This is a genomic window from Streptomyces azureus (genome assembly GCF_001270025.1).
GTDB lineage: Bacteria > Actinomycetota > Actinomycetes > Streptomycetales > Streptomycetaceae > Streptomyces > Streptomyces azureus.
The window spans coordinates 1-40,676 of sequence record NZ_DF968250.1 but is presented as its reverse complement, the minus strand read 5'-3'; the positions used below and the strand labels follow the sequence as shown (position 1 = coordinate 40,676).

Annotated in this window: 32 protein-coding genes; 21 read left to right on the top strand and 11 right to left on the bottom strand. The window is 72.3% G+C overall.

The window, feature by feature from the left end; all coding sequences use genetic code 11:
* A partial coding sequence (locus tag AOQ53_RS13670; RefSeq protein WP_107084017.1) for a DEAD/DEAH box helicase occupies positions 1-2,338 on the bottom strand: 2,338 nt, incomplete at its 3' end.
* A gap of 257 nt (positions 2,339-2,595) precedes the next feature.
* Between AOQ53_RS13670 and AOQ53_RS13665 the strand changes: the two genes are divergently transcribed.
* Complete coding sequence (locus AOQ53_RS13665) at positions 2,596-3,351, top strand: ferritin-like fold-containing protein (RefSeq protein WP_099054593.1); 756 nt, start codon at positions 2,596-2,598, stop codon at positions 3,349-3,351.
* A gap of 134 nt (positions 3,352-3,485) precedes the next feature.
* On the opposite strand, the gene AOQ53_RS13660 is transcribed toward AOQ53_RS13665, so the two are convergent.
* From AOQ53_RS13660 to AOQ53_RS13645, 4 genes are all read right to left on the bottom strand, one after another.
* Positions 3,486-3,755 carry a hypothetical protein gene (locus tag AOQ53_RS13660; RefSeq protein WP_059417310.1) on the bottom strand — a complete coding sequence of 90 codons (270 nt, stop codon included), beginning with the start codon at positions 3,753-3,755 and terminating at the stop codon, positions 3,486-3,488.
* Positions 3,756-3,956: 201 nt separating this feature from the next.
* Positions 3,957-4,184, bottom strand: a complete 228-nt coding sequence (locus AOQ53_RS13655) for a DUF3107 domain-containing protein (RefSeq protein ID WP_010047710.1) — start codon at positions 4,182-4,184, stop codon at positions 3,957-3,959.
* A 135-nt stretch (positions 4,185-4,319) separates the two neighbouring features.
* The gene (locus AOQ53_RS13650; RefSeq protein WP_020269805.1) at positions 4,320-4,967 is read right to left on the bottom strand and encodes a TetR/AcrR family transcriptional regulator; all 648 of its coding nucleotides are present in this window, start codon (positions 4,965-4,967) and stop codon (positions 4,320-4,322) included.
* A gap of 207 nt (positions 4,968-5,174) precedes the next feature.
* Positions 5,175-5,399 (bottom strand): hypothetical protein, encoded by a 225-nt coding sequence (locus tag AOQ53_RS13645; protein WP_059417309.1) that lies wholly within the window; start codon positions 5,397-5,399, stop codon positions 5,175-5,177.
* A gap of 301 nt (positions 5,400-5,700) precedes the next feature.
* Here AOQ53_RS13645 and AOQ53_RS13640 point away from each other — a divergent pair, with 301 nt between their 5' ends.
* The 7 genes from AOQ53_RS13640 to moeZ all read left to right on the top strand — a co-directional run bounded on the left by AOQ53_RS13640 (position 5,701) and on the right by moeZ (position 14,660).
* Positions 5,701-6,735: an alpha/beta fold hydrolase gene (locus AOQ53_RS13640; RefSeq protein WP_059417308.1), complete on the top strand. Its 1,035-nt coding sequence runs from the start codon at positions 5,701-5,703 to the stop codon at positions 6,733-6,735.
* Positions 6,736-6,743: 8 nt separating this feature from the next.
* The gene (locus AOQ53_RS13635) at positions 6,744-8,333 is read left to right on the top strand and encodes a DUF3152 domain-containing protein (RefSeq protein ID WP_059417307.1); all 1,590 of its coding nucleotides are present in this window, start codon (positions 6,744-6,746) and stop codon (positions 8,331-8,333) included.
* 292 nt (positions 8,334-8,625) lie between these two features.
* Positions 8,626-10,353: a DUF3492 domain-containing protein gene (locus tag AOQ53_RS13630; protein WP_059417306.1), complete on the top strand. Its 1,728-nt coding sequence runs from the start codon at positions 8,626-8,628 to the stop codon at positions 10,351-10,353.
* A complete protein-coding gene (locus AOQ53_RS13625) occupies positions 10,350-11,600 on the top strand; it encodes a hypothetical protein (protein WP_059417305.1) in 1,251 nt (416 codons plus the stop codon). Before AOQ53_RS13630 ends, AOQ53_RS13625 begins: the two co-directional genes overlap by 4 nt.
* A 121-nt stretch (positions 11,601-11,721) precedes the next feature.
* Positions 11,722-12,681 (top strand): NAD-dependent epimerase/dehydratase family protein, encoded by a 960-nt coding sequence (locus tag AOQ53_RS13620; RefSeq protein ID WP_059417304.1) that lies wholly within the window; start codon positions 11,722-11,724, stop codon positions 12,679-12,681.
* The gene (locus AOQ53_RS13615) at positions 12,669-13,418 is read left to right on the top strand and encodes a spherulation-specific family 4 protein (protein WP_059417303.1); all 750 of its coding nucleotides are present in this window, start codon (positions 12,669-12,671) and stop codon (positions 13,416-13,418) included. Before AOQ53_RS13620 ends, AOQ53_RS13615 begins: the two co-directional genes overlap by 13 nt.
* Before the next feature lie 63 nt (positions 13,419-13,481).
* The gene (moeZ, locus tag AOQ53_RS13610) at positions 13,482-14,660 is read left to right on the top strand and encodes an adenylyltransferase/sulfurtransferase MoeZ (RefSeq protein ID WP_059417302.1); all 1,179 of its coding nucleotides are present in this window, start codon (positions 13,482-13,484) and stop codon (positions 14,658-14,660) included.
* Positions 14,661-14,752: 92 nt separating this feature from the next.
* On the opposite strand, the gene AOQ53_RS13605 is transcribed toward moeZ, so the two are convergent.
* The 3 genes from AOQ53_RS13605 to AOQ53_RS13595 form a co-directional block, all read right to left on the bottom strand.
* A complete protein-coding gene (locus AOQ53_RS13605) occupies positions 14,753-16,222 on the bottom strand; it encodes an alpha/beta hydrolase (protein WP_059417301.1) in 1,470 nt (489 codons plus the stop codon).
* Positions 16,223-16,357: 135 nt separating this feature from the next.
* Positions 16,358-17,905, bottom strand: coding sequence for an alpha/beta hydrolase (locus AOQ53_RS13600; protein ID WP_059417300.1), 1,548 nt, complete (start codon positions 17,903-17,905; stop codon positions 16,358-16,360).
* A 102-nt stretch (positions 17,906-18,007) separates the two neighbouring features.
* Complete coding sequence (locus tag AOQ53_RS13595; protein ID WP_059417299.1) at positions 18,008-20,836, bottom strand: lysylphosphatidylglycerol synthase domain-containing protein; 2,829 nt, start codon at positions 20,834-20,836, stop codon at positions 18,008-18,010.
* Between the two features lie 186 nt (positions 20,837-21,022).
* On the opposite strand from AOQ53_RS13595, the gene AOQ53_RS13590 reads away from it, so the two are divergent.
* The 6 genes from AOQ53_RS13590 (at position 21,023) to AOQ53_RS13565 (ending at position 31,835) form a co-directional block, all read left to right on the top strand.
* Positions 21,023-21,445, top strand: a complete 423-nt coding sequence (locus AOQ53_RS13590; protein ID WP_059417298.1) for an MGMT family protein — start codon at positions 21,023-21,025, stop codon at positions 21,443-21,445.
* A gap of 266 nt (positions 21,446-21,711) precedes the next feature.
* On the top strand, positions 21,712-25,068 hold the full coding sequence (locus tag AOQ53_RS13585; RefSeq protein ID WP_078945295.1) for an ATP-dependent helicase: 3,357 nt from the start codon (positions 21,712-21,714) through the stop codon (positions 25,066-25,068).
* A 91-nt stretch (positions 25,069-25,159) separates the two neighbouring features.
* Positions 25,160-28,675, top strand: a complete 3,516-nt coding sequence (locus AOQ53_RS13580; protein ID WP_059417297.1) for an ATP-dependent DNA helicase — start codon at positions 25,160-25,162, stop codon at positions 28,673-28,675.
* Positions 28,676-28,685: 10 nt separating this feature from the next.
* Complete coding sequence (locus AOQ53_RS13575; protein ID WP_059417296.1) at positions 28,686-30,089, top strand: dipeptidase; 1,404 nt, start codon at positions 28,686-28,688, stop codon at positions 30,087-30,089.
* A gap of 156 nt (positions 30,090-30,245) precedes the next feature.
* Positions 30,246-31,190: an NAD(+) diphosphatase gene (nudC, locus tag AOQ53_RS13570; RefSeq protein ID WP_059417295.1), complete on the top strand. Its 945-nt coding sequence runs from the start codon at positions 30,246-30,248 to the stop codon at positions 31,188-31,190.
* Between the two features lie 15 nt (positions 31,191-31,205).
* The gene (locus tag AOQ53_RS13565; RefSeq protein WP_059417294.1) at positions 31,206-31,835 is read left to right on the top strand and encodes a class I SAM-dependent methyltransferase; all 630 of its coding nucleotides are present in this window, start codon (positions 31,206-31,208) and stop codon (positions 31,833-31,835) included.
* Positions 31,836-31,909: 74 nt separating this feature from the next.
* Here AOQ53_RS13565 and AOQ53_RS13560 read toward each other — a convergent pair whose 3' ends face one another.
* Positions 31,910-32,149 (bottom strand): mycoredoxin, encoded by a 240-nt coding sequence (locus AOQ53_RS13560; protein ID WP_059417293.1) that lies wholly within the window; start codon positions 32,147-32,149, stop codon positions 31,910-31,912.
* Between the two features lie 184 nt (positions 32,150-32,333).
* Here AOQ53_RS13560 and AOQ53_RS13555 point away from each other — a divergent pair, with 184 nt between their 5' ends.
* The 5 genes from AOQ53_RS13555 (at position 32,334) to AOQ53_RS40900 (ending at position 36,239) form a co-directional block, all read left to right on the top strand.
* Positions 32,334-34,529, top strand: coding sequence for an ATP-dependent DNA helicase UvrD2 (locus tag AOQ53_RS13555; protein ID WP_174523280.1), 2,196 nt, complete (start codon positions 32,334-32,336; stop codon positions 34,527-34,529).
* A 164-nt stretch (positions 34,530-34,693) separates the two neighbouring features.
* Positions 34,694-35,020, top strand: coding sequence for a hypothetical protein (locus AOQ53_RS40905; protein ID WP_078945294.1), 327 nt, complete (start codon positions 34,694-34,696; stop codon positions 35,018-35,020).
* 172 nt (positions 35,021-35,192) lie between these two features.
* The gene (locus AOQ53_RS13550; RefSeq protein ID WP_059417291.1) at positions 35,193-35,561 is read left to right on the top strand and encodes a WhiB family transcriptional regulator; all 369 of its coding nucleotides are present in this window, start codon (positions 35,193-35,195) and stop codon (positions 35,559-35,561) included.
* Entirely contained in the window at positions 35,558-35,881 is a 324-nt protein-coding gene (locus AOQ53_RS13545; protein WP_059417290.1) for a hypothetical protein, read from the top strand. Before AOQ53_RS13550 ends, AOQ53_RS13545 begins: the two co-directional genes overlap by 4 nt.
* A gap of 139 nt (positions 35,882-36,020) precedes the next feature.
* A complete protein-coding gene (locus tag AOQ53_RS40900) occupies positions 36,021-36,239 on the top strand; it encodes a hypothetical protein (RefSeq protein WP_078945293.1) in 219 nt (72 codons plus the stop codon).
* A 37-nt stretch (positions 36,240-36,276) separates the two neighbouring features.
* Here AOQ53_RS40900 and AOQ53_RS13540 read toward each other — a convergent pair whose 3' ends face one another.
* Positions 36,277-37,647 (bottom strand): ABC1 kinase family protein, encoded by a 1,371-nt coding sequence (locus tag AOQ53_RS13540; RefSeq protein ID WP_059417289.1) that lies wholly within the window; start codon positions 37,645-37,647, stop codon positions 36,277-36,279.
* Positions 37,640-38,854 carry a TOMM precursor leader peptide-binding protein gene (locus tag AOQ53_RS13535; RefSeq protein WP_059417313.1) on the bottom strand — a complete coding sequence of 405 codons (1,215 nt, stop codon included), beginning with the start codon at positions 38,852-38,854 and terminating at the stop codon, positions 37,640-37,642. The genes AOQ53_RS13540 and AOQ53_RS13535 overlap by 8 nt, the downstream gene beginning before the upstream one ends.
* 335 nt (positions 38,855-39,189) lie before the next feature.
* Here AOQ53_RS13535 and AOQ53_RS13530 point away from each other — a divergent pair, with 335 nt between their 5' ends.
* Together AOQ53_RS13530 and AOQ53_RS13525 are read left to right on the top strand one after the other, a co-directional pair.
* Entirely contained in the window at positions 39,190-39,798 is a 609-nt protein-coding gene (locus tag AOQ53_RS13530) for a M48 metallopeptidase family protein (RefSeq protein ID WP_059417288.1), read from the top strand.
* 216 nt (positions 39,799-40,014) lie between these two features.
* Positions 40,015-40,676 (top strand): TerD family protein (locus tag AOQ53_RS13525; protein ID WP_148640318.1); only part of this gene is annotated, 662 nt, incomplete at its 3' end.

Here is a 40,676-nt window from a genome sequence, read left to right as displayed (position 1 = left end):
CCTTGCGGGTGCGGCGGCGCGGCTTGGCTTCCGTGCCTTCGGCCGTGTCGGCGGCGGCTTCGGCCGCTGCGGTGGTCTTCCGCGTGCGGCGGGGCTTGGGCTCGGTGACCTGCGCCTCGCCGGCGGCGTCCTCCGTCGCTGCCGTCGCCTTGCGCGTACGCCTGGGCTTCGCCGCGGCGGTCTCGGCCGTGTCGACGGCCTCCTCCGCTGCGGCGGTCGCCTTGCGCGTGCGGCGCGGCTTGGTCTCGGCGGCCTCGGCCGGAGCGGCAGGGGCCGCGGACTCGGCAGCCGTCTTGCGGGTGCGCCGCGGCTTCGTCTCCGTCGGCTCCGGTGCGGACTCGGTGGTCCCCTCGGCCGTGTCGAGCGCCGACTCGGCCGCTGAGGCAGCCGTGGTCTTGCGGGTGCGGCGGCGCGGCCTGGACGCGGGAGCCTCGGGCTGGTCGGCCACCGGGGCGGCCACGACCGACGCGGCATCCGCCTCAGCCGGGGCCTTTGCGGCAGCCGACGGCGTCACAGCGGCCTCGGCCTCCACCGCAGGCGTCTCCGACCTGCGGGTGCGGCGCCGGCGCGACTTGGCCGCCTCCGTGCTCGTGCCCTCCGCCGTTGCCACGGCGTTCTCCGCCGGCTCGGACGCGGGGGACTCGACCGCCGTGACCCGCGCCGACTCGGCAGAGGCGCCACCGCGGGTGCGGCGACGGCGACGCGGGGTGCGCGGAGCCGTGACGGCCTCCGCCTCGGCGGAGCCGCCCGTGGCCGTGGTGTCGGGAGTGGCGGTGCCGGTCGGCTCCGGCGCTCCGTCCAGCGGCGTCCCGCCGCGCATACGGCGGCGGCGTCGCGGCGTACGGTCCGAACGCTCGCGGTCGGCCGACGGGGACTCGTCGCGGCCACCACGACCGCGGCCCCCGCGGCCGCGCGGCCCCCGGCCGCCCGTTTCGCCCAGGTCCTCCAGCTCCTCCGCGTCCAGCCCGGCGCGCTTGCGCTCCGAGCGCGGCAGGACGCCCTTCGTGGCCTCGGGGATGCCGAGGTCGGCGTAGAGGTGCGGGGAGGTGGAGTACGTCTCCGGCGGGTCGTTGAAGCCCAGGTCCAGCGCCTTGTTGATGAGCTGCCAGCGCGGGATGTCGTCCCAGTCGACGAGCGTGATCGCGATGCCCTTGGCGCCCGCGCGGCCGGTACGGCCGATGCGGTGCAGGTACGTCTTCTCGTCTTCCGGCGACTGGTAGTTGATGACGTGCGTCACGCCCTCGACGTCGATGCCGCGGGCGGCGACGTCGGTGCAGACGAGGACGTCCACCTTGCCGTTGCGGAAGGCCCGCAGGGCCTGCTCGCGGGCGCCCTGGCCGAGGTCGCCGTGGACCGCGCCGGAGGCGAAGCCGCGCTGCTGGAGCTGGTCGGCGAGGTCCGCCGCGGTGCGCTTCGTACGGCAGAAGACCATGACCAGTCCCCGGCCGTCGGCCTGCAGTATGCGCGCGACCATCTCCGGCTTGTCCATGTTGTGCGCGCGGTAGATGTACTGCTTGGTGTTCGCGACCGTCTTGCCCGCGTCGTCCGGCGCCGTGGCGCTGATGTGCGTGGGCTGCGACATGTAGCGGCGGGCCAGTCCGATGACCGCGCCCGGCATGGTGGCCGAGAACAGCATCGTCTGGCGCCGGACCGGCAGCATGTTGATGATCTTCTCGACGTCGGGCAGGAAGCCCAGGTCGAGCATCTCGTCGGCCTCGTCGAGGACCAGGCACCTGACGTGCTTCAGGTTCAGCTTCTTCTGCCCGGCGAGGTCGAGCAGCCGGCCCGGGGTGCCGACGACCACGTCGACGCCCTTCTTCAGGGCCTCGACCTGGGGCTCGTAGGCCCGGCCGCCGTAGATGGCGAGGACGCGGACGTTGCGCACCTTGCCCGCGGTCAGCAGGTCGTTGGTGACCTGCGTGCACAGCTCGCGTGTGGGGACGACGACGAGCGCCTGCGGGGCGTCGGTGAGGTCTTCGGGCTCGGCGCGTCCGGCCTCGACGTCGGCGGGGACGGTGACGCGCTCGAGGAGCGGGAGGCCGAAGCCCAGCGTCTTGCCGGTGCCGGTCTTGGCCTGGCCGATGACGTCCGAGCCCGAAAGGGCCACGGGGAGCGTCATCTCCTGGATGGGGAAGGCGGTGATGATGCCGACGGCCTCCAGGGCCTCGGCGGTCTCGGGAAGAATTCCGAGCTCTCGGAACGTCGTAGTCAGGGTGCTGCCTCTTCTGTGTGGGCGGCGCGAGGCGAGCGCGGGGGTCTTGTCGGACCGTGCCGGGGACGTCGGCTGCCTACGGGCGGGCCGTAGAGCACGGGACCGCGCCGACGCTCTAGCGCTCATGCCGCTGAGGGTGTCCCTCCGGCATCCGTACGCAAGTGCCGTACGAACGGGAGGGTCTGTCGGGTCGGAGCCGATCGGGCCACCGACCGGGCATCCTCATACGTGCGGCCTGTCGAGGTACGTCGACGTACCAGCAGGCGCATTACCACCATACCCCGGAATCCCGCACATGCGATGGCCGATTTGGTCACGTAGTCGTCGTCACACTGATTGACCAGGGCCTTACGCCTCCCGGCGGGCGGGCTATTGTGCGCTTCATGACGAGCTCTGACAAGCCTGAGAACGCCTCGGACACCACCGCCACCCCGGCCGGACACACCGGAGTCGCCGCCCGGGACTGGGCTACGGCCTCCGCCGACCCGCAGTACCGTGCCGCGGTCGTGGACCTGCTCGGCGCGCTCGCCTACGGGGAGCTGGCGGCGTTCGAGCGGCTCGCGGAGGACGCCAAGCTGGCTCCGACGCTCGGGGACAAGGCGGAGCTGGCGAAGATGGCGTCGGCCGAGTTCCACCACTTCGAGAGGCTGCGCGACCGGCTCGCCGAGATCGGGGAGGAGCCGACGCGGGCGATGGAGCCGTTCGTCGCGGCCTACGACGGGTTCCACAAGCAGACGGCCCCCTCGGACTGGCTGGAGGGCCTTGTCAAGGCCTACGTCGGCGACTCCATCGCCAGCGACTTCTACCGGGAGGTCGCGGCCCGCCTGGACTCCGACTCCCGCGGTCTGGTGCTGGCCGTGCTCGACGACACCGGGCACGGCGGCTTCGCCGTGGAGAAGGTGCGTGCCGCGATCGACGCGGACCCGCGTGTGGGCGGGCGGCTCGCGCTGTGGGCGCGGCGGCTGATGGGCGAGGCCCTGTCGCAGTCCCAGCGGGTGGTCGCCGAGCGGGACGCGCTGTCGACCATGCTGGTGGGCGGTGTCGCGGACGGCTTCGACCTCGCCGAGGTCGGCAAGATGTTCTCCCGGATCACCGAGGCGCACACCAAGCGGATGGCTGCGCTGGGACTGGCCGCCTAGCGCTCTTGCGCAGCGGAGGGCGGGCGCCGAGGGGGTCCGGCTGCGTAGCGCTCCGCACAAGGTCTCCGGCTGTGTCACGGCTGCGGGCCGTTGCCGGCGGGGCGCGCAGGTCCCCGCGCCCCGGTCTGCTGCGGCTACGCCGTCGCTGATCGTCGGCGCAGGCGCCCCGCGGGGCGCAGCAGCAGCGACAGCGAGGCCACCGAGACGATCACCGCGCCGAGCAGCACCAGCAGCCAGTGCCCGGCGTCCAGCGCGCTGTGCATGACGAAGGACCCGAAGAGGGCGCCGGCGACGCCGGTCGACAGGACCAGGGGACGGGCCGGGAGGCGGTGTGCCAGGCGATGCGTGGCCGCCCATGCCAGAGCCAGGCCGAGGATCGCGGAGCTCAGCGCTTCCAGGAGCATGTCGAGGTCCCTCCCACATGGCCTGCCCGAATCGGTCGTAGCCCGTCTTACCCCTGACCTGCGGATTCCAATCCCCATCTGTGGATGAACCGTGCTCCATTCGTGGCGGAACCCGTGTGCGGCACCGGCTGCCGCACGCGAGAGGGAACGCGAACGGGGCGGGTCGGCCGACAGCCGCCCCGCCCCGTTCCAGGCATGCGCCTACAGAGCGCCGAAGCCCACCTTGCGCGGGGCCGGCTCGCCGATCTCGATGTACGCGAGACGGTCGGCCGGGACCAGGACCTTGCGGCCGTGCTCGTCCACGAGGGTCAGCAGCGGCGACTTCCCGGCCAGCGCCTCGGACACCGCCCGCTCGACCTCCTCGGCACTCTGACCGCTCTCCAGAACGATCTCGCGGGGCGCGTGCTGCACGCCGATCTTGACCTCCACGGCTATGTCCCTCCGACGGTCAGTGATGTGCGCGACCTTCCGCGCCGTACGCAGCACACATTAGCCCGGTGAGGGGACCGGCATGCTCCGCCCGAGAACGCCACGAGCGAACAGCGGGTGGGAACAAAGCGGCCGTCAGTGGTGCTGCTGGTCGGTTCCGTGCAGCGGGAAGCCCGCGATACCGCGCCATGCCAGCGAGGCGAGCAGCTGTACGGCCTGGTCGCGCGGCACGCTGCGGTCGCTGTGCAGCCAGGACCGGGCCACCACCTGGGCGAGGCCGCCCAGCCCCGAGGCGAGCAGCATCGACTCCGCGCGCGACAGGCCCGTGTCCTCGGCGATGACGTCGCAGATCGCCTCCGCGCACTCGTTGGTGACCTTGTCGACGCGCTCGCGCACGGCGGGCTCGTTGGTCAGGTCCGACTCGAAGACCAGGCGGAACGCGCCGCCGTCGTCCTCGACGTACGCGAAGTAGGCGTCCATCGTCGCCCGGACGCGCTGCTTGTTGTCGGTCGTCGACGCCAGCGCGTTCCGTACGGCCTGGATGAGCGACTCGCAGTGCTGGTCCAGCAGCGCGAGGTAGAGGTCGAGCTTGCCCGGGAAGTGCTGGTAGAGCACCGGCTTGCTGACGCCCGCGCGCTCGGCGATGTCGTCCATCGCGGCCGCGTGGTAGCCCTGGGCCACGAAGACCTCCTGGGCGGCGCCCAGAAGCTGGTTCCGTCGGGCACGGCGCGGCAGGCGTGTGCCCCGCGGGCGAACCGCCTCTGTCTGCTCGATGGCTGTCACGCCGCCTCCCATGTTCGTCCATGTGCGGATCTGGCCGCGTCGCCATCGTACTTTTCGGTAACCGTGGTGTGCGCGGTGAGAGCGCAGAATTTCACGGACCGGACGGTTACGAAAGCGGTTGAGAAGGTTTCAAACAGGGTCAGAGCGGGCAAAATGCGGCTCCTTTCCTGCTCGGTGATGCTCCCTGTCGCCACCCGGCGGCGTGCGTCACCGGTAGTCGTCCTCGTCGAGAGAGACGATCCGGGCCTGCTCCATCAGGTCGGCCTCATTGGCGCGGTCGGGGTCGAGGCGGGTCAGCGGGTCGTCGCGGTTCGGTGCGACGTCCGTGTGCTGCTCGGCCGCGTCGACCTCGGGGGCCTCGACGTCGTACTCCGCCGTCTCCGGCGCCTCCTCGGCCTCGAACGTCTCCGGGTCTGTGGGGTCTACGGCCATGCTGGGCTCCCTTCCTACGAACGTCCCTGGGGATGCAGGGGCCACACGCGGGTGCCCTCTCTACGAGCCTAGGAGACACCCGATCCGGACGCTATGCGATCCGCGCCCGGGATGTGACGCAGTGCGCATCCCGTTGAGTGCTTCTCGTATGCCCTGTCTTTCCCGGGTGCCTCCCGTGCTCGGATGCCTTTCCGCTCTCCCGCGCCTTCCCCGTGTCCGCCTCATGTGCCCGCCTCGCGTGGCCGATTCTTGTGATGGCGAACACATGAGCCACTACGTGATCGTCTCGTAACATTGCCGCATGTCTTCGACCGAGCTGCCGTTCGTGCCGCCCGCCAATGTGCTGCCGAAGGTGGGGGGCGTCAGGGTCGCCGAGGGCGAGCGGCTCAGGTCGGTCGAGCTGCCCGGGGTCACGCTGACAGTGCGGTCGAGGCGTCCCGCGCGCAAGGGGCTGGCTCCCGCGCTCTACGTGCACGGACTCGGAGGTTCCTCGCAGAACTGGTCGGCGCTGATGCCCCTGCTGGACGACGTCGTCGACAGCGAGGCCCTCGACCTGCCGGGCTTCGGTGACTCCCCGCCGCCGGACGACGGCGACTACTCGGTCACGGGGCACGCGCGTGCGGTCATCCGGTACCTCGACGCCACCCGTCGCGGACCCGTGCATCTGTTCGGGAACTCGCTCGGTGGCGCCATCACCACCCGTGTCGCCGCGGTACGGCCCGATCTGGTCCGTACGCTCACGCTCGTGTCGCCTGCTCTGCCCGAAATCCGAGTGCAGCGCACCGCCGTGCCCACAGCGCTGCTGGCGGTGCCCGGGATCGCCCCGCTCTTCACCCGGCTGACCCGGGACTGGACGGCGGAGCAGCGCGTCCGTGGCGTGATGGCGTTGTGTTACGGGGATCCGGGGCGGGTGACGCCGGAAGGATTCAGCAACGCCGTGCACGAGATGGAGCGGCGGCTGCGGCTACCGTACTTCTGGGACGCGATGACGCGTTCCGCGCGTGGGATCGTCAACGCGTACACGCTGGGCGGCCAGCAGGGACTGTGGCGCCAGGCCGAACGGGTTCTCGCGCCGACCCTCCTCGTCTACGGTGGCCGTGACCAACTCGTCGGCTTCCGGATGGCCCAGAGGGCGGCCCGGGCGTACCGCGACTCGCGGCTGGTGACGTTGCCGGACGCGGGGCACGTGGCCATGATGGAGTACCCGGAGACGGTGGCCATGGCGTTTCATGAACTCCTCGCAACCGCGGGGGAGTTGGGTGAACAGCGAGCGAGGAAGGCTCGCGCGGACGAGGCCGTCGACGAGGCAGAAACCGACGAGAGCATGGGGGGCTGAGGCGCGACGTGGGACGCCACAGCCGCCGTGGGCCGGTCGTCAAGGGCGACACCGCGGACGCAACCGCAGTACGGGACGGCCGGGCCGGGTCGGGACAGCAGCCGGAGCAGGGCCAGGCGCCGGACACGAGCCGGGGAGGCCGCCCGGCCCCGCCTCGCGGCGCGTCGCCGGGCGGCTGGCCGCCGCCGGGTTCGGGCCCTCATCGGACGCCGGGGCCTCGGCCCGCGCCGGTGGACGGGACACCCGCGCACGGGATGCCGCGTCTGCCGGACGGCTGGCTGCCGGACGGCACGCCCGTGCACGGCGCTCCGCGCCTGCCCGACGGCACCCCCGCACGGGGGCTGCCCCGCTTTCCCGACGGCACGCCGGCGCGCGGCGTTCCCCGCCTGCCCGAGGGGTCTCCCGCGCAGGCCGTTACGCGGCTTCCCGACGGGACTCCCGCGCGCGGCGTGCCGCGGCTTCCCGACGGGACTCCCGCGCATGGCTTTCCGCAAGCGCGTGGAGGCCATCCCGAGCAGCCGGAAGCCGGAGGTGGCTGGGGTGAGTTGAGGGCCGGTCGCGGTGCTCCCATACCGCGGCAGCGGCGGGCTTCCGTGCCCGGGCCGCGGCAGGAGTATCTCGAGGCCTTCGACGAGGAGGACGACGTCTTCGCACCCCGTACGCCCGCCTCCGCACGCGCTGCGGACGCCTACGCCTCCGTCACGGACTGGAACGCGGGCGCCCCGGCCGGCATCCGCTCCGACGATGACGATGCCGACGACGCGGCGCCCACCGGCGCACCCGCGCCGGTCAAGGGCGCCAAGGGTCGTACGTTCACCGGCATCGCGGCCGCCGCCGTCACCACCGTGCTGGCCGTGATCGTCGCCGGTCAGGTCACCGACGACCGCGGCGGTGCCGAAGTGCAGTCGCAGTCCGCCACCGATCAGGCCCGCGACCTCCGGGACTCCTCGTCCCGCGCGGACGGGCGGGCGCCCGCACCGGACGCCGGCGCGAAGCCGCTGACGTACGACGAGAAGATGGGCAAGACCTATCCGCTCGGTGCCACGTTCAAGGGCTCGGGCAAGTTCGACGCCGTGCCCGGCATCGCCGAGGGGCCGGGTGCCGGGCAGAGGTTCACCTATCGTGTGGACGTGGAGCAGGGACTCGGGCTCGACGCCGAGCTGTTCGCCGAGGCCGTGCAGAAGACGCTCAACGACCAGCGCAGCTGGGCCCACAACGGCGCGCGCACCTTCGAGCGGATCTACTCCGGCAAGCCCGACTTCGTGATCACGCTCGCCAGCCCCGGCACGACCGCCGACTGGTGCGCCAAGTCCGGTCTGGACACCACCGTGGACAACGTCTCCTGCGACTCGGCCGCCACCGAGCGCGTGATGATCAACGCCTACCGCTGGGCGCAGGGCTCGAAGACGTACGGCGACAAGATCCACGCCTACCGGCAGATGCTGATCAACCACGAGGTCGGCCACCGTCTCGGCTACGGTCATGTCACCTGCGACAAGGACGGCGGCCTCGCCCCGGTCATGCAGCAGCAGACCAAGTTCCTCGACCACGACGGCATCCGCTGCCGGGCCAATCCCTGGCCTTATCCCGGAAGCTGACGGGCGCCACAAAGAGCCGGCCGGCCCGCGTAACTCGCTGATGTGGGCCGAAGTCGCGGCCGCGCGACGCCGGGCGGGGCGACGGGAGTCGGCCGTGGCATGATGATCCGTGTCCGGTTGATCTCCTAGCGCGACGGAACGCGATCCGCACGGGAAAGTTACGACCGTTCACCCCTTTTGGTGGCGCGACGGACAACCGTCCGTCGCGCCACCGCCTTGTCCGCATACGTTCGTCCCGCTGCGAGCCGCCGGGCAACGGCGGCTCCCCATACGGGAGATCGGGGGTGCACTCGTGCGCATCGGACTGCTTACGGAGGGTGGCTATCCGTACGTGAGCGGTGACGCCAGGCTCTGGTGCGACCGGCTGGTGCGCGGGCTCGGACAGCACGAGTTCGACGTCTACGCGCTCAGCCGCAGCCAGCACCAGGAGGACGAGGGCTGGATCCCGCTGCCGCCGAACGTCCGCAGGGTGCGCACCGCGCCGTTGTGGGCGGTCGAGGACGACGAAGTGATCCTGGGCCGCCGCGCGCGCCGGCGGTTCACCGAGTGCTTCGGCGAACTGGCAACGGTGCTGAGCGGGGCTTCCGGGGGTGCGCCGACCGCCGCCAAGGGGCCTTCCGAGGGTACGTCGACCCCTGAGGCGGACCGTTTCGCCAACGCTCTGTACGGGCTCGCCGAACTCGCCCGCGAGGAGGGCGGCCTGGTGGGGGCTCTCCGCTCCGAGACCGCCGTACGCACCCTGGAGCGCGCCTGTCGTGCGCCCGGCGCCCATCGCGCGGCGCGCGAGGCGCGCGTACCGGATCTGCTCGCCGTGGCCGCACACCTGGAACGCGTCCTGCGCCCCCTCTCCCTCGACTGGTACGAGGACGCCGGCCTCGGCGCGGTCGACCTCTGTCACGCCGCGTCCGGCGGCCCGGCCGTCCTGCCGGGCCTGCTGGCCCGCCACTTCACCGGCGTGCCCCTGCTGGTCACCGAGTACGGCGTGCGCCTGCGCACCCATTTCCTGACCGCCCCGGACGCCCCGCCCGCCGTACGGTCCCTGCTGGCGGCCTTCCACGGCAGGCTCGCGGCCGAAGCCTATGCACGGGCCGAGGTCGTCACGTCCGGCAACACGCACGCCCGCCGTTGGCAGGAGCGCTGTGGTGCCGACCGCGAGAAGCTCCGCACGGTCTACCCCGGCATGGACGCCAGGCCCTTCGCCGAGGTCGGCGAATCCCCCGAGTGCGCCGACCCGGACACGCTCGTCTGGGTCGGACGGGTCGAGCCCGGCAAGGACCTGGTCTCGCTGCTGCACGCCTTCGCGGAGATCCGCAAGCGGCAGCCCAAGACGCGTCTGCGCATCGTCGGAACCCCCGCCGGTTCCGAGGGCACGGCCTACCTCGGTCACTGCCGGACCCTGGCCGCCCAGCTCTTCCCCGACGAGGCCGAGGGGCCGCACGCCGACGGTGACAACCCGGTGTCCTTCGAGGAGATCGGCGGGCCCGAACTCCCGGCCCTCGCCGACGCGTACGCCTCGGGCGCCGTGACCGTCCTCTCCAGCGTCATCGAGGGCTTCCCGATCAGCCTCGTCGAGGCCATGCTCTGCGGACGCGTGACGGTGTCGACGGATGTCGGCGCGGTCGTGGAGGTCATCGGCGGCACCGGGCTCGTCGTACCGCCGCGCAACCCCCGGGCGCTCGCCGAGGCCTGCGTGGCGCTGCTGCGCGACCCCGAGCGCCGTGCGCGTCTGGGTGCCGCCGCCCGCGCCCGCGCCCTCGAACTGTTCACGGTCGAGCAGAACATCGAGGCATTTCACGGCATCTACCTGGAGATCGTCTCGCGGGCGCCGATCCGCCGCGTGGTCCTCGACGAAGCAGGGGCGCCGCTGCCCTTCGCGGTTCCCGCCGAGGACCACGTCCCGATCCGCTGGGCCGCCCCGTCGCCCAGCCTCGTCACCCGCGACGGCCCCGGCTGGGCGACGGGCAGACCCGTACGCGCGACCACTCCCGCTCCGGCCCCCGCCCCGGAGGGTGCACGATGACCGGCTTGGGCGAACTGGACCGCTCGGAGAGCCCGGAGAGCCCGGAGAGCCCGGGGGCGTGGGGCGCCCGCTCGGAGCAGGCGCTGAACCCCGCGGCCACGCCCGCGACCACGCCCGCGTCCGCACCGGAGGCGGCCGCAGGCGGCGAGCCCTCCGCCCCGCGTCGCGGTGCCGCCGATCCCGTGAAGGCGCTGATGCACCGTCACCGGGAGCTCTGTGAACGCGCGGTGGATCCCCTCGAGATCGCGGCGGGCCTGGAGGCGCACGGCATCACCGACCGGACCGCCGCCCGCTTCCGCCACCGGGACGTCTTCTCCCTCGCGGAGGAGATGTACGCACGGGTCTCCCGGGACGGTGACGCACCCCCGCCCTCCGCCCCCGCCGCTCCCCGGGCCCGCGCCGACTGGGCCCTGCTGACGCTCCTGCCGGGCACGCTGTGCGCCGCCGCCGTGGCCGCCGTGCACCTCACCCACGGCCAGTCGCGCCTGTTCGCGGCGGTATCCGGCGCCCTCGCCGTGGCCCTGGCCCTCCGCGCGGCCCTGCGCCGAGGCCCCCTGAGCAGACCCGACCGCTCAGCCCCCGGCAGGGCCACGACCTGGACCGCATGGCTCGTCGCCTACGCCGTCCTGGGCAACGGCCTGCTCGACAGCGCCGTCGCCGGAGGCCCCGACGGCCTGCCCACCGGCACGGCCGACGGCCCCTGGCCCCTCACCGCCGCCCCCGTCCTGGCACTCGCCCTGGCCTGCGCGCCCGCCGCCTGGACCGCCCACTTCTTCACCGTGCGCGCCCGCCGCAAACTGGCGGCCAGCCGCGGCCTGGAGGACTTCGCTGCCGCCGTACGACCGCTCCTGCTCGGCACGTTCGCCCTGTTCCTTGGCGCCCTGGCGGCGCTGCTCACCCTGTGCGCCGCGGTCCTCGACGAGCCCGCGGCCTACGCGGAGGCCCTCACCCTGGGCGCTCTCCTCTTCCTGGCCCGCCTCCTCACCACCCACGGTTTCGCCTACGCCCCGGCGGTGGTCCTCACCGCCACGGCCACGCTCCAGGCGGCCGCCCTCGCCGCGGTCTTCACCTCCCGCCTCCCCGGCTGTGGCTTCCTGGCCACCCCCGTCGAAACCCTCGTCACCACCTGGGGTGCCGGCAGCGTCCCCACCCTCGCCTGCGGCGGGGCTGCCCTGGCCCTCCTGATCCACGCGGCCCGCAAGCTCACCAGGGCCTCGGCCCACGCTCCACCGGAACGCTCCCGGTGACCGCCACTGCCACCGGCCCCGTCGCCACCCGGCAGCACCCCGTCACATCCCTCCCTTCCGCCTCAAGGAGAACCGGCATGACCATCCGCCCAGCAGCCCCGGCCGTCCCAGGAGCCGCGCGATGAGAGTCCTGCTGATCGGAGCCAACGGCTACATCGGGCGCTTCGTCGCCGACCGCCTGCTCGCCGACCCGGCCGTGCAGCTCACCGCCCTCGGCCGCGGCGACGACGCCGACGTCCGCTTCGACCTCGCGTCCGGCAGTCCCGGTGCCCTCACCCGCTTCCTCGACGCGGTCCACCCGGGCGTCGTCGTCAACTGCGCCGGCGCCACCAGGGGCGGTGCCCGCGAGCTCACCCGCCACAACACCGTCGCCGTTGCCACCGTCTGCGAGGCCCTGCGCCGCAGCGGCTGCGGTGCCCGACTGGTGCAGATCGGGTGCAGCGCCGAGTACGGCCCGAGCCAGCCCGGCTCCTCCACGGCGGAGGACGCCGTCCCCCGGCCCGGCGGCCCCTACGGCGTCAGCAAACTCGCCGCCACGGAACTGGTCCTCGGCTCCGGCCTGGACGCCGTCGTGCTGCGCGTCTTCTCACCGGCCGGACCCGGAACCCCCGCCGGCTCCCCGCTGGGCCGGCTCGCCGAGGCCATGCGCCGCGCCATGCAGTCCGGCGACGGCGAACTGAAACTCGGCGGCCTCGGCGCGCAGCGCGACTTCGTCGACGTCCGGGACGTGGCCCGCGCCGTCCACGCCGCCTCGCTCTCCGCCGCGCAGGGCGTCATCAACATCGGCTCCGGTCGCGCCGTACGCCTGCGCGACGCCGCCGCGGTCCTCGCCCGCGTGGCCGGATACGGCGGTGCCCTCCACGAACTCGACGGCCCTCCCGGCGCCCTGCGCCCGGCCATCGGCCACCCCCGACCCGACCCGGACCAAGCGCCCCCGGTCGCGTACCCGTACCCGGACGGCTGCGGCAGCTGGCAGCAGGCCGATGTGCGCACCGCCCGCGACCGGCTCGGCTGGCGCCCCCGGATCGGCCTGGAGGAGTCCCTCGCCGACATCTGGATGGAGGCGGCATGCCGCATCTGACCAGCACACGACCCCGCACCTCCGGCACGGAACTCCGCCCCGGCGTCGGCGTCCCCGGCTACGCGCACCCCCTCCTCGCCCCCACCGAGTGGGGCGAACTCACCCGCCCCGGCACCCCGCTGCACTGGGTGGTCCTCAACGTGGCCGACGGACCCGGCGCCCGCCCCGACCCGCACTGCCTGGAGGCGGCCGGCCGCCTGCGCAACGAGGGCATCCGCGTCCTCGGCCACCTCGACACCTGCTACGGCACCCGGAACTTCGGGGAGCTGATCTCCGACGCCCACCGGTTCGTCGACTGGTACCAGGTCGACGGCTTCCTCCTGGACCGCTGCCCGGCGGACCACGTCGGGCTGCCCGAGGTGCGCCGCACCGTCGCCACGCTCCGCGTGATCCGTGACGATGCCCACATCGTCCTCGGCCACGGCATCCACCCGCACCCGGGCTACGCTCAGCTCGCCGATCAGCTGGTCACCTTTTCCGGCCCGTGGAGCGACTACCGCTGGTCGCAGGTGGCCGAGTGGACCGCCGACCATCCGCCCGAGCGCTTCTGCCACTTCGTCCACGGAGTGCCCCGCCCGCACCTGGCGGAGGCACTGTGCATCGCCCGCTGGCAGGGCGCGGCGACGATCTGGTTCACCGACCGCACGGACCAGGACGGCCACACCGGCCCCTGGGAGGCCATGCCCGGCTACTGGGACGAAATCGTCTCGCTGGTCGGAACGGGTGTCTCGGAATGAAAAAGCGCGTGGCACTGTTACGGGGAGAACAACCGTAGTGATTGACCGACCAACGGAGTCCCCGTGTCGCTGCCACCCCTGGTCGAGCCGGCTTCCGAGCTCACCGTAGACGAGGTCCGCAGGTACTCCCGCCACCTGATCATCCCCGACGTCGGGATGGACGGGCAGAAGCGGCTGAAGAACGCCAAGGTGCTGTGTGTGGGCGCCGGCGGCCTGGGCTCGCCGGCGCTGATGTACCTGGCCGCCGCCGGCGTCGGCACCCTCGGCATCGTGGAGTTCGACGAGGTCGACGAGTCGAACCTGCAGCGTCAGATCATCCACAGCCAGGCCGACATCGGCCGCCCCAAGGCGGAGTCCGCCCGCGACAGCGTCAAGGGCATCAACCCGTATGTGAACGTGGTCCTTCACGAGGAGCGGCTCGAGGCCGACAACGTGATGGACATCTTCAGCCAGTACGACCTGATCGTCGACGGCACGGACAACTTCGCGACCCGCTACCTGGTCAACGACGCCTGCGTGCTGCTGAACAAGCCGTACGTGTGGGGCTCGATCTACCGCTTCGACGGTCAGGCGTCCGTCTTCTGGTCCGAGCACGGTCCCTGCTACCGCTGCCTGTACCCGGAGCCCCCGCCCCCCGGCATGGTCCCCTCCTGCGCCGAGGGCGGCGTCCTGGGCGTGCTGTGCGCGTCCATCGGCTCCATCCAGGTCAACGAGGCCATCAAGCTGCTCGCCGGCATCGGCGAGCCGCTGGTCGGCCGGCTCATGATCTACGACGCCCTGGAGATGCAGTACCGCCAGGTCAAGGTCCGCAAGGACCCGAACTGCGCGGTCTGCGGCGAGAACCCGACCGTCACCGAGCTCATCGACTACGAGGCCTTCTGCGGCGTCGTCTCCGAGGAGGCCCAGGCGGCGGCCGCCGACTCCACGATCACTCCCAAGCAGCTCAAGGAGTGGATCGACGACGGCGAGAGCATCGACATCATCGACGTCCGCGAGCCGAACGAGTACGAGATCGTCTCCATCCCGGGCGCCCGGCTGATCCCGAAGAACGAGTTCCTCATGGGCACCGCCCTGGAGAGCCTCCCGCAGGACAAGAAGATCGTCCTGCATTGCAAGACGGGTGTCCGCAGTGCGGAAGTCCTGGCGGTCCTGAAGTCCGCGGGCTTCTCGGACGCGGTCCACGTCGGCGGCGGCGTGATCGGCTGGGTCAACCAGATCGAGCCGGACAAGCCGGTGTACTGACCGGACGGGCCGGCATACCGAGCCGTGTCCGGTCTCCCCTCGCGAGCGGCGGGGGCTTCGCGCGCCACGGGTGCCCGGAGCCCCCGCCGTCGTCATGAGCAGACTTTGCCGTCCTTCGGCACCGTCCCGTCCAGCAGATACGCGTCCACCGTGGAGTCGACACAGTCGCTGCCACTGCCGTACGCGCCATGTCCCTCGCCCCGCCAGGTGAGCATCACTCCGACGCCCTTGCCCAGCTCGTCGGCCATCCTCCGGGCACCCTCGTACGGGGTGGCCGGGTCGCCGGTGTTGCCGACGACCAGGACCGGTGCCGCACCGGGGGCGCTCACCTCCGGGGTGTCGTGCTGCCCGGGCACCGGCCAGTCGTGGCACCAGCCGGCGGTGTCCCAGCCGAGGAACGTCCCGAAGACGGGGGAGATCTTCTCGAACTCCGGCAGCAGTTTCTTGGTGGTCGCCGCGGTCGGGCGCTGCCGGTCGTCCAGGCACGATATGACTCGTTGCGCGTGGGTCGTCGTGCCGTAACGCCCCGACTGGTCGCGCTCGTTGTAGCCGTCGGCGAGGGCCAGCAGTTCCGAGCCGTCTCCCCGCTCGGCCGCGTCGAGGGCGCTGGTCAGCGTCGGCCAGCTGTCCTTGCTGTACAGGGGCAGGATGATGCCGGTGGCCGCGAGCGTCTGCGTCAGCTTCCGCCCGGGCGTGGCCGTCGGCAGGGGCCGCGCGTCGATCCGCCGCAGCAGGTCCGCGATCTTCCGCGAGCCCTCCGCCGGGTCCTGGCCCGTGGACTCGAGGTAGCCGTTCAGCGCGCGCTGGAAGCCCCTGGCCTGGTTCTTGGCGTGCCCCACCGTGTCGGCGCCGGGGTCGACGACCGCGTCCAGGGTCATCCGCCCCACCTTCTTGGGGAACAGGTGCGCATACGTGCCGCCCAGTTCGGTGCCGTATGAGATGCCGAAGTAGTGCATCTTCTTGTCGCCGAGGACTTCCCGGATGCGGTCCATGTCGCGGGCCGAGTCGGCGGTCGACACGTGCGCCATCAGCTTCCCGGCGTCCTTCTGGCAGCCCTTGCCGAAGTCGGCGGCGTCCTGGAAGTACGCCTTCTCCTCGGCGGGCGTGTCCGGGGTGACGTCGACCGATTCGGCCGCCTGGATCGCTTTGTCGCCGCGGCAGCGCACCCCCTCGCTGGCACCGACGCCGCGCGGGTCCCAGCTCACCAGGTCGTACCGCTCACGCAGTCGGGAGACGGTCGGGGCATAGGACGGCATCATGGACACGCCCGAGGCGCCGGGGCCGCCGAAGTTGAACAGGAGCGAGCCGACGCGGTCGCCACCGCGGGCCTTGGCGCGGATCAGCGCCAGCCCGATCGTCTCGCCGTCCGGATCCGACCAGTCCAGCGGCACCTTCAGCGTCGCGCACTGCCAGTCGCTGCTCGGCGCGGGGCCGTCAGCGGTGGCCTTGCAGCGGCCCCAGGAGAGGCCGCCCTTGCCGTCGTCCGACGAGCCGCCGCTGCACCCCGCGGCGAGCAGTGCCGAGGCGACCGCCAGAGCGGTCCACCGTGCGAAACGCGTCATGTGCCATCCCCCCCTCGTAGGCCGTCCGCACGTGTCGCGGATGGCGGTCAGGCCATGGTAGGCAGATCCTCGCATCGGCCGTTGCAGCCTGTGGATAACCTTCTGACCTGCGCGTTTGTCGATCCTGGGCTGATCTCAGGTGCAGATGGTCCCCGCCCGCGGCACCTTTCCGTCCAGCAGGTAGCCGTTCACCGCGTCCTGCACGCACTTGTTCTTGCTGCTGTAGGCGCCGTGTCCCTGCCCCCGGTACGTCAGCTCGACACCGACGCCCTTGCCCAGCGCGTCCACCATCTTCCGCGCGCCCTCGTACGGGGTGGCCGGGTCGCCGGTGTTGCCGACGACCAGGATCGGCGCCGAGCCCGGCGCGCTCACCTCCGGATGGTCGGCGGCGCCCGCCACGGCCCAGTCGGTGCAGCCGATCATGCCCCACGCCATGGCGTCGCCGAACAGGGCGGACGCGGCCCGGAACTCGGGCAGCTTCCGCTCCACGTACGCGGCGTCGTAGCGGGGTTTGGCGTCGGCGCAGCCGATGGCCCTGTGGGCGGCGGTGGAGTTGTCGTACTCGCCGTTCTCGCTGCGCCCGTTCTTCGAGTCGGACAGCAGCATCAGGATCGTGCCGTCACCGTCGTACGCCTGCTGCAGGCCCTGGGTGAGGTACTCCCAGAGCTCCTGCGAGTACAGCGCCTGCACGATGCCGTCGGTCGCCGCGGTCTGGGTCAGTTCGCGCGGGAAGACGCCAGGGACCGGCCTGCGCTCGAGGTCCTTCAGCAGCGTGGCGATACGGTCCTTCACGTCCTGCGCGCTGTCGCCGATGGGGCATTCCTCGGTCTTCGACACGCAGTCCTCGGCGAAGTTGTCGAGCGCGAGCTGGAATCCCTTGGCCTGCGCCAGTGAGCCCTGGTCGCCGTTCTTCGTGGGGTCGACGACGGCGTCGAACACGGCCCGGCCGACCTTCTTGGGGAACAGGTGGGCGTAGACGCCGCCGAGTTCCGTCCCGTAGGAGATGCCGAAGTAGTGCAGCTTGTCGTCGCCGAGGACCTGGCGCATCAGGTCCAGGTCGCGGGCGGTGTCGGTGGTGCGCACGTGCGGCAGCATCTTCTTGGAGTTCTGCTCGCAGGCGTCGTTGAACTCCTTGGTGCTGTCCAGGAGTTCGGTGCGCTCGGCGGCGTCGTCGGGGGTCGCGTCCTGCTGGAAGTACGCGTCGAGCTGCTGGTCGTTCTGGCAGATCACCGGGGCACTGCGGCCGACCCCGCGCGGGTCGAAGCTGACCAGGTCGTAGCGGGTGCGCAGGGTCTCGTAGGCCTCTGCGGAGGGGGGCAGCGAGGTGACGCCCGAGCCGCCGGGGCCGCCGAAGTTGAAGATCAGCGAGCCGATGCGTGCGCCCTCGTCGCCGCTGCTCCTGGCCCGGATCAGCTCGAGGCCGATCGTGTCGCCCTTGGGGTCGTCCCAGTCGAGCGGGGCCTTCATGGTGGCGCACTGCCACTCGCCACCGTCCGGCAGCGGCGAGGGCGCGGCGCCTCCTCCCTGGGCATCGGACGGGGTCGGGCAGTCCTTCCAGCTCAGCTCCTGCTGCGTCAGGTCCTGGTCCTCGGCGCCGTCGTCACCGCAGCCGGCCAGCACGGCGGACAGCAGCACGGCGGTGACGGTCAGGGCGGCGGCGCGCAGCCGGAGGAGCGTTGGCATGGTTCCATCCTGCGGCGGCGAGGGGCCGTCCGCGCGGGACGCGTGCCGTAGGAGGTAAGGGGGACTGTTGGTGCTGTAGGGCCTGCTTCTGGGCTGGTCGGGTCAGAGGGCTTGCTTGCGAGTGAGGTGGTTGAAGGCCAGCCAGCCCGGCAGCACGGGCAGCCACAGTGTCAGCAGGCGGAACAGCAGGACCGCCGGTGCCGCGACCTCCTTCGGCAGACCGACGGCGATCAGACCGACCGTCAGGGTCGCCTCGACCGCGCCCACACCGCCCGGGGTCGGCGCCGCGGACCCCAGGGCGTTGCCCGCGAGGAAGACGACGGCGACGCTGGCGAGGCTGATCGACGTGGACTCGTCACCGAACGCGCGGATCGACGCGTCCAGGCACATCACGAAGCAGGCGGTCAGCAGCAGCATGCCACCGATGCCGGTGACCAGCTTCTGCGGCCGCTGGAGCACGTCCAGCATGCGCGGCACGACACCCGCGAACAGCGACCTCACGCGCGTGACGACGAACTTCCGCAGGAACGGCACCGAGGTCACCACGAGCACGAGCACCGCCACGGTCAGCAGACCGGCGATGACCGTCCGGGACGGCGACAGCGACGGAGTCTTCTCGGTGCCGGTCAGATAGCCGAAGGCCAGCAGCATCAGGATGTGACAGCCGAGCCCGAACAACTGCGACGCTCCGACGCTCGCCACCGCGAGCCCCGGCCGCACTCCCGCGCGCTGGAGGAAGCGCGTGTTCAGGGCGACACCGCCCACCGCCGCCGGGGCGACGATCTTCACGAACGACCCGGCGACCTGCGCCGCCACGGTCCGCACGAACGGCACCCGCTCGGGCACGAACCCCAGCAGAGCCATCGCCGCCGCGACGTAACTGCCCATCGAGAACAGCACGGCCGCGGCGACCCAGCCCCACTCGGCGTTCGCGATGAGCGGCCCGAACTCGATGTGCGTGAGCTGTGTCAGCAGGAAGTACGCGCCGATCGCGCCGGCCATGAAACTGATCAGCGTGCGCGGCCGCACCCGCTCCAGCCGGGCCGGCTCGACCGGTGCCTGCGGCCTGATCCGCAGCACCTCGTGCCGGATCTGGGTGAGCAGGTCTTCCTCGCGCGCCTCCTCCAGGGCCTCGTCGATGGCCCGCTTCTCGGCCCGCTGCTCCGCCCGTACGGCCTTCTTGTCGGGTTTCTCCAGGACCGGAACGGCGTCGTCCGAGGTGTCCTCCAGACGCGCCAGCTTGGCCTGGCGGGATGCCTCCAGGACCGCCTCGCGCTCGCGCTGTGCCCGCTCCCGGGCCAGTCTGCGCAGCGTCGCGCGCGTGGAGCGGCTGAGCGCGATCGGCTGGAGCATCGGCAGACAGTCCGCCACCGCGTCGGGGCCGAGGACCTCCACCGCCGAGGCGACCGCCCGCTCCGCGCCCACCCGGAGGCCGAGGGTCACCAGCAGCTGGGAGGTGTCCATGCGCAGCAGCAGGTCGCCGGCCGCGATCTCGCCTACGCGCAGGTCGGTGAGGATCACCGTGCCGGAACGATCCACCAGAATCGCGTCACCGACCAGCCTGCGGTGCGCGATGCGCCGGGACTGAAGAGCCTTCACCTGGTGCCAGGTGTCGCTCAGCAGGGCGTCGGTGATCTCCTCGTCCGGCAGGGAGTCCAGGGTGCGGCCGCCGCTGTGCTCGTAGACGAGTATCACCGCGTCGGGACCCAGCTCGGAGGTGGCGATCAGTTTGGGCGCGTTGGCGCCCGCCGCGATCGCCGCGTACGCCAGCAGCGCCTCCTGCTCCAGGGCCTGGCGCAGCGACTGGAGGCTGCTGCGGGTGGCGAAGCCGCGCAGGGTCAGGTTGCGCCAGGCGCGGTAGAAGAAGCCCTGGGCCTGCTGCTCCCGGTCCACCACCGTCACGTCCAGCGGCGGGCCGTCCTCGAGCGTGACGAAGTAGCGGCGGCCCCGGTCGCCGGTGTCCGGGCTGTCCGAGGTGTCCTCGCGGGACGCGCTGACCGGGCGGAAGCCGACGGTCCGCAGGCCCGCCATCAGCGTCTGCCCGGTGGGCCGGACGTTGGGCGAGCCGACCGCGTAGAGCGTGCCGTAGGCCACGGTCCAGCCGATCAGCACCGTCAGGATGATCGAGAACGGTGTCGTGTACCCGGTGACGAGCATCGAGAAGGCGTCGAGGAGCAGCACGACCCACAGCACCGTGCGCCATCTGGGCCTGCGTGACATGCCGACGGCCGTCATGTACGCGATGACCGGCGCCAGATAGCCGTGCACGGGGTCGGTCAGTGCGTGGATGTCGCCGGGGGAGGGCTGGGTGAGCGCCTCCTGGATCGAGCCGGGGGCGGCGCGGGCGACCCACAGGTCGGTGGCGAGGGTCACACCGTGGGCGAGGACGGCCGCGAGCACGCCGTCGGCGATTCTGAGCCCGTCCCGTTTGATCAGCCGCTCGATGGCGAAGGCGACCGGCACCAGCAGGATCGCGATGCTGGAGGCCAGCCCGGCGATCTTGATGAGCAGGTCGGGCGCCTGGCCCGTGCCCTTGTTGATGTCCTGTTCGAGGCCCGAGGTGGTGCCGTGCGCGAACGCGGCGATCCCGATCAGCAGCGCGACGGCGAGCACGCCCACCAGGAGCCGCATCAGATCGGACGGGCGGTGCACGCGCGCGGGGAGCAGCGGTTCGTCGCCCTCCACCGCGTCGATGTGCACGGTGTCCTCGTCCTCGGCTGCCGAGGGGTCCTTCTTGCCGGACTTCCCGGCTGCCGTCGGGGCCTTCTCGGCGGACTTCTCGGCGGCCGTCGGGGCCTTCTCTGCGGACTTCTCGGCGGCCGTCCCGGCCTTCTCACCGGCCGGTTCGGGGCCGTCGTCCGGAGTGCCAGGGCGCGACGAAGTGTCGGAGGTGCCCTCCGTGTCCTCGGGGTGCGCACCCTGCTGCTTCATCGTCTCTTCTTGGTCTCGTATCACCGGTCACCGCCCGCACGATGGTGGCATGCCGCACCGACACACGGGGGCATCAGGGTGCACATGCGGGGGCGGACAGTCTGCCCGACGCGCTCCTGCCGGGCGAGGGAAACGCACCGGAGCACACCCGTCCCGTTGTCGGTGGGGTGGGGCAGGATGGGGCGGATGAGCGAGGAGAGCCTTCCGGAGGACGCCGGCGCGCAGGGCGCCCACGCGGGGTACGACGACACCCGTGAGGAGCCCGGGGAAGCGCTGCCCGCGTACGCCGAGCGGGTCCTGGACGTCGCCGAACTGATCCCGCCGGGCCGTGTCATGACATACGGGGACGTCGCCGAGTGGCTGGAGGAGGGCGGTCCGCGACAGGTCGGCCGGGTCATGGCCCTCTACGGCGGGGCCGTTCCTTGGTGGCGCGTCGTCCGCGCGGACGGCGTCCTGCTCCCGGGGCACGAGCAGCGGGCGCTCGGCTACTACCGCGCGGAGGGCACGCCCCTGAAGGAGGCGAGCCGGGCCGCCGAGGGCCACCTGCCGCGCCTCGACATGAGACGGGCGCGCTGGGACGGCGGCGAACGCGCGGAGGGTCACACCTGACAGCTTCCGCCATCTGACGCCCTCCTGTGTGACCCGTGATCCGTACGGGGGAATCGGGGCACGCGGTCGGCATGACGTACGTTCGTGAGATGAGGGACATGGGTGCCACGGGCGCCAGGAGTGACCGGCGGGAAGAAGGGGAAGCCCTGCTTCCGCCTCATCCGTCGGCGTAGCGTCGGCTGCACGCGTCCCCGTCACCCCGCGGTCACCGCCCGCCACGCGCGGTGGCCCGCCAACCAGCACTTCCACCAGGACCGGCGAACCACGTGAGCTCCTCTTCCTCCACCAGCGGCCTGTCGCACCCCCGCGTGCGGTGGGGGAGCCGTGGCGCTTACCGACTGGTACGTACCCCACCTGCCCGGGTGGACCCCCCTCTTTTGGACGCCTCGCAGCGGTCCGTGGTTGACCACACCACCGGCCCGCTGCTCGTTCTCGCGGGCCCGGGCACAGGCAAGACCACCACGCTCGTCGAGTCCGTGGCCGAGCGCATCGCCCGGGGACAGGATCCCGAGCGCGTCCTGGTGCTCACCTTCAGCCGCAGGGCGGCCGTCGAGCTGCGCGACCGCACGGCCCTGCGGTGCGGCGCGGCCCGCGCTCCCCAGGCCACCACCTTCCACTCGTTCTGTTACGCCCTGGTCCGCGCCCACCAGGACAGCGACCTGTTCGTGGAGCCGCTGCGGCTGCTCTCCGGCCCCGAGCAGGACGTCTCGGTCCGGGAACTGCTCGCCGGCCAGGTGGACCTGGAGCGGCTGGGCCTCGCCCACGTGCGATGGCCGGACGAACTGCGCGCCTGCCTGACCACCCGTGGTTTCGCCGACGAGGTCCGCGCGGTCCTCGCCCGCACCCGTGAACTGGGTCTCGGCCCCGACGCCCTGGACGCCTTCGCCCGCCGCACGGGACGCCCCGACTGGCGCGCCGCCGCAGCCTTCCTCGCCGAGTACCTCGACGTGCTCGACCTCCAGGGTGTGATCGACTACGCCGAACTCGTCCACCGCGCGGTGCTCCTCGCCCGCCGGCCCGAGGTCGCCGCGTGGCTCGCCGCCCGGTACGACGCCGTCTACGTCGACGAGTACCAGGACACCGATCCCGCTCAGGTACGACTCCTGCACGCGCTGGCCGACGGCGGCCGCACCCTCGTCGCTTTCGGGGACCCCGACCAGTCGATCTACGCGTTCCGCGGGGCGGACGTGAACGGCATCCTCGACTTCCCGCACGCCTTCCCGCGCGCGGACGGCCGCCCGGCCCCCGTCGCGGTGCTGCGCACGTCCCGCCGCTCCGGCGCCGCCCTGCTGGCCGCCACCCGGCTGCTCACCCAGCGCATGCCGCTGACCCGCCTGCCCGCAGAGAAGGTGCGCGCCCACCGCGAACTCGCCCCCGTACGGAACGGCGGCCGCGTCGAGGCGTACACGTACCCGACGCCCGGGACGGAGCTGGACAACATCGCCGACATCCTCCGCAGGGCCCACCTCGAAGACGGCGTCCCCTGGAGCGAGATGGCAGTCCTGGTGCGCGCCGGCTCCCGCACCGTCCCGACGGTCCGCCGCGCCCTCACGGCAGCCGGCGTACCCGTGGACGTCGACGGCGACGACCTGCCCCTGCGCCACGAACCGGCGGTGGCACCGCTGCTGACAGCGCTGCGGGCGGTGGCCACGGCCGAGGCGGGGACTTCTGAGACGGGACCTGCCGAGCCTCGGAACTCCGAGAGGGACACCTCCTCCGAGGACGCCCCTTCCGCGCAGCCGGACACCCGCTGGCTCGACACCGAGACCGCCCTCACCCTCCTCACCTCCCCGCTCGCGAGCATGGACGCCGCCGACCTGCGCCGCCTCGGCCGGGCCCTGCGCGACGAGGAACGGGCCGCGGGAAACCCGCTGCCGCCGCCCTCAGACGTGCTGCTCGCGCAGGCACTCGCCGAGCCGGAGCGCCTCGCCGTGCACGACCCCACGTACGCGCGTGGCGCCCAGCGCCTCGGCGCGCTGCTGCGCAAGGCCCGGGAGCGGCTGGCGGGCGGCGGTACGGCCGAGGAGGCGCTGTGGGACCTGTGGGAGGGCACGCCGTGGCCCACGCGGCTGGAGCGGGCCGCCCGCCGGGGCGGCGCGGCCGGGCGCAACGCGGACCGCGATCTGGACGCCGTCTGCGCGCTGTTCGCGACCGCGGCCCGTGCCGAGGAGCGCACCGGCGGCCGGGGCGCCCTCAACTTCCTGGAGGAGACCGAGGCCGAGGACATCGCCGCCGACACCCTCACGCGCCGTGCCGTACGCCCCGACGCCGTCCGCCTGATGACCGCGCACCGCTCCAAGGGCCTGGAATGGCGCCTCGTGGTCGTCGCGGGCGTCCAGGAGGGCCTGTGGCCGGATCTGCGCCGCCGCGGCTCCCTGCTGGAGGCCGACCGCATCGGCCGCGACGGACTCGCCGAACCCCTCACCCCCGGCGCGCTGCTCGCCGAGGAGCGCCGCCTGTTCTACGTGGCCGCCACGCGCGCGCGTGAACGCCTCGTCGTGACCGCCGTCAAGGCCCCGGCGGACGACGGCGACCAGCCTTCCCGCTTCCTGACCGAACTCGGTGCCGAACCCAAGGACGTCACGGGACGCCCGCGCCGTCCGCTCAACGTGGCGGCACTCGTCGCCGAACTGCGCGCCACCACGGTCGACCCGCGCGTCTCCGACGCCCTCCGGGAGGCAGCCGCCCGCCGCCTCGCCCGGCTCGCCGCCCTCGCCGACGAGGACGGCCGCCCCTTGGTGCCGTCCGCGCACCCCTACCGCTGGTGGGGCATGTTCGAGCCGACCGAGTCCAAGGTGCCGCTGCGCGACCGCGACCAGCCCGTCGTGCTCTCCGGCAGCGCCCTCGACCAGCTCGCCAACACCTGCGCCCTGCAATGGTTCCTGGGCCGCGAGGTGAAGGCCGACGCGCCCGCGACCGCCGCCCAGGGCTTCGGCAACGTGGTGCACGTCCTCGCCGACGAGGTCGCCTCCGGGCACACCCCGGCCGACCTCTCCGTCCTCATGGAACGGCTCGACTCCGTGTGGAACGCCCTCGCCTTCGACGCGCCGTGGAAGTCGGACCAGGAGAAGGACAACGCGCGCGTGGCGCTCGAGCGGTTCCTGAAGTGGCACGTCATGGACCGCACCGGGCGTACCCCGGTGGCCAGCGAGCACGACTTCGACGTCACTCTCGAAGCCGGCGACTACCAGGTGCGCATCCGCGGCCAGATGGACCGCGTGGAGGCGGACGGCGAGAACCGTGCCTACGTGGTCGACTTCAAGACCGGCAAACAGGCGCCCACCGGCAAGGAGGTGGAGCGCCACCCGCAGCTCGCGGTCTACCAGCTGGCTGTCCGCGAGGGCGCCGTAGACGACCTCTTCGACGGTGTGCGACCCGAGCCGGGCGGCGCCGAACTCGTCCATCTGCGCCAGGGCGCCGCCCAGCGCTACGGCGGTGAGACCCTGCCCAAGGTGCAGGCCCAGGAGCCACTGGAGGGGGAGTGGGTCGGCGACCTGCTGGCCACCGCGGCCGGCAAGGTCCTCGACGAACGGTTCACACCGACCGCCGGCCAGCACTGCACGCACTGCGCGTTCCGGGCGTCGTGCAGCGCGCGGCAGGAGGGCCGCCACGTCGTCGAGTGACCTATCGCACCACCTGTGCTGACCTGCGCTTCTTCGACCCCGGAAAGCGATCCGGCCGCCGCTGTCAGTGGCCGCCGCTAGCCTCTCTGACGTGCCCGCCCGAATCGCCGATCCCGAACAGCTCAAAGAACTCCTCGGCATCCCGTTCACCCCTGAGCAGATGGCCTGCATCACCGCGCCGCCCGCCCCGCAGGTGATCGTGGCCGGAGCAGGCTCGGGCAAGACGACGGTGATGGCGGCACGCGTGGTGTGGCTGGTCGGCACCGGCCAGGTCGCACCGGAGCAGGTGCTCGGCCTCACCTTCACCAACAAGGCCGCCGCCGAACTCGCCGAGCGCGTCCGCAAGGCGCTCGTCAAGGCCGGCGTCACCGACCCGGACGCCATCGACCCGGACAATCCGCCGGGCGAGCCGGTGATCTCCACGTACCACGCCTTCGCGGGCCGCCTGCTCACCGACCACGGTCTGCGTATCGGTCTCGAGCCCACGTCCCGGCTGCTCGCCGACGCGACCCGTTTCCAGCTCGCCGCGCGCGTGCTGCGCGAGGCCCCGGGGGCCTATCCGGCCCTGACCCGTTCCTTCCCGGACCTGGTCGGCGACCTCCTCGCCCTCGACGCCGAGCTCGCCGAGCACCTCGTACGTCCGGAAGCACTGCGCGCGTACGACGCCGAGCTGTTGCTGACCCTGCGCGGCGCCAAGCTCACCAACGCCGACCTGCGCAAGGTCCCCGAGGCGGCCGCCGCCCGCCGCGAACTGGCCGACCTGGTGACCCGCTACCGGGCCGCCAAGCGCGAGCGGGACCTGCTCGACTTCGGCGACCAGATCGCCCTCTCGGCCCGGCTCGCGAGGATCCCCGAAGTGGGCCGCGACCTGCGCGACGAGTTCCGGGTGGTCCTGCTCGACGAGTACCAGGACACGTCGGTCGCCCAACGCGTCCTCCTGGCCGGCCTGTTCGGCGAAGGCACCGGCCACCCGGTCACCGCCGTCGGCGACCCCTGCCAGGCGATCTACGGCTGGCGCGGCGCCTCCGTCGCCAACCTCGACGACTTCCCCGAGCACTTCCCCCACGCCGACGGCCGACCCGCGACCCGGCAGGCGCTCAGCGAGAACCGCCGCAGCGGCGGCCGCCTCCTCGACCTCGCCAACGGCCTCGCGGAGCCCCTGCGCGCCCTGCACGCGGGCGTGGAGGCACTCCGACCGGCCCCCGGCGCCGAACGCGACGGCATGGTGCGCTGCGCCCTGCTGCCCACCCACGCCGAGGAGATCGACTGGGCCGCCGACTCCGTCGCCCACCTCGTGCGGACCGGGACGGCACCCGGCGAGATCGCCGTCCTGTGCCGCACGGCGACCGACTTCGCCGAGATCCAGGGCGCCCTGGTGGCCCGGGACATCCCGGTCGAGGTGGTCGGCCTGTCCGGGCTGCTGCACCTGCCCGAGATCGCCGACCTCGTCGCCGTCTGCGAGGTCCTCCAGGACCCCGGCGCCAACGCCTCCCTGGTGCGCCTGCTGACCGGCCCGCGCTGGCGCATCGGCCCGCGCGACCTCGCCCTGCTGGGGCGGCGCGCCCGGCTCCTGGTGTCCCACGCGCGCGTGGAGGGCGGCGACGACCCGGACCGCCGACTCGCCGAGGCCGTCGAGGGAGTGGACCCCTCCGAGGTGATCTCGCTCGCGGACGCCCTCGACACGTTCCTGGAGACGCCGCTGGACGGCCACGGGGACGACGACGGACTGCCCTTCTCACCCGACGCGCGCGTGCGCTTCGCCCGCCTTGCCACCGAGCTGCGCGAGCTGCGCCGCTCCCTGGCCGACCCGCTGATGGACGTCCTGCACCGCGTCCTCGCCGTCACCGGGCTGGAGGTCGAACTGTCGGCGTCCCCGCACGCCCTGGCCGCCCGCCGCCGCGAGACCCTCTCCAACTTCCTGGATGTCGCCGCCTCCTTCGCCACCGGCGACGGCGAGGCCACCCTGCTCGCCTTCCTCGGCTTCCTGCGCACCGCCGCCCAGTACGAGAAGGGCCTCGACAACGCCCTCCCCGGCGGCGAGAACACCGTCAAGGTGCTCACCGCCCACAAGTCCAAGGGCCTGGAGTGGGACGTCGTGGTCGTCCCCGGGCTGGTCACGGGCACCTTCCCCAGCAGCCAGGGCCGCGAGAAGTGGACCTCCCAGGGCAAGGTCCTGCCGCACCGGCTGCGCGGCGACGCCGACACCCTGCCGGACGTGGAGTCCTGGGACGCCAGGGGCCTGAAGGCCTTCCACGAGGCCATGAAGGACCACCAGCACACCGAGGAACTCCGCCTCGGCTACGTCACCTTCACCCGCCCCCGCTCCCTGCTCCTGGGCTCCGGCCACTGGTGGGGCCCCACCCAGAAGAAGCGCCGCGGACCGTCCGCTTTCCTCCAGGCCCTCCATGACCACTGCGCGGCCGGGTACGGCGAGATCGAGGCCTGGGCGGACGAACCCGCCGAGGACGAGGAGAACCCGGCCCTGCACCAGGCCACCGCCGACCAGGTGTGGCCCCTGCCCCTGGACGAGACGGCCCTGGCCCGGCGCCGCGCGGCCGCCGCGACCGTTCTGGCGCACCTGGAGGACCTCGCGTCCCACGGGGACGGGCACCCCGCGGCCGTGCACGACCCGGACGGGACCGACGACCCGCAGTGGCCGCCGCCGCCCGAAGACGAGCCTCCGTACGACGAACCGGACCCGTTCGACGACGATCCCTTCGAGGGCGACGCCGTCGCGGAAGACCCGGCGGACCGGGACGAGTGGCCGACCGGCGGGGACGAGTGGCCGGCGGACCGCCCCACCGTCCCGCACCAGGCGGCCCCACGGGAACTCCCCGCTGCGCGCCCCCACCGCACGGCCCCGGACCACCCGCCCCTCACCCCCGAGGAAGCCCGCACCATCGCCTCCTGGGACCGCGACCTCGACGCCCTCACCGGAGAGCTCCTGCGCGCCCGCGACAGCGTCACCGATGTCCCCCTGCCCGCTTCGCTCACCGCGTCCCAGCTGCTGCGCCTGGCCGCCGACCCGGACGGCCTCGCGCAGGAACTGGCCCGCCCCATGCCCCGCCCGCCGCAGCCCGCCGCACGCCGCGGCACCCGTTTCCACGCCTGGGTCGAGGCCCGCTTCGAAGCGCTGACGCTGCCGTTCCTGGAGCCCGGGGAACTGCCCGGCAGCGACGCCGAGATCGCCGACGAACAGGACCTGGAAGCACTCAAGGAGGCCTTCGAACGCACCGGGTACGCGCACCGCACGCCCTACCGGGTGGAGGCCCCCTTCCAGCTCGAGATCGCCGGCCGCGTCGTACGGGGCCGTATCGACGCCGTCTACAAGGAGGGCGACGGTCGGGAGACGACGTACGAGATCGTCGACTGGAAGACGAACCGCACCCGCACCGCCGACCCGCTCCAGCTGGCCGTCTACCGCCTCGCCTGGGCGGAGCAGCAGGGCGTGCCGCTGGAGTCGGTCACGGCCGCGTTCCTGTACGTGCGCAGCGGCGAGGTCGTACGGCCGGACGACCTGCCGGACCGGGCCGCGCTGGAGCGGCTGCTGCTCGGGGAGCCGTCCGGTGAGGAACCGCACTCCGATGACATCACTGCGGGCCGATAGGCTCGTGACCATGAGCCAGACCCCGGACAGTGTCGTCCGTACGTACATCGAGCAGCACCGCGCCGCCTTCCTCGACGACCTCGCCGAGTGGCTGCGCATCCCGTCGGTGTCGGCCCAGCCGGACCACGCGCCCGACGTACGACGCAGCGCCGACTGGCTCGCCGCCAAGCTCGAAAAGACCGGGTTCCCGACGGCCGAGGTCTGGCAGACCCCGGGCGCGCCCGCCGTCTTCGCCGAGTGGCCCTGTGACGACCCGCGGGCCCCCACGGTGCTGGTGTACGGCCACCACGACGTGCAGCCCGCCGCCCGGGAGGACGGCTGGGACAGCGAGCCCTTCGAGCCGGTCGTCCGCGAAAACCGCCTCTACGCGCGCGGGGCGGCCGACGACAAGGGTCAGGTCTTCTTCCACACCCTCGGCGTCCGCGCCCACCTCGCCGCCACTGGCCGCACCACCCCGGCGGTGCACCTGAAGCTGCTGATCGAGGGCGAGGAGGAGTCCGGCTCGCCGAATTTCCGGTCCCTGGTAGAGCAGCATGCCGAGCGGCTCGCCGTTGACGCCGTGATCGTCTCCGACACCGGCATGTGGTCCGAGGACACCCCCACGGTGTGCACCGGGATGCGCGGCCTCGCCGAGTGCGAGATACGGCTGCACGGCCCTGACCAGGACATCCACTCCGGCTCCTTCGGCGGCGCGGTGCCCAACCCGGCGACCGCCGCCGCCCGCCTCGTCGCCGCCCTGCACGACGAGCACGCGCGCGTGGCGATTCCCGGCTTCTACGACGGCGTGGTCGAACTCACCGACCGCGAGCGGGAACTCTTCGCCGAACTGCCCTTCGACGAGCGGCAGTGGCTGCGCGCGGCCAAGTCGTACGCCACTCAGGGCGAGGCCGGGTACACCACCCTGGAGCGCGTCTGGGCCCGCCCCACCGCGGAGGTCAACGGCATCGGCGGCGGCTACCAGGGCCCCGGCAGCAAGACCATCGTGCCGTCCTCCGCCATGGTGAAGCTGTCCTTCCGGCTGGTGGCGGGCCAGGACCCCGGCCACGTCGAGAAGGCCGTCCGCGCCTGGGCCGAGCAGCAGGTGCCCGCCGGGATCCGCTGCGAGATCACGTTCAGCGGGGCCACGCGCCCGTGCCTGACGCCGCTGGACCACCCGGCCCTGAAGTCGGTCGCCCGCGCGATGGGCCGGGCCTTCGGGAAGCCGGTCCGCTTCACGCGCGAGGGAGGCTCCGGACCCGCTGCGGACCTCCAGGACGTCCTCGGCGCACCCGTGCTCTTCCTCGGCATCTCCGTCCCGTCCGACGGCTGGCACGCCCCGAACGAGAAAGTCGAACTCGACCTGCTCCTCAAGGGCGTCGAGACCACCGCGTACCTGTGGGGCGACCTCGCCGAGCACTGGCGCCATGCGCCCTGAGCGTCCCGTACCGTCCGGACCGGCAGCGCGCGCGGGGCACACTGGAAGAGCCGCCCCAGCACCGCGGAACCCTGCCGGATCCGGTCGCCTCCCGCCGTACGTCCCGCTGATCAGCCCGCCGAACCCGACCGTTCCACCGGGGAGTTGGAAGCACCCGTGACCACCTGGACCGACCAGAACGCCGACCGACCCATCTCGCTCACCGCACCGAGCGGCATCGACCGGGCCGCACACCACCGGCTCGACGAGGCCTGGCTCGCGGCGGCGTGGAGCCACCCCTCCACGCGCTGTTTCGTGGTCTCCGGCGGCCAGGTCCTCATCGACGAGACGGCGGACGGGCGCACCGAACTCGTCATGACGCCCTCTTTCGAGGCGCCCCTCACCGAGGCCCACCGCTACTTCCTCGGCATCGACGAGGACGGCGTCAGCTACTTCGCCCTCCAGAAGGACTCCCTGCCCGGGCGCATGGACCAGTCCGCGCGGCCGGCGGGCCTGCGTGAGGCGGGCCTGCTCCTGTCCGCCCGGGACGTGGGCCTGATGGTGCACGCGGTCGGCCTGGAGAACTGGCAGCGCACACACCGTTTCTGCTCGCGCTGCGGCGAGCGAACCGTCATCGCCGCGGCCGGTCACATCCGCCGTTGCCAGGCCTGCGGCGCGGAGCACTACCCGCGTACGGACCCCGCCGTGATCATGGCCGTGACCGATGAGGACGACCGCATCCTGCTCGGCCGCCAGGTGCACTGGCCCGAGGGCCGCTTCTCGACGCTCGCCGGTTTCGTCGAGCCCGGCGAGTCCATCGAGCAGGCGGTGCGCCGCGAGGTCCACGAGGAGGTCGGCATCACCGTCGGCCAGGTCGAGTACGTCGCCAGCCAGCCCTGGCCCTTCCCGTCCAGCCTCATGCTGGGCTTCCTGGCCCGCGCCACCTCGACCGAGATCGACGTCGACGGCGACGAGATCCACGAGGCCCGCTGGTTCTCCCGCGACGAACTGCGCGCCGCCTTCGAGTCGGGCGAGGTGCTCCCGCCGTACGGCATCTCGATCGCGGCCCGCCTGATCGAGCTCTGGTACGGCAAGCCGCTCCCGACGAGAAGCGCCGCCTGACGGGGAGCCGCCCGCGTGTCCGACCCGTACTGGAACCACAACGTCCACCACCACCCCGAGGTGCTCGACGCTGTCCCGGACGGCTGCGGCAAGGCCCTGGACGCGGGCTGCGGCGACGGCCTGCTCACCCGCAAGCTCGCGGCGCGGGCCGCATCCGTCACGGGCGTGGACCGCTCGCCGGAGATGATCAAGCTCGCTCGCGGGCACGCGCGCGTGCCCGGCAACGTCACATACCTGGAGGCGGACTTCCTCGCCGACGGATCCCTCCCCGAGGGTGCGTACGACTTCGTCAGCGCGGTCGCCGTGGTGCACCACGCGCCGTTCGAGGAGGCGGTCACCCGCCTCGCCCGGCTCACCGCGCCCGGCGGCCGTCTGGTGATCGTCGGCATGGCCGCCAACCGGACGGTCCTGGACTGGGTCATCAGCGCGTGCGGCGTGCCGGCGAGCCAGTGGTACGCCCGTCGGCACGGCGGCAAGCGGGGCCCGGCCGGGATGCCCGTGGAAGACGTGCACATGTCCTGGGGACAGATCCGGCAGGCGGTCCACCGGCTGCTGCCCGGCTGCGACTTCCGCCGCACACTGCTGTGGCGCTACGTCGTGGTGTGGGACAAACCATCGGGCCAACCACGAGAAGACGGCCCCTGAGCCGCCTCAGGAACCGCCTTCTCGGCACAACCCCGGCGACCAGGCGCCGATCTTGCTTCAGTAGACCTGCTGCTTCAGCCGATCTTCTGCTTCACCTGAGCCAGCGACGGGTTGGTGAGGGTGGAGCCGTCCGGGAACAGAACGGTGGGCACCGTCTGGTTTCCGCCATTCGCCTTCTCCACGAACGCGGCGGACTCCGGGTCCTGCTCGATGTTGATCTCGGTGTACGCGATGCCCTCGCGGTCCATCTGGCTCTTCAGCCGACGGCAGTAGCCGCACCACGTGGTGCTGTACATCGTCACAGTGCCCGGCATGTCTCTCGTGCTCCTTCGGTGGCTCGGGGACGGGTGGTCGCAGTGGTGGAACGTCCGTGAAAGGGCAACCATTCCCGGAGCCGGCACCCTGCCGGACGTGGCGCCTGCCGCATTGGTACGACTATCGGTGCCTGCCTGTGGACAACCGGCACAGCCGTCTCGCGGGACCTGGCAGCATGGCTGTGTGACAGCAGCAACGCACTCCACCCTGTTCCCGCAGGTACCGGACTCCGCCGACGCGGTGCTCGAGGGACTCGACCCCGAGCAGCGCGAGGTGGCCACGGCCCTGCACGGTCCGGTGTGCGTCCTGGCGGGCGCCGGCACGGGCAAGACCCGGGCGATCACCCACCGCATCGCCTACGGAGTGCGCGCCGGTATCTTGCACCCCTCCAGCGTGCTCGCCGTCACGTTCACCAACCGCGCCGCCGGGGAGATGCGGGGCCGGCTGCGCCAGCTCGGCGCCGCCGGTGTCCAGGCGCGCACGTTCCACTCGGCGGCGCTGCGCCAGCTCCAGTACTTCTGGCCGAAAGCGATCGGCGGCTCCATGCCCCGGCTCGTCGACCGCAAGGTCCAACTCGTCGCCGACGCGGCCGCCGCCTGCCGCATCCGGCTCGACCGCGGCGAGCTGCGGGACGTCACCGCCGAGATCGAGTGGTCCAAGGTCACCCAGACCGTCCCCGCCGACTACGCGCCCGCCGCCGCCAAGGCCGGCCGCGAGACCCCCCGCGACCCCGCCGAGATCGCCCAGCTCTACGCCGCCTACGAGGACGTCAAGCGCGAGCGCGCCGTCATCGACTTCGAGGACGTGTTGCTGCTGACCGTGGCCGTCCTCCAGGACCGGCACGACATCACCGAGCAGGTCCGCGCCCAGTACCAGCACTTCGTGGTCGACGAGTACCAGGACGTCAGCCCCCTCCAGCAGCGCCTGCTCGACCTGTGGCTGGGCGACCGGGACAACCTGTGCGTGGTCGGCGACGCCAGCCAGACGATTTACTCCTTCACGGGAGCGACACCGGACCACCTGCTCGACTTCCGCACCCGCCATCCCGGCGCCACCGTCGTCAAGCTGGTCCGCGACTACCGCTCCACCCCCCAGGTCGTCCACCTCGCCAACGGCCTGCTCGCCCAGGCGAAGGGCCGGGCCGCCGACCATCGCCTGGAGCTCGTCTCCCAGCGAGCCCCGGGGCCCGAGCCGGTCTACTCCGAGTACACGGACGAGCCCGCCGAGGCGGAGGGCGCGGCCCGGCGCATCCGCGAGCTCATCGACTCCGGAGTCCCGGCCGCCGAGATCGCCATCCTGTTCCGGACGAACGCGCAGTCCGAGACCTACGAGCAGGCCCTCGCCGACGTCGGGGTGCCCTACCAGCTGCGCGGCGCCGAGCGGTTCTTCGACCGCCCCGAGGTACGCAAGGCGGGTGTCGCCCTGCGCGGCGCGGCCCGCTTCGGCGGCAACGATTCCCTCCTGGACGACGCCGTCGACCTGCCCTCCCAGGTGCGCGCCGTGCTGTCGGGGGAGGGCTGGACGACCCAGCCACCGGCCGGCTCCGGCGCCGTGAGAGAACGCTGGGAGTCCCTGGCCGCCCTGGTGAACCTCGCCCAGGACTTCGCCGCCGCCCAACCCGGCGCCACCCTGGCGGACCTCGTCGCCGAACTCGACGAACGGGCGAACGCCCAGCATGCCCCCACCGTGCAGGGCGTCACCCTCGCCTCACTGCACTCGGCCAAGGGCCTGGAGTGGGACGTCGTCTTCCTGGTCGGCGTCGCCGAGGGCATGATGCCGATCACCTATGCCAAGACCGACGAACAGATCGAGGAGGAGCGCCGCCTCCTGTACGTCGGCGTCACCCGCGCGCGGGAGCGCCTCCACGTCTCCTGGGCCCTCTCCCGTTCCCCCGGCGGCCGCCCCAGTCGCCGCCCCAGCCGCTTCCTCGACGGGCTGCGCCCGGGTTCGACGGCCACCACGGGCCGTACCGCCGCCGGCGGTGCGGGCGGCATCGAGCGCGGAACCCTCGGAACCAGGGGTTCCGCCCCGAGGCGGGTCCAGCGAACGCCCGCCCGCTGCCGAGTCTGCGGCCGCACGCTGACCGACGCGGGCGAGATGAAGCTGATGCGCTGCGACGACTGCCCCTCCGACATGAACGAGGGCCTCTACGAGCGGCTGCGTGAGTGGCGTGCCGACCAGGCGCGACGCAGTGGCCAGCCCGCCTTCTGCGTCTTCACCGACAGGACCCTGATGGCCATCGCCGAGACCGCGCCCGACGACGAGCACGAGCTGGCGCGCATCCCGGGCGTGGGGATGCGCAAGCTCAACCGCTACGGAACCGACGTACTGGCCATCTGCGCAGGCCAGTTCGCCGGAGGGGGCACAGATCAGGACTGACACGAACTCGTCGAAAAAATAGTTTGCGCATGCCCCAGCAATCCCCATAGGTTCTTAGGCACGAGAGCAGCGGCCTTCTCGGAGGCCCTGATTCCGTGTTGTACTTGCATATCCGTCGGACTGGTTCACCCAGTCCTCCGAGACGCCGAGAGGAGGCGAGTCCAGTGATCAGCATCAACACCAGCTCCATCAACACCGTGAAAATGACCGATCGCTCGGCCGTCTCCGCGTGCATGCTCGGCGTTTCGAACATGGGCACCGGTCTGTCCGGCATTCGTGCCGTGCGTCCGGCGTCCTCCTCCGTTGCTCCCGCGGCCCTTCTCGTCCGTGAGCGCAATGAGCGACCGACCAAGGCACTGGAAGCGGCAGTAGTGGCACAGGCGCAGGCCTATGCCTTTACGGCGACCGGTGCCGGATTCCGGAAGCAGACGACGCAGCACCACCTGATGTGGGCCTTCCGTGGGCCAGAACCCTGGAGTGATCCAGCCTGATCGCCGATCAGGCCGGCGCCTTCAGGGCCGCGGAACCCCATCCGGGATCCGCGGCCCTTCTGTTTGTCCCCGACCGGGGACGACGGACCGAAGGAGCTTCGGGACAAGAAAAGAACCCGGTACCAGCCGCCCCGGCCAACAGGCCGGAACGACCAGACGAGGAAGACGAACCGTGCAACTCGAAGCGCACGCACCGTCCGTACCGCCTTCGGAAACGATCCCCAAGCCCGGCCCCACGGAGGACTCCGCCTTGACCCCGCTCACCGCGCTCACCGCGCTCGACGACGCCATCGAGAACCTCGGCGTACCCGTCCCGTGCCGTTCCTACGACCCGGAGGTCTTCTTCGCCGAGTCGCCCGCGGACGTCGAGTACGCCAAGTCCCTCTGCCGCACTTGCCCGCTGGTCGAGGCCTGCCTCGCCGGCGCCAAGGAGCGGCGTGAGCCCTGGGGCGTCTGGGGTGGCGAGCTGTTCGTGCAGGGTGTCGTCGTCGCCCGGAAGCGGCCGCGTGGCCGCCCGCGCAAGAACCCGGTCACAGCATGAACACCGTAGGAACGATCGACCGCCCCCTCACGCACGACCCCCAGAAGCAGGCCCCGATGAAGCCGTCCACTTACGAGCCCGCAGGCTCCGCGACCCAAGACTTCACCACCACCGGCGCGAAGGACTCGCGTCAGAACAGGACCCGAGAAATGCAACTCATCCCAGAAGCCATGGCTCGTGCGCATATGCACGAGCGACTGCAAGAGGCGGAGCGGGAACGCCCGGCCGTGCGCCTGGCGTCCGCCCGCCGGATGCAGCGCAGGGCGGAGCGCGCCTCGCGGCGTGCCCGCCGGGCGCTCGCCATGGCGGTCATGCAGTAACCGACCTCACCTGAAGCGATGGCCTCCCGAGCCCGGGAGGCCGAGCTCTCCCCCGCGGGGGCCGGTCCGTGCCGAACGGACCGGCCCCCGCGGTGCGTTGTGCCCCGCGGACCGTCGGGCAGGGCGATATCGTCGCCGGGTGACGAGTCCTCCCGGAGGCGGTGACGACGGCTCCGCCGCGGAGTCTCGGCCGCTCGTGTGCGACCGCTGCGGCACGTCGGCCGGCACCCTGGCCGACGCCCCACCGCTCACCTGGACCTGCTCTGTGGAGAACGGCGTCCGCCGTTGCTTCTGCGAGCGCTGCTCCCGGGAGAACCTCAGGTCGATCGAGGGGCGCCTGGACTCGGACTGGTGGTGAGGTGCGGGCACCCGGTCACCCGTGGTCCCGCCGAGGCTCATGCCTCCGCCACCGCCTCCTCGCCGTCCGCCGGGTCCTCCGGGACGAACCCCGGCAGCCACTCCTCCAACTCCTCGCGCAAACGCACCGTCGCCCCCAGTTGGCACAGCACGCCGATGGTGCTCAGCGTCACCCGGTGGATCAGCAGGTACGACGGGGGCAGGTTGAGCTGCTTGCCCAGCTGGTAGGCGGGGGAGCGCGGGTCCGCGATGCGGGCCGCCTGGCTGCGCATCCAGCCGCGCGTGAAGGTGAACTCCTCGACCTCGGCCGGTTCGATGATCGGCAGCAAATAGTCCAGGACCGCGTCGGGATCCAGCTCTATGGTCTCCTTCACGAACCCCTCCTCGCACAGGAGCGCGTAGACCGTCTCGGCCTCCCCGTCGAGGGTCATGCGCAGGGACTCGCCGATGGTGGCCGGCAGACCGCCCGGGAGACGGTCGACCGTGCCGAAGTCAAGGACGCCCAGGCGCCAGTCGTCCTCACCGTCGGGGCCGCCGGGCAGCAGCCGGAAGTTACCCGGGTGCGGATCGGCGTGCAGCAGGCCGGTGCGGGCCGGGCCGGAGAACAGGAAGCGGGCCAGGAGCTGGCCGGCCCGGTCGCGCTGCTCCTGGGAGCCGTCCGCGATGATCTCCGACAGTGGGATGCCGTCGATCCACTCGGTGATCAGGACCTGGTCGGACTGGTGCACCACCTGCGGCACGATCACGTCCGGGTCGTCCGCGAACTCCTCGGCGTGGGCCTGCTGGGCCTGGGCCTCCAGGCCGTAGTCCAGCTCCTCGGATACGCGGTCCTTCAGTTCCGTGATCAGCGGCTTGATGTCCATGCCGGGGATCAGCGGGCCGAGCAGGCGGGAGAAGCGGCTCAGCTGGTTCAGATCGGACAGCAGGGCCTCGCCGGCGCCCGGGTACTGGACCTTGACCGCCACCTCGCGGCCGTCATGCCACACCCCTCGGTGCACCTGGCCGATCGAGGCAGCCGCGGCGGGCTTGTCCTCGAACTCCAGGAACAACTCGTGCCAGTCCTCGCCGAGACGCTCCTCGAGCACCGCGTGCACGGTGCGCGTCGGCATCGGCGGCGCCGCCTCCTGGAGCTTGGTCAGCGCGGCCCGGTAGGGGCCGGCCACCTCCTCGGGCAGCGCCGACTCGAAGACGGACAGGGCCTGGCCGAACTTCATCGCGCCGCCCTTGAGCTCGCCGAGCACCTTGAACAGCTGGTCCGCAGTGCGCTGTTGGAGTTCGCGGCCGACGAGCTCCGCGGACTCGCCGACGATCCGCTTGCCGAATCCCCAGGTCGCCCGTCCGGCGATGCCGAGCGGGAGCGCGGCGAGCTTGGCGGTCCGGGTGACCGCCTTCCGGGGAAGATCAGACATGCGCCCTCCAAGTCCCAGCCGGCCGCTTCGCCGATGCCTCACGGCACTGCGCCGACGGCCGTTGCACCGCCATTGTCTCGTGTGACTCCCCATCCTCCGAGGGGTGCTCCCCTTTTCCTCTCTCCACCGCCCCGCACGGGCATGCCGGATGCGCCCAGACCGGCCGCGCATGCCAGTGGAGACCGGGCACGGAGACCTCCCAGCGTGCCCCGGCGCTCGACGGAACCCGGCCGTCCAGGAAGGCGAGCGCGTGGGCGGCGGCCAGTCCGGCCACGGTAGTGGCCAGCGTCAGGTCACAGGGCCGCACCTGCCGCTGTCGGCCGGAGCGCCACTGGGCGACCAGGCGCGGCCAGGTCGGATCCCGGTCGGTGCGGCTCTCGTGCAGACATCCCGCGCAGCCAGTGTCCCCGGGCAGGACGAGCGGGCCGACCACCCCGGTTCCCTCCACGACCCCGGCGTACAGATGGGGCGTCCCGGAGGACATCAGGGGCTCGGCGGCCGAGGGGTCGGGCGCGTGCACGGCAACATCGTCGCGTGGGGCGAGGATCACCAGCGCGAAGCCCGGGTCGCCTTCCTCCGGGGATGCCTTGGCCGCCGTGCGGCGCGGCGGCCGGTCCGGGGCCGCCCGGCGCACGGCCCGGCGGGCCGACTCGTCCCTGCGGTCGCCGACGGCCTCCGCGGGCAGCCCGCCCGGAGCGACGTCCCACGGTTCCACCCGGCCGCCGTCGCGCACGTCGACCTCGCCCACACCCGCCCCCGACAGCAGCGACGCCAGCACGGTACCCACCCGGCCCGCGCCCTGCACCTGCACGCGCTGCGAGCGCCGGGCGGCCAGTTGCCGCATCGCGTCGCCCGGTTCCGAGGTGGTCAGCGACAGGGAAGCAAGGTCGGGGCGCAGCCGGTCGAGGACCTCCTTCTTCTCTCGCAGGGCGTCGGCGCCCGGCCCGCCGCCCCGTGCGTCGTCGAGGAGCCCGGCCCGGGCGAGCCGCCGCACCAGCCCGTCGACATGGCCGTCGGGCAGATCCAGCCGGCGTCCCTCCTCGCGCAGCAGCTCCAGCCCTCGCGTGCCGTTCAGCAGATCGAGGAAACTGCCCGTCGCCAGGTCCATCGGGCCGAGCGTCATCGCATGCGCCGGTGTCATCCCGAACTGCACGGTGTTGAGGTCGCGCCAGCCGCGCCTGAGCGCGGGTTTCACCATCGGATGCATGACAGGCCCCCCGTAGGTCATAGATCGTCCCCTTATGCCGGTCAGCGTGACGGCAGTCCTGAAACGGGCCGTGCGCCAGAACCGGCCGCACGCCAAACCGGCCGTACGCCGAACCGGCTGTACGCCGAACCCGGTCACAGGCCGACATGGTCCCGGGCCGGGCCTGTCCGTCGCTTCGCCGCAAGAGCCAGCATGCCCAAACGCGTCGCCGGCTGCCGAAAGTTGTCCACAGGTGCGGGTATTCGTCGTATAAATCCGGCGGGAGGTGCGAGGGTACGGGCATCGAACCGTCTCGGAGCCGGGACTTCCCCGGGTGCAGCGGGTAACGTCGCGGCGTGCCCGCCGACCCACTGCACCGCGCCGGAAAGCCACAGCGCAGCACGACGAGCCAGCCGCCGAGCGGCTCGGGGGCGAGCGCGATCGAGGTCCGCAGGAGCGCCCGCCGACGCAGAACGGTCTCCGCGTACCGCGAGGGCGATCGCACCGTTGTGCTCATCCCCGCCCGGATGTCCGAGGCGGAGGAGCAGCGCTGGGTGAACGTCATGCTCGACAAGCTGGCCGCCCAGGAGAGCAAGCGGGCCCTCGGCGACGCCGAGCTGGCCGAGCTGGCCCGGCGCCTCTCGGACCAGTACTTCGACGGGCGGGCCCGGCCCGCTTCGGTGCGCTGGGTGACCAACCAGAACACGCGCTGGGGATCCTGCACCCCGTCCGAGGGCAGCATCCGCCTGTCGCACCGCCTCCAGGGCATGCCCGAGTACGTCGTCGACTACGTCCTCGTCCACGAACTCGCCCATCTGCTCGTACCCGGACACGGCCCCCGCTTCTGGGCGCTGCTGGAGGCCTATCCGCGGACGGAGCGAGCCCGGGGCTACCTCGAAGGCGTGGTCGCGGCCGAACGTCTGCCTCATGTGCCCGGTGCGCGGAGTGAACATCCTGCGGGCTGAGCGTGCAGAGGGTTGAGCATCCCGCGGCCTGGCTGAGCGCCCGGGACGAGCGGCCACGGTGAGCGCCGGGGTAAGTGACCGCTTTCCGCAAGAGAGCAGCGAATACGGCCGGGCACGGGTTCTGTACCGGGTCTGTACCGACTGCGTCCCCTGTCCGACTTTGCCGTTAGCCTGGCGCGACGCAATCACGTTCTGGATGGGGGACGGTCGTTACGCATGGCCAGGGAATTCCAACGCGGCCACAAGGCCAGGATCAGTGACCTCACCGCGGGCACGGATCTGTACGTAGGCGTGCAGATCTCCGGCCCGGGGCTGAGCTTCGACATCAGCTGCTTCGGCCTCGACGCCGACGAACGGCTCTCGGACGACCGGTACTTCGTCTTCTACAACCAGCCGAAGTCCCCCGAGGAGGCCATTCAGCTCCTGGGCGCCCAGGCGGGCGACACGGAGTCCTTCCGGGTGACGCTCGACCGGATCCCGCCGCAGATCCAGAAGCTGTCCTTCACGGCGACGATCGACGGCGCCGGGCAAATGTCGCAGATCGCCCCCGGCTACATCCGTATCGTCGCCGGCGGTGAGGAAGTGGCCCGCTACCCCTTCAGTGGCGTGGAGTTCTCCACCGAACGGGCCGTGATGCTCGGAGACTTCTACCTGAAGGACGTCTGGCGGTTCGCCGCGGTCGGACAGGGCTTCGACGGTGGTCTCGACGCGCTGCTGCAGAACTTCGGCGGCGAGGTGGCCGAGCAGGAGACGCCCGCGCCCGCCGCGCAGCAGCCGCAGGCCAGCGCCGCCCCGGGCTTCGCGCCGCCCGCGTTCGGCGTCCCCGGCACCTCGGAACCCGCCCGGGCTCCCGCACCGGCAGCGCCCCCGGCCCCGGC

Bases quoted from the DNA above. Each gene is read 5' to 3' on its own strand.
- AOQ53_RS13615 (WP_059417303.1), top strand. From the start codon at position 12,669: ATGCCGCATCTGACCAGCACACGACCCCGCACCTCCGGCACGGAACTC.
- AOQ53_RS13595 (WP_059417299.1), bottom strand. From the start codon at position 20,836: ATGAAGCAGCAGGGTGCGCACCCCGAGGACACGGAGGGCACCTCCGAC.
- AOQ53_RS13600 (WP_059417300.1), bottom strand. From the start codon at position 17,905: ATGCCAACGCTCCTCCGGCTGCGCGCCGCCGCCCTGACCGTCACCGCC.
- AOQ53_RS13645 (WP_059417309.1), bottom strand. From the start codon at position 5,399: ATGGCCGTAGACCCCACAGACCCGGAGACGTTCGAGGCCGAGGAGGCG.
- AOQ53_RS13545 (WP_059417290.1), top strand. From the start codon at position 35,558: ATGAACACCGTAGGAACGATCGACCGCCCCCTCACGCACGACCCCCAG.
- AOQ53_RS13665 (WP_099054593.1), top strand. From the start codon at position 2,596: ATGACGAGCTCTGACAAGCCTGAGAACGCCTCGGACACCACCGCCACC.
- AOQ53_RS13625 (WP_059417305.1), top strand. From the start codon at position 10,350: ATGACCGGCTTGGGCGAACTGGACCGCTCGGAGAGCCCGGAGAGCCCG.
- AOQ53_RS13620 (WP_059417304.1), top strand. From the start codon at position 11,722: ATGAGAGTCCTGCTGATCGGAGCCAACGGCTACATCGGGCGCTTCGTC.
- AOQ53_RS13640 (WP_059417308.1), top strand. From the start codon at position 5,701: ATGTCTTCGACCGAGCTGCCGTTCGTGCCGCCCGCCAATGTGCTGCCG.
- AOQ53_RS13590 (WP_059417298.1), top strand. From the start codon at position 21,023: ATGAGCGAGGAGAGCCTTCCGGAGGACGCCGGCGCGCAGGGCGCCCAC.
- AOQ53_RS13660 (WP_059417310.1), bottom strand. From the start codon at position 3,755: ATGCTCCTGGAAGCGCTGAGCTCCGCGATCCTCGGCCTGGCTCTGGCA.
- AOQ53_RS13540 (WP_059417289.1), bottom strand. From the start codon at position 37,647: ATGTCTGATCTTCCCCGGAAGGCGGTCACCCGGACCGCCAAGCTCGCC.
- AOQ53_RS13560 (WP_059417293.1), bottom strand. From the start codon at position 32,149: ATGCCGGGCACTGTGACGATGTACAGCACCACGTGGTGCGGCTACTGC.
- AOQ53_RS13535 (WP_059417313.1), bottom strand. From the start codon at position 38,854: ATGCATCCGATGGTGAAACCCGCGCTCAGGCGCGGCTGGCGCGACCTC.
- AOQ53_RS13605 (WP_059417301.1), bottom strand. From the start codon at position 16,222: ATGACGCGTTTCGCACGGTGGACCGCTCTGGCGGTCGCCTCGGCACTG.
- AOQ53_RS13575 (WP_059417296.1), top strand. From the start codon at position 28,686: ATGAGCCAGACCCCGGACAGTGTCGTCCGTACGTACATCGAGCAGCAC.